The sequence below is a fragment of the Streptacidiphilus sp. ASG 303 genome (genome assembly GCF_020991365.1).
GTDB lineage: Bacteria > Actinomycetota > Actinomycetes > Streptomycetales > Streptomycetaceae > Peterkaempfera.
Genome location: NZ_JAJLRA010000001.1, coordinates 291,485 through 347,368, shown reverse-complemented (window position 1 = coordinate 347,368; position 55,884 = coordinate 291,485). Strand labels below are relative to the sequence as shown.

General features: G+C 77.8%; 53 protein-coding genes and 1 pseudogene (1 of these 54 running past the window's edge). 30 read left to right on the top strand and 24 right to left on the bottom strand.

The features are described 5' to 3' along the window. The 5 genes from LO771_RS01560 to LO771_RS01540 form a co-directional block, all read left to right on the top strand. Window positions 1-291 carry the 3' end of a beta-ketoacyl synthase gene (locus LO771_RS01560; RefSeq protein WP_230647526.1) on the top strand. It extends 1,008 nt beyond the left edge of the window, so the window shows 291 of its 1,299 coding nt (coding positions 1,009-1,299); its start codon lies beyond the left edge, outside the window; the stop codon is at window positions 289-291. Then, window positions 288-1,529, top strand: a complete 1,242-nt coding sequence (locus tag LO771_RS01555; protein ID WP_230647524.1) for a beta-ketoacyl synthase N-terminal-like domain-containing protein — start codon at window positions 288-290, stop codon at window positions 1,527-1,529. Before LO771_RS01560 ends, LO771_RS01555 begins: the two co-directional genes overlap by 4 nt. Window positions 1,530-1,584: 55 nt before the next feature. Further along, window positions 1,585-1,836: an acyl carrier protein gene (locus tag LO771_RS01550; protein WP_230647522.1), complete on the top strand. Its 252-nt coding sequence runs from the start codon at window positions 1,585-1,587 to the stop codon at window positions 1,834-1,836. 134 nt (window positions 1,837-1,970) lie between these two features. After that, entirely contained in the window at window positions 1,971-2,465 is a 495-nt protein-coding gene (locus tag LO771_RS01545) for an SRPBCC family protein (protein ID WP_230647521.1), read from the top strand. 127 nt (window positions 2,466-2,592) lie between these two features. Continuing rightward, window positions 2,593-2,919, top strand: coding sequence for a TcmI family type II polyketide cyclase (locus LO771_RS01540; protein ID WP_230647519.1), 327 nt, complete (start codon window positions 2,593-2,595; stop codon window positions 2,917-2,919). Window positions 2,920-2,968: 49 nt separating this feature from the next. Here the strand turns inward: LO771_RS01540 and LO771_RS01535 are convergent, their stop codons facing one another. Beyond that, on the bottom strand, window positions 2,969-4,009 hold the full coding sequence (locus LO771_RS01535; protein ID WP_230647517.1) for a methyltransferase: 1,041 nt from the start codon (window positions 4,007-4,009) through the stop codon (window positions 2,969-2,971). A 418-nt stretch (window positions 4,010-4,427) separates the two neighbouring features. Here LO771_RS01535 and LO771_RS01530 point away from each other — a divergent pair, with 418 nt between their 5' ends. The 5 genes from LO771_RS01530 to LO771_RS01510 all read left to right on the top strand — a co-directional run bounded on the left by LO771_RS01530 (window position 4,428) and on the right by LO771_RS01510 (window position 9,156). Continuing rightward, the gene (locus LO771_RS01530; RefSeq protein ID WP_230647515.1) at window positions 4,428-4,955 is read left to right on the top strand and encodes a 2'-5' RNA ligase family protein; all 528 of its coding nucleotides are present in this window, start codon (window positions 4,428-4,430) and stop codon (window positions 4,953-4,955) included. A 210-nt stretch (window positions 4,956-5,165) separates the two neighbouring features. Continuing rightward, window positions 5,166-6,686 (top strand): MFS transporter, encoded by a 1,521-nt coding sequence (locus tag LO771_RS01525; RefSeq protein ID WP_230647513.1) that lies wholly within the window; start codon window positions 5,166-5,168, stop codon window positions 6,684-6,686. A gap of 373 nt (window positions 6,687-7,059) precedes the next feature. Further along, on the top strand, window positions 7,060-7,485 hold the full coding sequence (locus tag LO771_RS01520) for an SSI family serine proteinase inhibitor (protein ID WP_230647511.1): 426 nt from the start codon (window positions 7,060-7,062) through the stop codon (window positions 7,483-7,485). Window positions 7,486-7,912: 427 nt separating this feature from the next. Then, window positions 7,913-8,596: a carbonic anhydrase gene (locus LO771_RS01515; RefSeq protein WP_230647509.1), complete on the top strand. Its 684-nt coding sequence runs from the start codon at window positions 7,913-7,915 to the stop codon at window positions 8,594-8,596. A gap of 122 nt (window positions 8,597-8,718) precedes the next feature. Beyond that, complete coding sequence (locus LO771_RS01510; protein ID WP_230647507.1) at window positions 8,719-9,156, top strand: hypothetical protein; 438 nt, start codon at window positions 8,719-8,721, stop codon at window positions 9,154-9,156. A 44-nt stretch (window positions 9,157-9,200) separates the two neighbouring features. On the opposite strand, the gene LO771_RS01505 is transcribed toward LO771_RS01510, so the two are convergent. Beyond that, on the bottom strand, window positions 9,201-10,379 hold the full coding sequence (locus LO771_RS01505) for a galactosyldiacylglycerol synthase (RefSeq protein ID WP_230647504.1): 1,179 nt from the start codon (window positions 10,377-10,379) through the stop codon (window positions 9,201-9,203). Window positions 10,380-10,606: 227 nt separating this feature from the next. Between LO771_RS01505 and LO771_RS01500 the strand changes: the two genes are divergently transcribed. Together LO771_RS01500 and LO771_RS01495 are read left to right on the top strand one after the other, a co-directional pair. After that, window positions 10,607-11,464: an SDR family NAD(P)-dependent oxidoreductase gene (locus LO771_RS01500; protein WP_374228027.1), complete on the top strand. Its 858-nt coding sequence runs from the start codon at window positions 10,607-10,609 to the stop codon at window positions 11,462-11,464. Beyond that, on the top strand, window positions 11,461-12,300 hold the full coding sequence (locus LO771_RS01495) for a polysaccharide deacetylase family protein (RefSeq protein WP_374228026.1): 840 nt from the start codon (window positions 11,461-11,463) through the stop codon (window positions 12,298-12,300). Before LO771_RS01500 ends, LO771_RS01495 begins: the two co-directional genes overlap by 4 nt. Window positions 12,301-12,334: 34 nt before the next feature. On the opposite strand, the gene LO771_RS30500 is transcribed toward LO771_RS01495, so the two are convergent. The 4 genes from LO771_RS30500 to LO771_RS01475 form a co-directional block, all read right to left on the bottom strand. Next, window positions 12,335-12,943, bottom strand: coding sequence for a MarR family winged helix-turn-helix transcriptional regulator (locus tag LO771_RS30500; protein ID WP_255743581.1), 609 nt, complete (start codon window positions 12,941-12,943; stop codon window positions 12,335-12,337). Between the two features lie 85 nt (window positions 12,944-13,028). Next, on the bottom strand, window positions 13,029-14,846 hold the full coding sequence (locus tag LO771_RS01485) for an MFS transporter (RefSeq protein ID WP_374228025.1): 1,818 nt from the start codon (window positions 14,844-14,846) through the stop codon (window positions 13,029-13,031). A 153-nt stretch (window positions 14,847-14,999) separates the two neighbouring features. Further along, window positions 15,000-16,715, bottom strand: a complete 1,716-nt coding sequence (locus LO771_RS01480; RefSeq protein WP_230647499.1) for a hydrogenase maturation protein — start codon at window positions 16,713-16,715, stop codon at window positions 15,000-15,002. A 430-nt stretch (window positions 16,716-17,145) separates the two neighbouring features. Beyond that, on the bottom strand, window positions 17,146-17,496 hold the full coding sequence (locus LO771_RS01475; protein ID WP_230647497.1) for a hypothetical protein: 351 nt from the start codon (window positions 17,494-17,496) through the stop codon (window positions 17,146-17,148). Between the two features lie 499 nt (window positions 17,497-17,995). Between LO771_RS01475 and LO771_RS01470 the strand changes: the two genes are divergently transcribed. The 3 genes from LO771_RS01470 (at window position 17,996) to LO771_RS01460 (ending at window position 20,787) form a co-directional block, all read left to right on the top strand. Then, entirely contained in the window at window positions 17,996-18,826 is an 831-nt protein-coding gene (locus tag LO771_RS01470; RefSeq protein ID WP_374228044.1) for a serine protease, read from the top strand. A gap of 205 nt (window positions 18,827-19,031) precedes the next feature. Then, on the top strand, window positions 19,032-20,222 hold the full coding sequence (locus tag LO771_RS01465) for a peptidoglycan DD-metalloendopeptidase family protein (RefSeq protein ID WP_230647493.1): 1,191 nt from the start codon (window positions 19,032-19,034) through the stop codon (window positions 20,220-20,222). 334 nt (window positions 20,223-20,556) lie between these two features. Next, a complete protein-coding gene (locus LO771_RS01460) occupies window positions 20,557-20,787 on the top strand; it encodes a hypothetical protein (RefSeq protein ID WP_230647491.1) in 231 nt (76 codons plus the stop codon). Between the two features lie 97 nt (window positions 20,788-20,884). Here the strand turns inward: LO771_RS01460 and LO771_RS01455 are convergent, their stop codons facing one another. Beyond that, window positions 20,885-22,081 (bottom strand): MFS transporter, encoded by a 1,197-nt coding sequence (locus tag LO771_RS01455; RefSeq protein WP_230647489.1) that lies wholly within the window; start codon window positions 22,079-22,081, stop codon window positions 20,885-20,887. Window positions 22,082-22,345: 264 nt separating this feature from the next. On the opposite strand from LO771_RS01455, the gene LO771_RS01450 reads away from it, so the two are divergent. Both LO771_RS01450 and LO771_RS01445 read left to right on the top strand, forming a co-directional pair. Then, the gene (locus LO771_RS01450; protein WP_230647487.1) at window positions 22,346-23,569 is read left to right on the top strand and encodes a glycoside hydrolase family 6 protein; all 1,224 of its coding nucleotides are present in this window, start codon (window positions 22,346-22,348) and stop codon (window positions 23,567-23,569) included. Between the two features lie 262 nt (window positions 23,570-23,831). Then, window positions 23,832-24,347 (top strand): DUF4232 domain-containing protein, encoded by a 516-nt coding sequence (locus LO771_RS01445; RefSeq protein WP_230647485.1) that lies wholly within the window; start codon window positions 23,832-23,834, stop codon window positions 24,345-24,347. 122 nt (window positions 24,348-24,469) lie between these two features. Here the strand turns inward: LO771_RS01445 and LO771_RS01440 are convergent, their stop codons facing one another. Then, window positions 24,470-24,754 carry a hypothetical protein gene (locus LO771_RS01440; RefSeq protein WP_230647483.1) on the bottom strand — a complete coding sequence of 95 codons (285 nt, stop codon included), beginning with the start codon at window positions 24,752-24,754 and terminating at the stop codon, window positions 24,470-24,472. A 171-nt stretch (window positions 24,755-24,925) separates the two neighbouring features. Then, the gene (locus LO771_RS01435; RefSeq protein WP_230647481.1) at window positions 24,926-25,753 is read right to left on the bottom strand and encodes a nucleotidyltransferase domain-containing protein; all 828 of its coding nucleotides are present in this window, start codon (window positions 25,751-25,753) and stop codon (window positions 24,926-24,928) included. 259 nt (window positions 25,754-26,012) lie between these two features. On the opposite strand from LO771_RS01435, the gene LO771_RS01430 reads away from it, so the two are divergent. The 4 genes from LO771_RS01430 to LO771_RS01415 all read left to right on the top strand — a co-directional run bounded on the left by LO771_RS01430 (window position 26,013) and on the right by LO771_RS01415 (window position 29,447). Beyond that, the gene (locus LO771_RS01430) at window positions 26,013-26,495 is read left to right on the top strand and encodes a helix-turn-helix transcriptional regulator (RefSeq protein WP_230647479.1); all 483 of its coding nucleotides are present in this window, start codon (window positions 26,013-26,015) and stop codon (window positions 26,493-26,495) included. A gap of 10 nt (window positions 26,496-26,505) precedes the next feature. After that, window positions 26,506-26,916 (top strand): VOC family protein, encoded by a 411-nt coding sequence (locus tag LO771_RS01425; RefSeq protein WP_230647477.1) that lies wholly within the window; start codon window positions 26,506-26,508, stop codon window positions 26,914-26,916. A gap of 187 nt (window positions 26,917-27,103) precedes the next feature. After that, window positions 27,104-28,432 carry a M48 family metalloprotease gene (locus LO771_RS01420; RefSeq protein WP_230647475.1) on the top strand — a complete coding sequence of 443 codons (1,329 nt, stop codon included), beginning with the start codon at window positions 27,104-27,106 and terminating at the stop codon, window positions 28,430-28,432. Between the two features lie 466 nt (window positions 28,433-28,898). Further along, the gene (locus tag LO771_RS01415) at window positions 28,899-29,447 is read left to right on the top strand and encodes a GNAT family N-acetyltransferase (protein WP_230647473.1); all 549 of its coding nucleotides are present in this window, start codon (window positions 28,899-28,901) and stop codon (window positions 29,445-29,447) included. A 94-nt stretch (window positions 29,448-29,541) separates the two neighbouring features. Here the strand turns inward: LO771_RS01415 and LO771_RS01410 are convergent, their stop codons facing one another. The 6 genes from LO771_RS01410 to LO771_RS01385 form a co-directional block, all read right to left on the bottom strand. Continuing rightward, window positions 29,542-29,808: a hypothetical protein gene (locus LO771_RS01410; protein ID WP_230647471.1), complete on the bottom strand. Its 267-nt coding sequence runs from the start codon at window positions 29,806-29,808 to the stop codon at window positions 29,542-29,544. Window positions 29,809-30,019: 211 nt separating this feature from the next. After that, a complete protein-coding gene (locus LO771_RS01405; RefSeq protein WP_230647961.1) occupies window positions 30,020-30,748 on the bottom strand; it encodes a hypothetical protein in 729 nt (242 codons plus the stop codon). Window positions 30,749-30,771: 23 nt separating this feature from the next. Beyond that, on the bottom strand, window positions 30,772-32,658 hold the full coding sequence (locus tag LO771_RS01400) for a hypothetical protein (protein ID WP_230647960.1): 1,887 nt from the start codon (window positions 32,656-32,658) through the stop codon (window positions 30,772-30,774). Between the two features lie 430 nt (window positions 32,659-33,088). After that, entirely contained in the window at window positions 33,089-33,304 is a 216-nt protein-coding gene (locus tag LO771_RS01395; RefSeq protein ID WP_230647469.1) for a hypothetical protein, read from the bottom strand. Between the two features lie 548 nt (window positions 33,305-33,852). After that, on the bottom strand, window positions 33,853-34,236 hold the full coding sequence (locus LO771_RS01390; RefSeq protein WP_230647467.1) for a winged helix-turn-helix domain-containing protein: 384 nt from the start codon (window positions 34,234-34,236) through the stop codon (window positions 33,853-33,855). A 945-nt stretch (window positions 34,237-35,181) separates the two neighbouring features. Next, a complete protein-coding gene (locus LO771_RS01385) occupies window positions 35,182-36,306 on the bottom strand; it encodes a thioester domain-containing protein (RefSeq protein WP_230647465.1) in 1,125 nt (374 codons plus the stop codon). A gap of 577 nt (window positions 36,307-36,883) precedes the next feature. Here LO771_RS01385 and LO771_RS01380 point away from each other — a divergent pair. After that, complete coding sequence (locus tag LO771_RS01380) at window positions 36,884-37,336, top strand: hypothetical protein (protein ID WP_230647463.1); 453 nt, start codon at window positions 36,884-36,886, stop codon at window positions 37,334-37,336. 253 nt (window positions 37,337-37,589) lie between these two features. Continuing rightward, window positions 37,590-37,781, top strand: a complete 192-nt coding sequence (locus tag LO771_RS01375; RefSeq protein WP_230647461.1) for a hypothetical protein — start codon at window positions 37,590-37,592, stop codon at window positions 37,779-37,781. Window positions 37,782-37,947: 166 nt separating this feature from the next. On the opposite strand, the gene LO771_RS01370 is transcribed toward LO771_RS01375, so the two are convergent. Continuing rightward, a complete protein-coding gene (locus LO771_RS01370; RefSeq protein ID WP_230647460.1) occupies window positions 37,948-39,519 on the bottom strand; it encodes a GAF domain-containing protein in 1,572 nt (523 codons plus the stop codon). 338 nt (window positions 39,520-39,857) lie between these two features. Between LO771_RS01370 and LO771_RS01365 the strand changes: the two genes are divergently transcribed. Beyond that, a complete protein-coding gene (locus LO771_RS01365; RefSeq protein WP_230647458.1) occupies window positions 39,858-40,661 on the top strand; it encodes a thioesterase family protein in 804 nt (267 codons plus the stop codon). A gap of 112 nt (window positions 40,662-40,773) precedes the next feature. Here the strand turns inward: LO771_RS01365 and LO771_RS01360 are convergent, their stop codons facing one another. The 5 genes and pseudogenes from LO771_RS01360 to LO771_RS01340 form a co-directional block, all read right to left on the bottom strand. After that, entirely contained in the window at window positions 40,774-41,589 is an 816-nt protein-coding gene (locus LO771_RS01360; RefSeq protein WP_230647456.1) for an oxidoreductase, read from the bottom strand. A gap of 119 nt (window positions 41,590-41,708) precedes the next feature. Beyond that, window positions 41,709-42,284: a TetR/AcrR family transcriptional regulator gene (locus tag LO771_RS01355; protein ID WP_230647454.1), complete on the bottom strand. Its 576-nt coding sequence runs from the start codon at window positions 42,282-42,284 to the stop codon at window positions 41,709-41,711. A 102-nt stretch (window positions 42,285-42,386) separates the two neighbouring features. Next, entirely contained in the window at window positions 42,387-42,890 is a 504-nt protein-coding gene (locus LO771_RS01350; RefSeq protein ID WP_230647452.1) for a DinB family protein, read from the bottom strand. Between the two features lie 119 nt (window positions 42,891-43,009). Then, window positions 43,010-43,372: pseudogene (locus LO771_RS01345) on the bottom strand (S4 domain-containing protein); the annotation flags it as partial. Window positions 43,373-43,498: 126 nt separating this feature from the next. Next, the gene (locus tag LO771_RS01340; RefSeq protein WP_230647450.1) at window positions 43,499-44,323 is read right to left on the bottom strand and encodes a TetR/AcrR family transcriptional regulator; all 825 of its coding nucleotides are present in this window, start codon (window positions 44,321-44,323) and stop codon (window positions 43,499-43,501) included. Between the two features lie 158 nt (window positions 44,324-44,481). On the opposite strand from LO771_RS01340, the gene LO771_RS01335 reads away from it, so the two are divergent. Continuing rightward, window positions 44,482-45,702 carry a saccharopine dehydrogenase family protein gene (locus LO771_RS01335; protein WP_230647448.1) on the top strand — a complete coding sequence of 407 codons (1,221 nt, stop codon included), beginning with the start codon at window positions 44,482-44,484 and terminating at the stop codon, window positions 45,700-45,702. A gap of 171 nt (window positions 45,703-45,873) precedes the next feature. Here the strand turns inward: LO771_RS01335 and LO771_RS30945 are convergent, their stop codons facing one another. Then, complete coding sequence (locus LO771_RS30945) at window positions 45,874-46,458, bottom strand: helix-turn-helix domain-containing protein (protein WP_304944746.1); 585 nt, start codon at window positions 46,456-46,458, stop codon at window positions 45,874-45,876. Between the two features lie 66 nt (window positions 46,459-46,524). Here LO771_RS30945 and LO771_RS01320 point away from each other — a divergent pair, with 66 nt between their 5' ends. Further along, window positions 46,525-48,057 carry an MFS transporter gene (locus LO771_RS01320; RefSeq protein WP_230647446.1) on the top strand — a complete coding sequence of 511 codons (1,533 nt, stop codon included), beginning with the start codon at window positions 46,525-46,527 and terminating at the stop codon, window positions 48,055-48,057. Window positions 48,058-48,402: 345 nt separating this feature from the next. On the opposite strand, the gene LO771_RS01315 is transcribed toward LO771_RS01320, so the two are convergent. Further along, the gene (locus LO771_RS01315) at window positions 48,403-49,230 is read right to left on the bottom strand and encodes a DUF3592 domain-containing protein (protein ID WP_230647444.1); all 828 of its coding nucleotides are present in this window, start codon (window positions 49,228-49,230) and stop codon (window positions 48,403-48,405) included. Window positions 49,231-49,584: 354 nt separating this feature from the next. Here LO771_RS01315 and LO771_RS01310 point away from each other — a divergent pair, with 354 nt between their 5' ends. The 4 genes from LO771_RS01310 to LO771_RS01295 all read left to right on the top strand — a co-directional run bounded on the left by LO771_RS01310 (window position 49,585) and on the right by LO771_RS01295 (window position 53,409). Beyond that, window positions 49,585-50,577, top strand: coding sequence for an NAD-dependent epimerase/dehydratase family protein (locus LO771_RS01310; protein ID WP_230647442.1), 993 nt, complete (start codon window positions 49,585-49,587; stop codon window positions 50,575-50,577). A 263-nt stretch (window positions 50,578-50,840) separates the two neighbouring features. Next, window positions 50,841-51,932: an alanine racemase gene (locus LO771_RS01305; protein WP_230647440.1), complete on the top strand. Its 1,092-nt coding sequence runs from the start codon at window positions 50,841-50,843 to the stop codon at window positions 51,930-51,932. 73 nt (window positions 51,933-52,005) lie between these two features. After that, window positions 52,006-52,599: a DUF4291 domain-containing protein gene (locus tag LO771_RS01300; RefSeq protein ID WP_230647438.1), complete on the top strand. Its 594-nt coding sequence runs from the start codon at window positions 52,006-52,008 to the stop codon at window positions 52,597-52,599. A gap of 174 nt (window positions 52,600-52,773) precedes the next feature. Beyond that, a complete protein-coding gene (locus LO771_RS01295) occupies window positions 52,774-53,409 on the top strand; it encodes a LysE family transporter (protein ID WP_230647436.1) in 636 nt (211 codons plus the stop codon). A 36-nt stretch (window positions 53,410-53,445) separates the two neighbouring features. On the opposite strand, the gene LO771_RS01290 is transcribed toward LO771_RS01295, so the two are convergent. Continuing rightward, entirely contained in the window at window positions 53,446-55,776 is a 2,331-nt protein-coding gene (locus tag LO771_RS01290) for a SpoIIE family protein phosphatase (RefSeq protein ID WP_308188803.1), read from the bottom strand. Window positions 55,777-55,884: the final 108 nt, after the last annotated feature.

Genomic DNA, 55,884 nt, shown 5'->3' with positions numbered 1-55,884 from the left:
ATGAGCTCCATCAAGTCCATGGTGGGCCACTCGCTGGGCGCGATCGGCGCGATCGAGCTCGCCGCCTGCACCCTGGCGCTCTCCCGGGGCGTGGTGCCCCCCACCGCCAACTACGAGACCCCCGACCCCGAGTGCGACCTGGACTACGTGCCCCGCACGGCCCGCGAGGCGCCGCTGCGCACGGTCCTCTCGGTCGGCAGCGGGTTCGGCGGGTTCCAGTCCGCGGTGGTCCTGCAGCGCGACGAGGGCCGGCGGCGCAGCGCCGTGCGGGCCGACGGGAGGACGGCATGAGCAGCGAGCGGCGGGCGGTGGTGACCGGCATCGGCGTGGTCGCCCCCAACGGCATCGGCGCCGACGCCTTCTGGAAGGCGACCCGGGAGGGCGTCTGCGTCCTGGACCGGGTCTCCCGCGAGGGCTGCGAGGAGCTGCCGCTGCGGGTCGCCGGCGAGGTCCGCGGCTTCGACCCGCAGGAGGCGGTGGAGTCCCGCTTCACCGTGCAGACCGACCGGTTCACCCACTTCGCGATGGCGGCGGCCGACCTCGCGCTGGCCGACGCCCGGCTGGAGACCGGCGGCGGCTCGCCGTTCGACGTCGGGGTGGTCACCGCGGCCGGCTCCGGCGGCGGCGAGTTCGGCCAGCGGGAGCTCCAGCAGCTGTGGGGCAAGGGGCCCCGGTTCGTCGGCCCCTACCAGTCGATCGCCTGGTTCTACGCGGCCAGCACCGGCCAGATCTCCATCCGCGGCGGCTTCAAGGGCCCCTGCGGGGTGCTCACGAACGACGAGGCCGGCGGCCTGGACGCCCTCGCCCACGCCCGCCGCGGCATCCGGCGCGGCGCCCGGGCGGTCGTCGTCGGCTCCGCCGAGGCGCCGCTGGCCCCGTACTCGGCGGTCTGCCAGCTCGGCTACGAGGAGCTGAGCCGCTCCGGGGACCCGGCCCGCGCCTACCTGCCGTTCACCGGCGACGCCTGCGGGTTCGCCCCCGCGGAGGGCGGCGCGATGCTCGTCCTGGAGGAGGAGGGGGCCGCCCGCGGGCGCGGCGCGGCCGTCCGCGCCGTCGTCGCCGGGCACGCCGCCACCTTCACCGGCACCGACGGCTGGCAGCGCTCCCGCGAGGGGCTCGCGCACGCCGCCCGCGCCGCCCTGGCGGAGGCGGGCTGCGCGCCGGAGGAGGTCGACGTGGTCTTCGCCGACGCCCTCGGCGTCCCGGAGGCCGACCGCGCCGAGGCCCTGGCCCTGGCCGACGTCCTCGGCCCGCGGGCCTCCCGGGTCCCGGTCACCGCGCCCAAGACCGGCACCGGCCGCGCCTACTGCGGCGGACCGGTGCTCGACACGGCCGCCGCCGTGCTGGCCATGGAGAGCGGGGTGGTGCCCCCCACGCCGAACGTCGTGGACGTCGCCCACGACCTCGACCTGGTGACCCGCACCGCCCGTCCCGCCGAGCTGCGCACCGCGCTCGTGCTCGCGCGGGGACTGATGGGCTGCAACGCCGCGCTCGTCCTGCGCCGCGGCAGCGGCACCGACCGGCCGTGACCGGGGCCGCAGCGCCCCGCCCCCACGGCCGCCACCTGCGAAGGAGAACCCCCTGATGAACGATTCCCTGACCTTCGGCGACCTGGCCACGCTGATGAAGTCCTGCGCGGGCGTCTCCGTCGACCCCGCGGAGATGGAGAGCCGTCCCGCCGCGACCTTCGAGGAGTTCGGCCTGGACTCGCTCGGCCTGCTCGGCGTCGTCGCGGCGCTGGAGAACCGCCGCGGCGCCCCGATCGGGCCCGGCGCCGAGTCCTGCAGGACGCCCCACGAGTTCCTGGCCCTGGCCAACGACCGCCTGGCGGCCTGACCGGCCCGGCCCGCCGGTCCCGTCAGTCCCGTCAGTCCCGTCAGTCCCGTCCGGTACCGGTGCACCCCGCCCGGTACCGGGGGGGCCGGTCCCCATGGGGCCGGCCCGCAGCACCCGACCCTGGAGCAGCGCACATGTCCGCAACCGTCGGCCACACCGACAACGAGATCGTCATCGCCGCCCCCCTCGACCTCGTCTGGGAGGTCACCAACGACCTGGAGCGCTGGCCGCAGCTCTTCAGTGAGTACGCCTCCGTCGAGGTGATGGAGCGCAGGGGCGCGAAGACCACCTTCCGCCTCACCATGCACCCCGACGAGAACGGCAAGGTGTGGAGCTGGGTCAGCGAGCGCGAGCCCGACCCCGCCACGCACACCGTCACCGCCCGCCGCGTCGAGACCGGGCCGTTCCGCCACATGGACATCCGCTGGGAGTACCACCAGGTGGCCGACGGCACCCGGATGCGGTGGATCCAGGACTTCGCCATGAAGCCCGAGGCCCCCGTCGACGACGCCTGGATGACCGACAACATCAACCGCAACTCGCGGATCCAGATGGAGCTCATCCGGGACAAGGTCGAGAAGGAGGCCCGCGAGCGGGGCGTCGACCCGGCCCCCGCCGCCAGCCGCTGAGCCCCGCTGAACCCTGCGGCGCCCCCGCCGCAGCCCCGCACCACGCGCCGGGCCCGGCCGACGGCGGACCACCGCGCCGTCGGCCGGGCCCGTCCCGGCACGCTCCGCCCCCGAGGAGGAACCCTCCGTGTACCGCTCCCTCATCGTCGCCCGCATGAAGCCCGACTCCGCCCCCGACATCGCCGAGGTCTTCGCCGCCTCCGACCGGGGCGAGCTGCCGCACCTGATCGGGGTGCGCGGCCGCAGCCTCTTCCAGTTCGGCGAGCTCTACATGCACCTCATCGAGGCCGACCGGCCCCCGGGCCCCGAGGTGGCGAAGCAGGTCCGCCACCCCGAGTTCCGGGAGGTCAGCGAGCGGCTGCTGCCGTTCGTCTCCGCGTACGACCCCGCGACCTGGCGGGAGCCCAAGGACGCCATGGCGTACGAGTTCTACCGCTGGGAGCGGGACGCCTGACCGGGCGGCGGGCGGGCGCCGGGTGCCCGGCGCCGCCCGCCGGGTGCCCCTACTCGGGCACCACGGCGTCGAAGGCGTGCAGGTAGGGGTTGACGGGCCGGACGTCGCCGACCTTCAGCCCCGCCTCCTCCATCAGCGCGACCAGGCCGTCCTGGGTGTGCTTGCGCCCGCCGACGTTGAGGAGCAGCAGCAGGTCCATGGCGGCCGTGAACGGCATGGAGGCCGTCTCGTCCACCAGGTTCTCGATCACCAGGACCCGCGCGCCCGGCCGGGCCGCGGCGACCGTGTTGCGCAGGGTCGCGCGGGTGCTCCGATCGTCCCACTCCAGGATGTTCTTGATGATGTAGAGGTCCGCCTGCACGGGGATCGCCTCCCGGCAGTCGCCCGCCACGAGCTCCACCCGGTCCGCCAGCGCGCCGCCGTCCCGCAGCCGCGGGTCCGCGTTCGCCACCACGCCCGGCAGGTCGAGCAGGGCGCCGCGCAGGTCGGGGTTGCGCTCCAGCAGGCCGGCCAGCACGTGGCCCTGGCCGCCGCCGATGTCGGCGACCAGGGAGACGCCCCGCAGGTCCAGCATCTCCGCGATGTCCTGTGCGGACTGGCGGCTGGAGTGCGTCATCGCCTTGTTGAAGACCTCCGCCGACTCGGGCGCGTCCTCGTGCAGGTACGTGAAGAACTCCTTGCCGTACAGCTCGTGGAAGACGTGGCCGCCGCGCCGGACCGCCTCGTCCAGGTGCTGCCAGGCGTCCCAGGTCCACGGCTCGGTGGTCCACAGCGAGACGTACCGCATGGAGCGGGGGGTGTCCTCGCGCAGCATCCGCGACATCGCGGTGTGGACGAAGCGGCCCTCGCCGTCCTCGGCGAAGACGCCCTGGCAGGTCAGCGCCCGCATCAGGCGGCGCAGCGCCTGGGGGTCCGCGTCCACCGCGGCGGCCAGCTCGCCGGCCGTGACGGGGTTGTCGCCGAGGGCGTCGGGCAGGCCGAGCCGGACGGCGGCGCGGACGGCGGCCGCGGAGGCGGCGCTGAAGGCGAGTTCGCGCAGGCGCATGGCCGCGCTCGGAGCTGCGGGCGCCACGGCGGCGGTGCTCTCCATGGGAACCCCTTTCTGCAGGTGGGACGGCGGAGGAAGGCGGGTGACCGCCGCCTCCCACGGTCGCCGACGGGGGCGGGGCGGCCCGGGCGGCGCGGCCGGGCCGCGGCGGGGACGACCCGAATGGCGGTCGCCCCGGCGGCCGAGCCCCGGGCGCCCGCGGGGGGTGCGGCGCAGGCCCGCGGGCGGCGCGCCGGGGAAGTTCCCGGACGGTCGTCGCGAACGTGGGGTACGTCCGGTTCTGTTCTGTGGGTGATGTCACGAAGGGGCGCCCGGGGGTGGGTCCGGGCGGTGGTGTCGGGCAGGGCTGGAAGGGCAAGCCGGACGGCACGGCCCGCCCGTCGCGGCCGGACGCGGGCACGGCGGGCCGGGCGGCCCGGCCCGCCGCCGGTCCCGCCGGTCCGCCCGATACCGTGGAACGGTGCGCACCGTGGAGCTGACCTGCGACCCCGACTTCGACGACGCCGTGCGCGCGGTCTGGGGCCGGCTCGACGCCGCCGGACTGCCGAGCCTCACCCGCAACACCCACCCCACGCACCGCCCCCACCTCACCCTCGCGGCGGCCGGCGCCTTCCCCCCGGGGGCCCTCGAGCGGATCGACGACCTCCTCGCCCCCGCCCTGCCGCTCCGCGTGCGGCTCGCCGGCCTGCTCTCCTTCAGCGCCCGCAGCCGCCGCCGCGTCCTGGCCTGGGGCATCGTGCCCACGCCGGAGCTGCTGGCGGTCCACGGCGCGGTGTGGGCGGCGCTGGACGGCGCGGACGAGCCGCACCCCCTGTACACCCCCGGCCGCTGGATGCCCCACATGAGCCTCACCCGCCGCCTGGAGCCCGAGCAGTTGGTCACCGCCCTGGAGGTGCTCGGCCGGCTCCCCGACCACCCGGGCGACCTGGACGCGGGCCGCAGCTACGACACCGACACCCGCACCACCGTCCCCCTCGGCGCCGCCTGACCCGGCCGCGCCCGCCGTCCAGCCCCTCCGCCCGACCCGGCCGCGCCCGCCGCCCGTCCGGCGCCGCCGCCCGGCCCCGCCGTCCGTTCGGCGCCGTCCCGCATCCCCGCCGCCGTGGCGGGTACGCCACCCGTACGCGGGCGGAGCCCCGCCGCCCGCCACGAGGCGCCCCCGCCGCGGAGGCGCCCGACGCGCGGGGCGGAGGCTGCCATGACGGTTCCCACGCGTTCCCCGGCCCGGCCCCCTGCCGGCAGCGTCCGCATGGGGCGGGCCGACGGGCGGTGGGTGCTCGCCGCCGCCGTCCTCGGCTCGGGTATGACGCTCCTCGACTCCACGGTCGTCAACGTCGCGCTGCCCGCCCTCGGCGACGACCTGCACGCCTCCCTCGCCGGACTCCAGTGGACCGTCAACGGCTACACCCTCACCCTCGCCGCGCTGATCCTCCTCGGCGGGTCGCTCGGCGACCGGTTCGGCCGCCGCCGGGTCTTCGTCGCGGGCACCGTCTGGTTCGCGCTCGCCTCCCTGCTGTGCGGACTGGCCCCGAGCACCGGACTGCTGGTCGCGGCCCGCGCCCTCCAGGGCGTCGGCGGGGCGCTGCTCACCCCGGGGTCGCTCGCCCTCATCCAGGCGTCCTTCGCCCGGGAGGACCGGGCCCGGGCGATCGGCGTCTGGTCCGGCATGGGCGGCGTGGCCGGCGCGCTGGGGCCGCTGCTCGGCGGCTGGCTGGTCGACGCGGCCAGCTGGCGCTGGGTCTTCCTCATCAACATCGTGCCCGCCGCCGCCGTCGTCGCGGTCGCCCTGCGCCACGTCCCGGAGAGCCGGGACGAGACCGCCTCCGGCCGCTTCGACTGGCCCGGTGCGCTCTGCGCCGCCGCCGGGCTCGCCGGGATCACCTACGCCCTCATCGGCGCCGCGGAGCCGGGCGCGGACCCCGCGGCGCTCACCGTCACCGGCGTGGCGGGCGCCGCCGCGCTGGCGGCCTTCGTCGTGGTCGAGCGGCGCAGCCGCACCCCCATGCTGCCGCCCTCGATCTTCGCCGAGCGGCAGTTCACCGCCGCCAACGCGGTCACCTTCGCCGTCTACGCGGCGCTCGGCGGCGTCTTCTTCCTCCTCGTGGTCGACCTCCAGGTCGAGGCGGGGTTCTCGGCGCTCGCGGCGGGCGCCGCCCTGCTGCCGGTGACCGTGATCATGCTGCTGCTCTCCGAGCGGTCGGGGCGGCTGGCGGAGCGCATCGGACCGCGCATCCCGATGACCGTCGGGCCCGCCGTCTGTGCGGCCGGCCTGCTGCTGATGACCCGGATCGACCCCGCCGCCGACTACCTCACCGACGTCGTCCCCGCCGTCTGCGTCTTCGGCCTCGGCCTCGCCGCCACGGTGGCGCCGCTGACCGCGACCGTGCTCGGGGCGGCCGAGGAGCGGTACGCGGGCATCGCCTCCGGGGTGAACAACGCGGTGGCCCGGGCGGCCGGCCTCATCGCGGTGGCGGCCCTGCCCCTGGTCGTGGGCCTCTCCGGGGACGACTACCACGACCCGGCCGCCTTCGGCACGGCCTTCGACGCCGCCCTGCTGGTCTGCGCCGGCCTGCTGGCGGCCGGTGCGGTGCTGGCCTGGTGCACCATCCGTTCGGACGTGCTGCGCGGCCCGCAGGCCCCGGCCGAACCCCCGCCGTGCCGGTGCCACTGCGCGGTCGGCGCCCCGCCGCTGCAGCCGCCGGCGCGGGAGTGCCACTGAGCGCCCCGCCGCCCGTCGCGCGCCCCCGGGACCGGCCGGCTCCGGAGCCGGCGGTCCGCGCCGCGGACGGGTGAGCCGGGGCGGGTGAGCCGCGGACGGGTGGGCCGGGGGCGGGGCCATCCGGACGAAGCGAGGTGGCGCGATCCGGCCCCCGGGAAGGCCAGGTCGCCCACCGGCCCGACCCGCACGCGGTCATCCTGCGCGCACATCCGGTCACCGAGAGTCGCCGGATGGACGTTTCCGGCGATTGTCGGCCACATCGGCGCCCTGCCGCCGCGGCCGGTTCCGGTACGCCCGACTGTCCCTCGCGACACGGAACGGAAACACTGGCGCCGTCCGAAATCCGGCACGACATTCCCGAGGAGTGACCGATATGCGCAACCGTACGCGTACCGCCGCTGCCGCCGCCGCCCTGCTGGCCGCCACCGCGGCCCTCACCGGCGCCGGCCGGGCGTCCGCCGCCCCGACCGGCCTCTACGCGCCGAGCGCCCTGGTGCTGACCATGGCCCCCGGCGACGGCACCGACCCCGACGCCTCCGTGGCCCGCGCCGTGACCCTCGGCTGCGCCCCCGCGCCGAGCGGCACCCACCCCGCCGCGGCGGACGCCTGCGCGGGCCTCGCGGCGAGCGACGGGTCCTTCGCCGGGCTGCGCGGCTACGGCCGGCCCTGCCCGGCCATCGCCACTCCGGTGACGGTGACCGCCGACGGCGTGTGGCGGGGCAAGCGCGTCTCCTACCGCGAGACGTTCGGCAACTACTGCGCGGTGCTCACCTCCCGGGGCACGGTCTTCGACTTCTGACCCGGGCCCCGCCGCGCCGACCGGCCGTCCACCCCCGGCCGCGTCCGCGCTTCGCCCCGCACTGCCGCACGACCGGTACCGCCGTATGACCGGTACCGCCGTATGACCGGTACCGCCGTATGACCGGTACCGCCGCACGACGGGCGCCCCGCGCCCCGCCGCACGACCGGCGGACCGCCGCCGCCCGCACCGTCCCGGCCCCCGCGGCCAGGGCCTCCGCCGCGCCGGAGGCCGCACCCCGCGCCGCCGACACCCCGGTCCCGCAGAGGTGCCGCGGATCCGGAGGGCCGCCGTCCGGAGGGCCGCCGGCCGGAGCCCCTCCCCGGAGCGCGCAGCGCGCGTCCCGCCCCCCCTTCCGCCCCCGGTGACCGGGGACACAGGGTGGACGCCGCGTGCGTCGCACAGCCCGCCCCCTTATCCTTCCGCCATGGCGAATTCTCGAACGCCCGTGCCCCGAGACGCACTGCGGACGCTGCTGGCGGGCAACCAGCGCTTTGTCTCCGGCGTGCCCGAGCACCCCAACCAGGATGCCGAGCGCCGCGCCGCCCTGGCCCCGGTCCAGCACCCCTTCGCTGTGCTCTTCGGGTGCTCCGACTCCAGACTCGCGGCGGAGATCATCTTCGACCGCGGCCTCGGCGACCTCTTCGTGGTCCGCACCGCAGGCCACGTGGCCGGCCCGGAGGTGCTCGGCAGCATCGAGTACGGCGTCAGCGTGCTCGACTGCCGCCTCGTCGTGGTCCTCGGCCACGACTCGTGCGGGGCCGTCGCGGCCGCCCGCGCCGCCCTGGAGGACGGACCCCCGGCGCCCGGGTACGTGCGCGACGTCGTCGAGCGCGTCACCCCGAGCGTGCTGGCCGCCCGCGCCGCCGGCATCGACGACCCCGACGGCATCGTGGACGAGCACATCCGCAACACCGTCGACCTCCTGCTCGACCGCTCCCGGGTGCTCGCCGACGAGGTGGCGGCGGGCCGCGCCGCCGTCGTCGGCCTCTCCTACCGCCTCGCCGACGGCAGCGCCCGGCTGGTCGCCGCCCGGGGGCTGGAGGAGGACGTCCTGGCGGGCGCCGTCCCCGCCGCGTCCCACCCGGGGACGGACGCCGGGGCCGCCTGACCCCGTCCCCCCGTCCCCCCTTCCCGTCGTCGGACCGCCGTCCTCGGCCGTCCGCCCTTGCCTGCCCCCCGGCACCCCGCCGGGCGCGCGTAGCATGGAGGCGGACGGCGAGGAGGCGGACCATGGTCCCACCCGACCCCCCGCGGCCCCCGGCGGGCGACGCCGCACCCGGCCGCCCCCGCAGCCGCGCCGGACTGCTCAGCGAGGTCTCCACCGGCGGCCCGCTCGCCCTGACCGCCGTGCTCCGCCGCGCCGACCTCGGCGACGACACCGCGGCCCGCATGCCGGTCGCGGCACTGCTCCGCGCCCTGCCGGGCGTGGGCCCCCTCACCGCCCACGACCTGCTCGGCGTCGCCCGCATCCGCGAGGACCAGCAGGTCCGCGACCTGCGGGACGACCAGCGGGGCGCCCTGCTGCAGATCGTCGGCCGGCTCGTCCGCACCGCGCCCCACGGCACCGCGCCCCACGGCATCGCGCCCCACGGCATCGCGCCCCACGGCACCGCGCCCCACGGCACCGCGCCCCACGGCACCGCGCCCCACGGCACCGCGCCGACCTGACCGGCCCCGGGACCCCGGCCGCCGCACGCCCGCCCGGGACGCCGTCACCCCCGCTCCGCCCCGTCCGGCGCCCTCCCGTCCGGCGCCCTCCCGGCCGGAGCGCGCCCCGGCCCGGTGCGCCGCTCCCGCACCGCGGCCGCCACCAGGGCTGCCGCGTCGCCGGCGAACAGCGCCCGCCCCGCCGCGACCTGCCGCTCGCGCACGCCCCCGCCGAGGGGCTCCGCACCGGAGGACAGGGCGTCGAGGGCACCGAGCAGCTCCCCGGGCGTCCGCGCGTACGCCGAGACCCCCAGCTCCGCCATCCGGCGCACCCCCGCCGCGCCGTGCCCCGGGATCGGGCGGTGGCCGACCACGGGCAGGCCCGCCGCCAGGGCCTGGACCGCCGTCTGCCCCGCCGCGTTGTCCACCAGCGCCCCGCAGGCGCCCATCAGCCCGGCCAGATCCGCCACCCAGCCGAGCGCCAGGACCCCCGGCAGCCGCCCCAGCCGCCGCCGCAGCCGCTCGTCGCGACCGCACAGCACCACCGCCAGGCGGCCCGACCCCGCCACCAGGCCGGCCGTGGCGTCCAGACCCGAGCCCGCCCCCCAGGCCCCGGCCGACACCAGGACGGGCTCCCGTCCGCCCCCGGCACGGGACAGGAGCCGCCGCCAGTCCGCCGCGCCCGGCCAAGGGGCCCCGAACCGCGGCGGCACCACCGGCCCCGGCGCCGACGCCGCGCCGGCCCCGGACCGCCGCACCTCCTCCGCGGCCCCGGGGGAGACGCACAGGTGGAGGTCGTTCCCCGGGTGCAGCCACTGCCGGTGGACCGCGAAGTCCGTCACCACCACCACGGCGGGCACGGCGAGCCGCCCCTGCGCGCGCAGGCCGCCGGTCAGCTGGGCGGCCAGGTGGAAGACCGGCACCACCGCGTCCGGCCGCTCCGCCCGCACCAGGGAGAGCAGCCGCCGCTCCGCGAGCCGGGCCAGGGGCGCGCTGCCGGGCCGCGGGCCGGCGCCCGGCCGGAAGAACGCCGCGTACACCGCCCCGTAGGCCCACGGCAGGTGCCGCACCGCGCCCCGGTACCCGGCGTGCACGGCGGGGCCGAGGCCGGCGGGCAGCAGGTCGAGCACGTCGGCCCGCGCCACGTGGTGGCCCGCCGCCGACAGCCGGCGGCCGAGCTCCGCCGCGACCGCGTCGTGACCGGCGCCCATCCGGGCGCTCAGGACCAGGAACCGCCGCACCACCGGATGCGCCCTCCTTCCGGAACGGCCCGCGCCGCCGCCCGCATGTGATCCCGCACGCGATCCCGCATACGACCCCGTGCGCGGCCCTGCGCGGGACCCCGCTGGTGACCCTGCGCAGCGAGACACCACCTGCCGGTGACGATATCGCCGCTTTTCGGGTTTAAGGCATTCTGTGCCGGATACCCGGACAGAGCACGGCACACCGCTCACCCGAGGAGTCCGCAGTGGTGCCCGGAGCACACCCCGCCCCCACCGGCCGGCCGGCCCCGCCGGACCCGTCCGCCCGCCGGCCCGACCGGCACGGCGCCCCGCCGCGGGACGGCCGCGGGTCCCCGCCGGACCTCCGGACCGCCCTCGTCACCGGCGCCTCCTCGGGCATCGGCGCCGCCGTCGCCGTCCGGCTGGCCGCGTCCGGCGGCTGGCGGCTGCTGCTGAGCGGCCGCGACCACGAGCGGCTCGCCCGTGTGTCCGCCGAGACCCGGGGCACCCCCCTGTCCGCCGACCTGGAGGACCCCGGGGCCTGCGCCCTCCTCGCCGACCGGGCGCTGGACGCCGCCGGCCGGATCGACCTGCTGGTCGCCGGGGCCGGCGTCGGCTGGGCGGGCCCCTTCACGGCCATGCCCGTCGCCGCGCTCCACCGGGTGCTCGCCGTGGACCTGGCGTCCGTCGTGCACCTCGTCCGGCTCGTGCTGCCGCAGATGGTCCGGCGCGGCAGCGGGCACGTCGTCCTCATCGGGTCGATCGCCGGGGCCGTGTCGGTCCGGGACGAGGCCGTGTACTCCGCCGCCAAGGCCGCGGTGGGGGCGTTCGCCGAGAGCCTGCGCTACGAGCTGGCGGGCAGCGGCGTCCGGGTGACCCTCGTGGTGCCCGGGGTGGTGGACACGCCCTTCTTCGTCCGACGCGGCGCCCCCTACCGCCGGTCGCACCCGCGCCCGATCCCGCCGGAGCGCGTCGCCGAGGCCGTCTGCGACGCGGTCGCGCACGGACGCGGCGAGGTGTTCGTCCCCGGCTGGCTGCGCCTCCCCGTCCGGCTCAGGGGCGCCGCACCCGTCCTGTACCGCCGGCTCGCGGCACGGTTCGGGTGACCCCCGGCCCTCCCGCCGCCGGCCGCCCCGCCGCACGGCCGGCCGGCCGCCTCCTGGCCCCCGCCGCCCTCCTGCTGCCGGCCGCCGCCCACGTCGGGCCCGCCGCCACCTGGCTGCCCCCCGTGCGCCGCCTGCTCCTCCCGGCCCTGGACGGCCGGGGCCGCCCCGACCACGTCGCGCTCACCTTCGACGACGGGCCGGACCCCGCCTCCACCCCGCACGTCCTCGCCGAACTGGACCGCCTGGGCCTGCGGGCCACCTTCTTCGTCCTCGGCGAGGCCGTGCGCCGCCACCCCGGCCTGTGCGCCGCCGTCGCCCGGCAGGGCCACGAACTGGCCGTCCACGGCTGGACCCACACCCGCCCCTGGCTGCCCGACCCGCTGCGGGACCGCCGCGAGACCGCGCGCGCCGTCCGCGCCGTCCGGGAGGCGGCCGGCGTCCGGTGCCGCTGGTACCGGCCGCCGTACGGGATCCTCACCGGCGGCCGCTGGGCGGCCGCCCGGCACGCGGGGCTGCAGCCGGTCCTCTGGTCGGCCTGGGGCCGCGACTGGACCGCCGACGCCACCCCCGCATCCGTCCTGGCCTCCCTCGTCCGCGACCTGCGCGGCGGCGGCACGGTCCTGCTCCACGACTCCGACCGGGCCGCCGCGCCGGGCTGCTGGCGGTCCGCCCTGGGCGCCCTGCCGCTGCTCGCCGCGCACTGCCGTGGCCGCGGCTGGCGTCTCGGGCCGCTCGCCGAGCACGGCCTCCGGACCCTTCGGGCCGGTCCGCCCGGTCCGCCTGGACGGCGCCGACCGGACCGACCGGACCGGGCCGTCCCGACCAGCGCCGGGTGACCGGCACCGCCGCCGGGCCGGGGGCCGGCCCGCGTCAGGCCCCCGGCCTCTGCGGACGGTCCTCGCCGCCGGACCCGCCGGACCCGCCGGACCCGCCCGACCCGCCCGACCCGCCGGACCCGCCCGACCCGCCCGACCCGCCGGACCCGCCCGACCCGCCGGCCAGCCGCTCCAGCACCGGGATCGCCGCGGCCAGGGCCGCGCCCTCCTCCGCACTCAGCAGCGCCACCCGCCGCGACAGCAGCGCCGACCGCTCCCGCCGCAGCCGCGTGATCATCTCCGTGCCCGCCGCGGTCAGGGTGATCAGCCACGACCGCCGGTCCTGCGGGTCCGGCTCCCGGTCCACCAGCCCGCCCGCCGTCAGCTGCGCCAGCGTGCGCACCATCGACGGCGCCGCCACCCCCTCCCGCCCCGCCAGTTCGACGAGCCGGAGCGGCCCGTGCTGCTCGATCCTGGCCAGGGCGGACAGCTGGGCCGACGTCAGGTCCTGGCCGCCGGCGGCCTGCGTCAGCTGCCGGTTGAGCCGGGCGACCGCCAGCCGCAGCCGGGTGAGCCCGGCCGGATCGAGGGCGGCCGGATCGGGGGCGGCCGGTGCCGCCGCGGGGGCGGGCTCCCGCGGCGGCACGGTGCTCGGCTCGGTCATGGTCGGCGGGGCCTCCTCGCAGCGGTCCGGCGCCCCGGACGCCCGGCCCCGCCGCCCGGGGCGGGGCGTCCCGCGCCGGACGGCGTCAGCGGACGGCCGCCCCGGCGGCGTCCGGGGCGTCCACCGTACCGGCCCTCCGCCCGCCCCGGCCCCCGTCGTGCACCAGCGAGGCCGCGGCCGCCACCAGCGACATGGCGATCGCCAGCCAGAAGACCACCACCAGGCCGTCGTGGAACGGCCCGGAGATCAGGTGCGGGAAGAACTCGCGGCCGGTGAGCGTGTGCGCGTTCCCGGCCGGCAGGTGTCCCAGCACGTCCGGTCCCAGCAGCCGCCCCACCGGGTTGTAGCCGAGGAACGCGGCGAACAGGGTGCCCACGGGCGGCAGCCCGGCGATGGCGTGCGCGGCCGGTGCGGGCACGCCCTGGGCGGTGAGCCCCGAGTCCAGTGCGCCCGGCAGCGACCCGGACAGGCCCGCCACCATCAGGGAGAAGAACAGGCCGATGGAGAGCACCATCCCGGCGTTCTGGAACGTGGCCCGCATCCCCGAGGCCGCGCCCCGCGCCTCCGGCGGCACCGCGGACATGATCAGCGAGGTGTTGGGCGCCGCGAAGAGCCCGCCGCCCAGGCCGTTGAGGAAGACCAGGAAGGCGAAGGCGGGGTAGCCGAAGTCCGTCGGCAGCAGCAGGAGCCCCGCGAAGGAGGCCGCCATCACCACCAGGCCGCCCGCCGCGAAGAGCCGCGCCCCGAACCGGTCCGACAGGTGTCCCGCGACCGGCCCGGCCGCCAGGAAGCCGACGGTCAGCGGCACCAGGTAGATGCCCGCCCACAGGGGGGTGTCCGCGTAGTCGTAGCCGTGCAGCGGCAGCCAGATGCCCTGCAGCCAGATGATCAGCATGAACTGCAGGCCGCCGCGGGCCACCGACCCGAGCAGCGTCGCCGCGTTGCCGCCCGCGAACACCGCGTCGCGGAAGAGCGCCAGCGGGAACATCGGCTCCGCCACCCGCGTCTCGACCAGGCAGAACAGGGCCAGGACGGCCGTCCCGCCCACCAGCCCGGCCAGCACCCACGGGTTGGTCCAGCCCATGGTGTGCCCGCCGTAGGGCTGGATGCCGTACGTGATGGCCGCCAGCAGCGCGGTCAGGCCGACGGCGAAGGTGACGTTGCCCCACCGGTCGATCCGGGCCGGCCGCCGCACGCCGGTGTCGCGCAGCGACCGGTACGCCCACACGGTGCCGACCACGCCGATCGGCACGTTGACCCAGAAGATCGACCGCCAGTACCACTCGGCCAGCAGGCCGCCCAGCACCAGCCCGACGAACGAGCCCGCGATGCCGGCGACGATGTTCACGCCCAGCGCCATCCCGCGGCGCGAGACGGGGAACGCGTCGGTGATGATCGCCGCCGAGTTGGCCATCAGCATCGACCCGCCCACCGCCTGGGCGACCCGCCAGCCGATCAGCCACAGCGCGCCCGCTCCGCCGCGGAACGGGTCCAGGGAGAGCGCCACCGACGTCACGGTGAAGACCAGGAACCCGGCGTTGTAGATCCGCACCCGGCCGTGGATGTCGCCCAGCCGTCCCAGGGTCACCACCAGCACGGCGGTCACCAGCAGGTAGCCCATGAGCATCCACAGCAGGTAGCCGACGTTGCCGGGCAGCAGCGGGTCGAGCCCGATCCCGTTGAAGATCGCCGGCAGTGAGATCAGCACGATCGAGCTGTTGATCGTGGCGATCAGCGTGCCGAGGGTCGTGTTGGACAGCGCCGTCCACCCGTACCGGCCGCCCGGCTCCCCCGGGGCACGGACCACGCCCGGGCCGCCCGGGCCGCCCGGGCCGCCCGTGTCCGCCGGCCCGTTCGCACCCGCCGGCCCGCCTGTCCCGTGCTGCTCGCCCTGGGCCGCCATCGGCCGTCCCCCTCGGGTCGTTAGCTGATGGCAACTAACGATAGTCCCGCAGGCCGGGCCGCGACAGGGGCGGCGGAGGCGCACCCGCCGCAGAGGGCGGCACCGCGCGGTGCCGGGCGGCACGGGGCGGTCCCGCGCGGCGCCCGGCGGCGCTCAGTTGCGCTCCGGACGCGGCGGGGCCGTGTCCGCGACGGCCGCCAGGTGCTCCGGGGTGCCCGTCGTGCGCTCCTTGCGGACGAACGCGGACCGCAGCCGGTGGTAGTCCCCGCCGGGCCCCCAGAAGTCGTGCCGCATCCGCTCCAGCTCCGCCCGTCGGCACTCCGCCAGCTCCGCCAGCCGCTCCGGCCCCAGCGCCGCCGCCTTCGCCGCGGTGCGCAGCGGCAGGTCGGGGGAGGCGGCCAGCTCCGCCGCCAGCCGGACCGCCTCCGCCCCGAACCCCTCCGGGGAGGCGCACACCACCCGGTCGACCAGGCCGATGCGGTGGGCGGCGGCGGAGCTCACCGGCAGCGCCTGGCGCATCAGCCGGTCCGCCCGGACCGGGCCGACCCGGCGCGGCAGCGAGTCCGTCCAGTACTCCGACCCGTACAGGCCCATCAGCCGGTAGTGCGGGTTGAGGACGGAGCCCGCCCTGCACCACACCTCGTCGGCGGCCAGCGCCAGCATCACCCCGCCCGCCGAGGCGTTGCCGCCCACGGCCGCCACGGTCAGCCGGTCGCCGGTGGTGAGGACCGCCTCCACCAGGTCGTCCATGGCGTTGATGTTCTCCCAGGACTCCGCGGCGGGGTCGGGGGCGGCCTCGATGACGTTCAGGTGGATGCCGTTGGAGAAGAAGTCCCGAGCGCCGCCCAGGACCAGCACGGAGGTCGGCCGGGTGAGCGCGTGCCGGTACGCGGCCAGCAGGCGGCGGCACTGCCCGGTGCTCATGGCGCCGCCGGGGAAGGAGAAGCGGAGCAGGCCCACCGGCCCGTGCTCGTGGTACTCGATCTCCGTCCAGGTGCGCCGGCCCGGGGGAGGCGTCAGCGGGGCGGGCACCTCCGGCACGTCCGGGAGGCTGCCGCCGAGCGCGGTCACCGCGGGCAGCTTGAAGCCGGCCGGACCGCCGGGGGTGCGCGGCCGCCGCAGCTGCGGGATCCACACCGCGCCGTCGACCGTGGCCCGGCAGACCGCGCCGTCGCGGGTGGCGACGATCCGGCCGGGCTCGCCCCGCAGGACGTCCTCCGGATGGCCGCCGTGCAGGAACCACTCGGCGCCGAGCAGCACGTCCCGCACGCCCGGCTGGGAGTCGGCCGCCCGCAGCTTGCGCAGCACCAGGCCGGTCGGGTCCGACGACCAGTCGATCCGGCGGAGGTCCTGGGTGAACCACGGCCGGGTGCGGACCTGGTCGTCCGCCGTCTGCCGCTGCGGGGTGTGGGTGCCGGAGGCGAACCGCTCCACCGCCCGCAGCACGGCGGCCGTCGCGGCGTCCGCCACCTCCCCCCGGTACAGGTCGCTCTTGCCCACCGGCGGCACCGCGCAGCCCGCCGCCGCCCACACGTCGCCGGCGTCCATCACCTCCTCGGCCTGCAGGACGGTGACGCCCCAGCGCTCCGCGCCCTCGGCGACCGCCCAGTCCAGGGAGGAGGGCCCGCGGTCGCCCACCGGGCCCGGGTGGACGACCAGGCAGGTGACGGCGGACCAGACGTCCTTGGGGATGGCGGTGGTGAGCATGGGCGCCACCACCAGGTCGGGGGAGTGGTGCGCCAGGGCGCGGCGGAAGCCGTCGTCCTCCCGGACGAGCTCCACGGCCACCCGGTGTCCGTGGTCGCGCAGTTCGGCGAAGACGCGCTGGGTGAGGCTGTTGAACGCGCTGGCGACGAGCAGGATCTGCATGGCGGCCCACCTCGACGGGAGCTGCCGGCCCGGGAGAGGCCGGGAGAAGGACCCAGGCTGGCACACGCGGTCGTACCGGCCGGCTCTGTTCGGGCCCGGGGTCACCCGTTCGCGTGACGCAGGTCCGGGGCGCGGAGGGCGAACGGCGCGCCCCCCGGAGGGAGGGCCTGGTGCGGCCGCTCCTGCGGTTCCGTGCGCGAGGCGGCGTGAACGGTGCGCCGACGTACCGCCATACCGACGTGCCGGTGAGTCGGTGCGCCGGGAGGGCGGGTCTCCGGCGGGCCGGCCGCCGGTCCGCGGGGCCCGGCCCGTCCCCGGTTGCCGCCCGCCCACCCTCGGCCGTGCCTCCCGGGCCCGTCAGGCCCCGCCCGGCCCCGGACAGCCGGAAGCCCGGAGGCGCAGGCCTCCGGGCTCCCGTACGGGCGGAACGTCAGAAGACGATCACGACGTTGTTGCCGAAGCCGCCGAAGCCCCAGCCGCCGAAGCCGTAGCCGAAGCCGTTGCCGTAGCCGAAGCCGCGGCCGAACTCGCCGTAGCCGCCGTACCCGCCGCGGCCGTAGCCGCCGCGGCCGTGCTCGCCGCCGTACCCACCGCGGCCGTGCTCGCCGCCGTACCCGCCACGGCCGTGCCCGCCGCGGCCGCAGTCGTCGCCGTGGCCGCCGCCGCCACGGTAGGAGTAGGCGGAGTCGGTGGCGGCCGACGCCGAGCTCGCGAGCGGGACGATGGACGAAGCGGCGGCCAGGGTCACGATTGCGGCAGCCCGCGCGATGCGCTTGGACACTTCAAGTCACCTCATGTGTTGTTCGGAATTTCCCCCGACACCCATGACGCTAGGCCGGGCCCTCGGCGGGCCGCATCCGCAGACGGCCGTCCGGGTAGCGGCCGCGAGTCCAACCGGACGACGGCGGACGGAGCCTCAGAATCCGCGCGGCCGCGACGGTGCGGGGACGGAGGCTGCCGGGCGCTCCTCGAACGAGTGAACCCCGCCTCCCGCCTCCGTCGGTGTGTCCGGCGCGTCCTCGCCGTGCACCCGGGGGTCCGGCGCCGGCGGCTGCGCCGCCCGCCCTCGGCGGTACACGGCGGCGCCGGCCGACGCCCCGCAGGCGGCCCGCCGGCCGACCGGGGAGCGTGCGGGCGCCGTGACCCGCCGTGACCCGCCGTGCCGCCGCGCGGTGCGGGGCCTGTCCGGTCCGCGCCGCCGTGCCCGGCCGGACGGCGCTCTTGACATCAAGTCATGCTCACGACAACTTTGAGCCATGCCCACCTTGCCTGGCACCCCCCTGAAGAGATCCTTCGCCGGTGCGCTGGCGGCCGCGGCGCTCACCGGGGCCACCGCCCTGTCCGGAGCGGCCCCGGCCTCCGCCGCCGCCCCCGCCGTGACCGTCACCTACGCCGGGACCGTCGCCCTCAGCAACTGCTCCGGCTCGCTGGTTCGCATGCCGGACTCCGCGCCCCAGGACCGCGCCCTCGTCCTCTCCAACGGCCACTGCCTCTCCGGCGGCATGCCCGACCCCGGCGAGGTCCTCGTCGACCGGCCCTCCAGCCGGTCCTTCACCCTCCTCGACGCCTCCGCCGGAAGACTCGGCACGCTCCGTGCCGCCAAGCTCGTCTACGCGACCATGACGGACACCGACGTCTCCCTGTACGAGCTCACCACCACCTACGCCGCCATCCGCAGCCGGTACGGCGTCGACCCGCTGACCGTCTCCGCCGACCACCCGGTCCAGGGCGAGCCGGTCAAGGTCGTCTCCGGGTACTGGAAGCGCACCTACACCTGCGCGGTCGACGGCTTCGTCCACGAGCTGCACGAGGGCGGCTGGGTCTGGAAGGACTCCGTCCGCTACACCCCCGCCTGCAACACCATCGGCGGCACCTCCGGCTCCCCGGTGGTCGACACCTCGACCGGCCTGCTGGTCGCAGTCAACAACACCGGCAACGAGGACGGCGGGAGCTGCACGGTGGACAACCCGTGCGAGGTCGACGAGAACGGCGGCGTGACGGTCCGCAAGGGCATCAACTACGCCGAGGAGACCTACCTCCTCACCCGGTGCTTCGCCCCCGGCACCGCCCTCGACCTCACCCTCCCCGACTGCCGCCTGCCCAGGCCCTGACGGCCCGGGCCCCGACAGGCGGCCCCCACCCCCGCCGGCCGCCCCGTCCCGCGGCCGGCGGGGCCCCTCCCCCCGCCCCTCCGGAGAGCGGCCGGGCGGGTCACCGCAGGGGATTCACCCATACCGGTGACGGCCGGTCAGCGGATGCGTACTGTGTCATGTGCTCACCCACCGTCCGCCCGCCGCGACCCGATGGAGGGGCACGATGGCATCAGAGGGACGCCACCGCCGTCCGCGCAGCAGCACGTCCGCCCATCGCCTCGCGCTCGCCGCCGGCGCCACCGGGGCGGGGCTGGGCCTCCCCCTCGCCGCGGCCGGCGCGCACGGCGTGGCGCCCGCCCACGCCGACCCGGACGCCACGGCCGTCAACGGCGACCTGCTCCAGAACACCGCCTTCACCGGCACCGTGCGGCTGCCCGCCCCGGCCTCGGCGCCCAAGGCCGGCGGCGCCGCCGCCGGGCCGGACGTCCACGTCGTCGCGCCCGGCGAGACCCTCTCCGGCATCGCCCGCAGCCACCGCGTACCCGGCGGGTGGCGCAGCGTCTACCTGGAGAACCGCGAACGCGTGGGCCCCGACCCCGACCGCATCCTCCCCGGCCAGCGGCTCCGCCTCGACCGGCCGTCCACCGCGCCCCCGGCGCCCCGGCACGCGGGACACGCCGCGCACGTCGTGCGCCGCGGCGAGACACTCGCCTCGATCGCGGACGAGGAGGACGTCGACGGCGGCTGGCAGAGCGTCTACCGCGAGAACCGCCGTGTCGTCGGCGGCGACCCGGACCTCATCCTGCCCGGCCAGCGCCTCACCCTCCCCGCCGCGGCCCCCGGCCGTTCCGCGCCCGCCCACCACGAACCCGCCCGTCCGGCCCCCTCCCGCCCGGCCCCCTCTCGCCCGGCGCCCGCCCACCACGAACCCGCCCACCACGCGCCCGCACGGCACGCGCCGTCGCACTCCACGCCGTCGCACCACGCGCCGTCGCACCACGCGCCCGCCGTCCGCGCCGCCCTCCCGGTCCGGGGCTACACCCTCACCGCCGGGTACCGGGCGTCCGGCAGCCACTGGGCCCACCGGCACACCGGGCAGGACTTCGCCGTGCCGACCGGCACCCGGGTGGGCGCGGCCCTCGCGGGCACCGTCGTGACCGCCGGATGGGGCGGCGCCTACGGCAACGAGGTCGTCCTGCGCCACCGCGACGGCACCTACACCCTGTACGGGCACCTCTCCTCCGTCGCCGTCCACCGCGGCCAGGCCGTCGCCGCGGGCCAGCTCCTCGGCCGTTCGGGCGCGACCGGCAACGTCACCGGCCCCCATCTGCACTTCGAGGTCCGCAACGCCCCCGGCTACGGCTCCGACATCGACCCCGTCGCCTGGCTGCACCGCCACGGCCTGCACCTCTGAGGCCCCGTCGGACGCACACCCCCTCCCGCGGCACACCCTCCCGCGGCGTCCCCTCCCGCGGCGGCCGCTTCCCGGGAGGGGCGCGTGACCCGGGGCCCCTGAGGCGCGGCACGGCCGCCGCCGGGCCCGGTCCCGCGCACGGCCGCGCCCGCGGACGGTACGACCCCCGCCCGGCCCGGCCCGGCCCGGCCCCGCCCGGCCCCGCCCGGCCCCGCCCGGCCCCGCCCAGCCCCGCCCCGCCCGGCCCCGTCCGCCGCGCCGCCGGGCGTCCCGGCCCGCCGTCATGACCCGTTCGGCGCACACCCCGCGGGCCGTCCTGCTCGTTGGTCCGCACATGAGCCAGCCGCGCCCCGACACCGGAACGGTCCTCCTGCGCCCCGCCGACACCCTGGCGATCCCGACGGCCGCCGACCGCTGGGGGCAGCTCCTGCTGGCCCTCTCCGACGCGAGCGTCCCCACCGCGCCCGGCGACGCCGCCGCGATGCGCGCCGTCGCCAAACTCGACGAGGAGACCTGCGCCGCCGTGCTGCGCTGGGTCCGCACGGCCAACCGCCCCGGCCGCTGACGTCCCGTCGAGGGGCCGCCGGGCGCGGGCGCCCGCCGCTCCGGGGCGGACCGGCCGGCGGCCGCCCCGCGGCCCGGCGGCCCGGCGGACCCGGGCGTCACCGGCTCCGCCGCAGGGACAGGGCCGCCGCCAGGAAGGGGCCCGCGGCCAGCGCCAGCAGCACCCCGGGCGGCGCCCAGGCCGAGCCCAGCGCCCAGGCGCCGTACAGCAGTACCGACGCCGCCTCCGAGCCCACCCCCGCCAGGGAGGAGACCGTGGCCCGGGCGCCGTCCCCGACGGCGTCCTGCAGCCGCGCCTCGGCGGCGGCCTGCGCCCACTGCAGGGCGCCGAACGCCACCGCGACCAGGGCCGTGCCGGCCGGCCGGCCGCTCGCCGCGCCCTCGGCCAGGCAGACCGCCGCCACCGCCAGGACGCCCGCGGCCCGGCCGCCGCCCCGGTCCGCGAGCCACCCGCCCGCCGCCGTGCCGGCGGTGACCAGCAGCACCAGCAGCGGCACGGTGGACGGTCCGGCGCCGGTGGCGCCGGCGACCAGCGGGACGTACTCGTCCAGCGCGCCCAGCCCGAGCAGTCCCGCCAGCAGGAGCAGCCGCCGTCTCACGACGGGGGCGCGCCGCACCTCCGCGAGCCCGGCCCGCAGCACCCCGGACGCCCGCCCCGCCTCCGCGGCCCGGCCGTCCGGTTCCGCGCCGTCCCCCGGCCCGGCCCGGCCGTCCGGTTCCGCGCCGCCGCCCGGTCCGGGCCGGTCGCGCGACTCGGGCAGCGACCGGGCCACCGGTACCGCCAGCAGGGTCGCGGCGATGCTCACCGCCCCCACCGCCGGGTAGCCGCCGACCGACAGGAGGGGCCCCGCCAGTGCCGTCGCGGCGACCACGGCGGTGGTGCCCACGGCCTGGGAGCGGCCGGTCAGGCGGGCGTACGCGCCCGCCTCGCCGAGCCGCACCAGTTCCTCGTACACGAGCGCCTGCAGCGCACCGGAGCGCAGCGCGCCGCCGACGCCCCACAGCACGAACCCCGCGGCGAAGGAGGCGTAGCAGGGGGCGAAGGTCCACAGCGCCCAGGCCGCCGCGACCGGCAGCGGGGCGACCGTCAGCAGCCGCCTGCGGGAGGAGGAGTCCGCCCACAGGCCGGTCGGCACCTCCAGGAGGACCGAGGTGGCCGACCAGAGGGCGAAGAGGGAGGAGACCTGCGCGTCCGAGAGGCCGTGCCCGGTGAAGAGGAGCGCGTACAGGGGGTACAGCGGGACGAAGTCCTCGGCGAACGCGTGGGCGTAGAGACGGCGGGCGAGCCGCCGCACCGGTGAGGGTCAATGTCGTCGCTTCATGACCCGAGGGTAGGGCCTCCCCCCGCTGCGGGAGCGCTCCCATGGAGAACCCCCTCTCTCCGCCCTTTCCCGAAGGGAATCCTGCGCCCGCTCTTGACGCGTCCACATCCCGCTGGCTTCATGGTGAACCGGCATCGCGCGGTCCTCCGACCCGCATCCCCCGAACCCCGGAACGCCGGTGCCCGCCCCCCTTTGTGGAAGCGCTCCCACGCCCACCCGACCGAGGAGTCGCCCGCCGTGCGCAGCACCCGTGTCACCCGAGGCCTGGCCGCAGCCGCTGCCGCGGCCGCCCTCTGCCTCGCCCCGTCCGTCCCCGCGGCGGCCGCCCCGGCGGCTCCCGCGGCCCCGGTCCCCGCCCCCGACCGCGCCCTGCCCTCCGGCAGCCACTTCTACGTCGACCTCGGCAGCAAGGCCGCGGCGCAGGCCGTCGCCGACGCCAGGGCCGGCGACCCGAGGAACGCCGCCGCCATGGCCCGGCTCGCCTCCTGGCCCGTCGCCCAGTGGTTCAACGGCACCGACGACCCCGCCGACACCACCGCCGCGATGGCCCGCCTGCAGCGGAGGGCGGCCCTGCAGCACCAGACCCCCGTCGCCGTCGCCTACAACGTGCCGGGCCGCGACTGCTCCCAGTACTCGGCGGGCGGCGCCGCCGACTCCGGCCAGTACGCCGCCTGGGTCGACGCCCTCGCGCGCGGCATCGGCACCCGCCGCACCGTCGTCGTCCTGGAGCCCGACGGCCTCGCCCTCAGCCCCGTCTACTGCGGCGGCACCGCCGCCCAGCAGGCCGACCGGCTCGCCGAGATCCGCGGCGCCGCGCAGCGCCTGGAGCAGCGGCCCGGCGCCGTCGTCTACCTGGACGCGGGCCACAGCGGCTGGCAGGCCGTCGGCACCATGGCGCAGCTGCTCGTCGACGGCGGCATCGCCCATGCCCGCGGCTTCTTCCTCGACGTCTCCAACTACCGCACCGACGCGGAGCTCGTCCGCTACGGCACCCAGGTCGCCGGGTGCGTCTGGTACCTGCGCACCACCCCCGGCGCCACCGCGGACGACTGCGCGAACCAGTACTGGCCCGCGGCCGACGCCGACGCCTGGTACGCCGCCCACGTCCCCGCCGGCGCCGACCTGCCGCACTTCGTGGTCGACACCAGCCGCAACGGGCAGGGCCCCTGGGAGGCGCCGGCCGGGACCTACCCCGACCCGCAGACCTGGTGCAACCCTCCCGGGCGCGGCCTGGGGACCCGGCCCACCGCCGACACCGGCGTCCCGCTGCTCGACGCCTACCTGTGGATCAAGGTGCCGGGGGAGTCCGACGGCAGCTGCACCCGCGGCACCGCCGGACCGGCCGACCCCGAGTACGGCGCCGTCGACCCCGCCGCCGGCGTGTGGTGGCCGGACCAGGCCCACGGCCTCGCCGCACGGGCCGTCCCCGCGCTGACCGCCAACCCCCACGTGGTCGGCTGAGCCGCTCCCGCACCCCGCGGCTCCCGCACCCCCGCGGCCCGCACGGGCCGACGCCTCCCGCAGACCCCGGCGGGCCGCATGCCTCCGCGGCCCGCCGGACCGGCCCCGTGCCGCTCGACCCGGCCCGCCCTCGCCCCCGCCCGGGGGCGGGGCCGGGCGCCCCGCCCCCGCGGACCGCACACGACCGTGCGCAACCGCACCGGAGCGGGTACGCGTCCTCCCGAGTGCCCGCCGTACATCCCCGACCACGGAGGCGCGTGCCATGCGCAACACCCTCTCCGCCCCCCGCCGCCTCGCCGCCGCGGCGTCGGCGGCCGCCCTCGGTCTCACCGGCCTCCTCACGGCGGCCGGACCGGCCCAGGCCGCACCCGCCGCCGTGCCGACGTGCACGACGGGGAGCCTCCACCTGTCGATGGGCCGCCAGGACCCGGGAGCGGGCCAGCTGTACCAGCCGGTCCGCTTCACCAACACCGGTACCCGCAGCTGCGCGCTGCGCGGCTACCCCGGGGTGAGCGTGCTGGACGCCGCCCGCCGGCCGATCGGCGCCCCCGCCACCCGCAGCGGCGCCGGCTACGGCACCGTGACGGTCCGGCCCGGCCGCACCGTGACCGCCGTCCTCCACACCACCAACGGGCCGATCGGCGGTCCCTGCCGGCCCACCGGCTCCTACCTGCGGGTCTACCCGCCGGGCTCCTACCGGTCCGTCCTCGTCCCCACGCGGTACAGGGTCTGCTCCGGGGTCTTCCAGGTCTCCCCGGTGACGTCCCGCAGCTCCTGACCCCCGCAGCTCCTGACCCCCGCAACTCCTGACCCCCGACGCGCCCCGGCCCCGGCCCCAGCCCCGGGCCCGGGGCCGTCCACCGGGCGCGGGCCGGGGCGACCGCCCCGGCCCGCGCGCCCTCAGGCCGGAACCGGCCCCACGGTCGCCCCGCCCCCGGCCTGCACGGCCCGCACCGCCCGCTGGTGGACGGCCCGCCCGGTGGCCTCGTCGGCGGCGGGCACCGGGCTGCCCTGCAGGGTGTACCACTCGCTGGCGCCCGTGTACTGCACGGTGACCCGGGCCTCGTCGTCCGCCCACATGGTGTGCACGGTCAGGTCGCCGGTGATGACGCCGACCTCGGCCGTCATCGCGCCGCCGGCTCCGGCGATGATGCCCTGAGTGGTCCAGGTCGCCCAGGTGTCCACGGTGCCTCCGGGGGATGGGGATCGGAATGCCCCCAGTCTCCCCGCCGCCGGACCGCCCCCGCATCCGGGCGCGCCGCCGTACGGCCCTGCGGAGTACCCGGCCCGCCGCAGCGGCGGCCCCGCAGCGGCCGCCCCCCTCCCACCGGGTGCGCGGGGCCCGCCGCCCGCCCGTCAGGCCCCCGGCACCTCCGCGGCCAGCCGCTCCGCCCGGTCCACCGCGGCGGACAGGGATCCCGGGTCCGCGCCGAGCCCGCCGAAGAGGCCCTGCGCCCGCCCCTCGAAGTCCTCCGGGGCGCCCGGGAGCGCCGCGGCCTCGCGCACCGCGCCCTTCTCGTTGAGCAGCCACCGTCCCGCCTCGGCGTGCATCGCCTGCACCAGCATCCCGACGGCCCGGAACAGGCACCCGGCGACGTGGGCGGCGTCCCCGCGGGCCGCGCCCTTGCGGGCGACCGAGAGCGTGAAGGGCACCTCCCAGCGGGCCCCGCCGACCAGCGCGCGGCGCAGCGCCGGCGGGTAGCCGTCGATGCCGTCCCGGACGGCGCCCAGCTCGCCGCCCGGATCGGCCAGCACCCTGCCCAGCGCCAGCTCGCCCACGTAGCTGTGCGAGTACACCCCCAGCGGATGGCCCGCCTGGACGCCCACCTCGTAGCGGCCCTCCCGGCACTCGCCGAGGATCCGCCGCACCCGGTCCAGGTCCCGGTAGATCCAGTCGACGGCCGTCCCGTCCACGGTCAGCCAGCCGCCGCCGTCGACCCGGGGACCCCAGCCGCCCGGCTCGGTCACCTCCGCCGGCCCGTCCGCCACCTCCGCGGCCAGCCGCCGCAGCGCGGCGGTGTCCAGCGGCGGCCGGTAGTAGACGCCCAGGTCCCAGTCGGACGCCGGTCCGTGCGCGCCCCGGGCCCGGCTGCCGCCCAGGCAGACCCCGACCACCCCGTCGACGCGGGCGATCCGCTCCGCGATCCCCGCCAGCCGTTCCGCCGTCCCCGCCTCACGCTCCATCCGGCCGAGTCTGCCCGGGCACCCGGCCCCGCGCCAAGGACGGGCGCGCCCCCCGTACGGGTCCCGCGCGGTACGGCCCCGGCCCCGGCCCCGGCGGGCCCGTACCGCCGGTCCCCGCCGCAGGGGCCCCGCCCTCACCGGGCCCCGCCCCCGCCCGGACTCCCGCCGGGCCGTCCGCTCCCTGCCCGGCGGGGCGCCCCGCCGCCCGACCGGCCCGCCGTCCCCGGACGCTGTCGGTGCCCCGTGGGACGCTCGGCACGTGACCCTCGACGACCTCGCCCACCTGCGCCGGGCCCGAGACCTCATCGACCGCGAGTACGCGCGGCCGCTCGACGTCCCCGCCCTCGCCCGCGCCGCGCTCATGTCGCCCTCCCACTTCTCCCGGCAGTTCCGCGCCGCCTACGGCGAGACCCCCTACACCTACCTGATGACCCGTCGGATCGAGCGGGCCATGGCCCTGCTGCGCCGCGGCGACATGACGGTGACCGAGGTCTGCATGGCCGTCGGCTGCACCTCGCTGGGCTCCTTCAGCTCGCGGTTCACCGAGATCGTCGGCGAGTCGCCGAGTGCGTACCGCGCCCGCGACCACGGTGCCGCCGCGGCCGTGCCCGCCTGCTGGGCCCGGGCCGCCACGCGGCCGAGCAGGACGGGCGGGGCGGGCGGGACGAGCAGGACGGGCGGACCTAGCAGGACGGGCGGGCCGAGCAGGATTCGAGAAGCATCCGCCCTGTCCCCCGCGTAGCGTTCCCCCCATGGATCTCAAGCTCTCCCACACGTTCCTCCAGGTGCACGACCAGGACGAGGCGCTCGCCTTCTACCGCGACGTCCTCGGCCTCGAGGTCCGTGCCGACGTCGACTTCCAGGGGTTCCGCTGGCTCACCGTCGGCCCCGCCTCCCAGCCCGGTGTCGAGATCGTCCTCGAGGTGCCCGGCATGGGCCGTCCCGGCGACGAGCAGACCCTCCGGGAGCTGCTGGCCAAGGGCTCGCTCGGCGGGGTCATCTTCACCACCGACGACCTCGACGCCACCTTCGGGAAGATCCGGGCCGCGGGCGCCGAGGTGATCCAGGAGCCGGTGGACCAGCCCTACGGCGTCCGGGACTGCGCCTTCCGCGACCCCTCGGGCAACCACCTGCGCTTCTCCCAGGTGCTCTCCTCCCGCTGACCCGCCCGGCACCGCCCCGCGCGCCCGCCCACGCCCGCCGCCCCGTGCGGTCCGGCGGGAGCGGGCGCGCCGCCGTGCACGCCCGCCCGACCGTCCGCCACCTCCCGCGGACGGTCCGGCCGGGGCGGTCCGCGCCGCGGCGGAAACGCCCTCGACTCCCGCCGCCCGCCAGGGCATGATCTCCGCCATGATCACGCCGCCCCCCGCACGGGCCGACCTGTCCTGCCCGTCCTGCGGCGCCCCGCTCCCGACGGACACCCGCTTCGTCGCCTGGTGCCCCTCGTGCGACTGGAACGTCGACCCCGGGGGATCCGCCGCCGTGCAGGACGTCCCGGCCGGCCGCTCCGCCCGCCGGGAGGAGGCGCGGCGCCGGGCCGGGCACCTGGCGGTCGAGCGCCTGTACGCGGACGTGTCCGCCGAGCCGGACCGGCGTCCCGGCCGCGACCGGGCGCTGCTCTCCGCCTCGGCCCTCGCCGGAGCGGTGCACCTGGTGACCGCCGTCCTGGCCGGGGGCTCCCTGTGGCTGCTGGTCACCGGGAACACCGTCGCCCGCGCGTTCGGTGCGGCCGGGTTCTTCCTCGCCTTCATGCTCCGCCCCCGCCTGGGCCGGCTCCGCCGGGACGAGTGGTCCTTGAACCGTGCGGACGCGCCACGGCTCCACGCCCTCGCGGACCGGGTCGCCGCCGCACTGCAGGCGCCCCCGGTCCATCTGGTGCGCGTCACCCCGGAGTTCAACGCCTCCTACGGCAGGGTCGGGCTGCGCCGCCGCGGCGTCCTCACGATCGGCCTGGCCCTGTGGGAGGTGCTCACCCCGCAGGAGCGCATCGCGCTGCTCGGCCACGAGTTCGGCCACGCCGTCAACGGCGACGCACGCCGCGGCCTCTGGCTGCACTCGGCCGTGGTGACCCTCGACCACTGGTACGAGACCACCCGTCCCGTGCGCACGCCGGCGGGCCGGTCCGACGCGCTCTTCCAGGTCGCGGAGGGGATCGCGGGCCTCCTGATGCTGGTCCCGCACACCCTCGCCGGGCTGCTGCTCCGCCTGCTCGACCGGCTGACCCTGCGCACCGGCCAGCACGCCGAGTACCTGGCGGACGACCTGGCCGCACGGGTCGGCTCGTCGGCGGCGACCCGGTCGATGCTGGAGGCGCTGGTGCTCCACGACAGCGTCGAGGCCCTCTTCCGGCGTCAGGCGGCGGTGCGCCGCACGGGCGCCGCCTCCCGGACGCCGCCGGGCGCAGCGGACGACTCCGGGCTCTGGGACGAGCTGCGGCAGTACATCGCCTCCGTCCCCGGCACCGAGCGCGCCCGCCGAATCCGCGTCTCCGCCCTGCGGATGGGGTCCGTGGACAGCACCCACCCGCCCACCCACCTGAGGATCCGGCTCTGCGAGGCCCGCGGGCCCCGGGAGGCCGCCCTCACCGCCGACGCGGCGGAGACGGCCGCCGTCGAGGCCGAGCTGGCACCCCTGCGCGCCCGGGCGGCCCGAGCGGTGTTCTCCTCCGGCCGGTGGTGACCGCACCGCCCCCCGGCCCCCCGCCACCGGCCTGAGCCGGGACCGGCCGGGCCCGTACGCCCGGAGGGGTGCGCCCGGCGGGGGCCGGCGGGGACGCGTCCGCGTCCGCCGGCAGCCGCAGCCGTCCGACCCCCTGGGAGCCGCCCCGGGACTGCCGAGCCCGGTGCCGGGGGCCGGGTGCGGCCCGGACCCGTCCTGGTCCGCACCGGCCGGCCACCCGTCCCGGGCTGCCGGCCTGGAGGAGCGCGGCAGGCCGGCGGGGGTGCTCAGCCCCGTCATGCGGGCCCGGCCGTTCGCGGCGTGCACCGGCTGTCCGGATCCAAGGACAGGAAACATGCCGATAACAGGCCCGGGCGCAGCGGCCCTCCGGGGGACCGGCAGAATCGCTCCCGCCGGGACGGCCGCGCGGCCCCTGCCGTCCCGTGCGCCCCCTGCCGTCCCGCCGCGCCGCCGGAGGAGCCCGACCGTGCACGCCATCGACCGCCTGTCCGCCGACGGGTTCCGCAGCAGCGTTCCCGACCTCGCCGTCCTCCTGGCCGATGCCGTGGCGTCCGGCTCCTCCCTCGGGTTCCTCGCCCCCTTCGGCCCCGACGCCGCGGCGGCCTGGTGGCGCACCCGCCTGGACGCCGTCGCCGACGGCAGCCTCGCCGTCTGGGCCGCCCGGGGGACCGGGGGCGTCCTGGGCACCGTCGGCCTCGCGCTGGAGGAGAAGCCCAACGGCCGCCACCGGGCCGAGGTCGTCAAGCTCATGGTCCGCAGCGACGCCCGCGGCCTGGGCCTCGGCCGCGCCCTCCTCGCCACCGCCGAGCGGGCCGCCGCCCGGGCCGGGGCCGGCCTGCTGCTGCTCGACACCGAGACCGGCAGTCCCGCGGAGCACCTCTACCTCGCCGCGGGCTGGACGCGGTACGGGGTGGTCCCCGCCTACGCGGCGGACCCGGCCGGGGTCCTGCGAGACTGCAGTTTCTTCTACAAGCGGCTCGCCGACGGCCCGGCCGGACCCCCGGCGGGCCGCTGACCGGGCCGAGCGGCCCGGCGGCCTGACGGCCTAGCAGCCCGACGGCCCGGCAGCCCGGCGGCCCGGATGTCGGGCCGCCGGACCGCCGGGCCGCTCAATCGGACTCGGCGTCGATCCGGCGCAGCGCCTCGCGCAGCCGCAGCAGCATCGCGGTGTCGGCGTGCAGGGTGATCCACTGCAGCAGCCGGGGGAGGTCCGCCGCGCCGCCCGGCAGCAGGGCGGCGGCCGGTGCGCCGGGACGGTCCGCTGCGGCGTCCCCGCTCCCTCCGGCGTCCGCGGCGCCGGGAGCGCCCGCCGCGCGGGGGGCACGGTCCGGCGGCGCCGGCCGGCCGTCCCGCGGTGCGTCTCCAGGAGCCGGCATGGGGCTCTCCTTGTCGTCCTCCCCGGGCCGCGCGCCCGCCGGCCGGGCCTCCCCGCGGCGACGCGGTTCCGGAGGCCGCCGCGGCGGGCGGCGGAGCAGGGGAAGGCCCGGCCCGGCGCAGGGGGCGAGGGTGGGATGGGTGCTGCGCCGGGCCGGGGGTCGTGGGGCGGACGGTCTCCTGACGGGCCGTCCGCCGGGGTGGGGCCGCGGGTCAGCGGCCGGCGGGCTGCCAGCCGTCGGTGAGGCGGTGCAGGGTCACCGACGGCTTGTGCGGGGCCGGCGCGTAGCCGGGGCGGGTGCGGGCCCGGTGCTGCGGGACGTGCGCCACGGCGTCCTGGAGGATCGCCACCACGCGGGCGGCCAGCTGGTCGGCCCGGCGGTGGAGGGTGGCCGGGCTCGCGCCGCTGTCCTCCAGGAGGCGCAGCGCGTCCTGGATGCGGGCCAGTTCACGCCGGGTGCCGGCCCCCATGCGGAAGACGTCGGGGGTGTCGACGATGAACTGGTAGGCGCCCGCCGCGGACTGGCAGCCGTCGCAGTGGCTGTTGGTGGCGCGGCTGACGTTGCGGGCCAGGAGGTGCAGGTGGCTGCCGCCCATGGTGATGATCTGGAAGGAGACGGCGAGGGAGGCGCAGTGCTCGTCCTCGACGCAGGCCCGGGAGGAGGCCAGGGCCTTGTTGACGGCCCCGGCGCCCACGGTGTCGCCGTACTCGCGGATCGTCAGGTTGGTGGCGATGTCGCGGGTGCGCAGCGGGCTCGCGGTGCTGATGGCCAGGTCCGTGTCGACGTGGACCTCGGTCCCGATGTGGCCGGCCGGGGACGGCGCGTCCGTGGAGGCCATCGCGGGCACGCCGACGGCGATGGCGGCCAGTCCCGCGGTGGCGTAGACGCCCAGGTTGAGCAGTGTGCGGGGGCGCTTCTGTCCGTGTCGTGTGTGCTGCATGGGAATCCTTAGGGGTGGGGCGGTCAGCCGCCGGCCGCCGTCGGTGCCGTCGCCGTCGCCGTCGGGAGTCCGGTCGGCGAGGGTCCGGGGGTGGGCGGGGACGGGGTGCCGCTCGGGGGTGTGGGGCGTGGAGAGGTCGTCGGTACGGGCTCGCTCGGGGAGGCGCTGGGACTCGGGGTCGCCGACCCGCCGGGGAAGGAGGGGGTCGACGACGGCGAGGTGCGGGCGGAGGGGACCGCGGAGGAGGCGTCGGCGGAGGGCCGGGGGGAGCCGGTCGACGCGCGGGGGGAGGGGGAGGAGGGGACGGGCAGCGGCACGCGCGCGGAGGGGGAGCCCGAGGGGGGGCCGGGGACGGCCGTCGGGGAGGCGGCCGGGCCGTGGTGGCGGTGCCGGTGGCGGGCGGGGGCCGTGGCGTGGACCTGGGGGCGGGGCACGTTCGGCTGCAGTGCGGGTGCGAGGGGCGGCTTGGGCGGCAGCGTCTTCGGGGTCATGCCGTACGTCCACGCGCCGGCCAGGGCGGCGGCGACGGCGGCGACGCAGCCCACGACGGCGAGGCGCGCGGCGGGCCGCCCGGCCGTGGCCTGGACTCCGGCCCGGTACAGCCGGCCGCCGATGCGGAACGTGAGGTAGACGACGCCGCCCATCGGCAGGACGAGGAGCAGGCTGCCCACCGTGCCCAGTGCGGCCTGGGCGAGGGCGCCTTCCCGCAGGGCCTCGGCGGTGCCCCGGACCTGCTCGGTGAGCGAGCGGACGGCGGTGGAGACCAGGCGCGGCAGGTTCCACAGGGCGTAGGAGAGCTCGGCGACGATGAGGGGGACCATCGTCACGACCCAGGCCGTCACGATCACCCGCGCTGACTTCTTGAGCTCGCGGACCTCGCGCGGCAGCGGGCGGCCGGGGACCATGCTGGAGAGGATGGGCCGCACCTTGCCGAACAGGTCGGGGATGCCGGCGAGGTCGCCCAGGATGTAGTAGCCGTCGAGCCGGACGGCGGGCATGAGCTGCTCCAGCGCCTCGAAGTGGACGAGGTAGACCGCGGCCAGCAGGAACTCCTGGCCGGTGGCGAAGTAGCCGGCGAACAGGCCCAGCACGAAGACGGCGTTGAAGTAGATGCCGCCGGTGTCGGTGCGCAGCCGCGCGCCTCGGCCGCGCCGGTAGATGTCGGTGACGTCCGTGTACAGGGCCGGCCAGATCAGGTAGACGCCGCAGCCGATGCAGCCCGGTCTCGCGCCCCCGTAGCGGCAGGCGGAGGCGTGGCCGAACTCGTGGAAGAGCAGCGAGCCGACGGTCAGCGCGAAGACCGCGAGCAGGAGGACCGGCTGCTCCATGGTGTGGAGCACCGGGGTCATCGCGCCGTGGACGAGGAAGAGCCAGGCGTCGAGCACGGCGACGCTCAGCAGGGCGGCGGTGACGGCGGCCGGCCGGTGGAGCCAGGACAGGGCGTCGGCGACCGCGAGCACCGCCCGCGGGGGGAGGAGCACCTTGTGGCCCTTGAGGGCCAGGAGCAGGTCGGTCTTGGGGACCGGCGGCGGCGCCTCCCCGTGCTCGGGCAGGTAGGCGACACCGAGCGGGACGAGCTTGCGCTCGACGAGGAAGGCGATGTTCGAGGTGCTCACCTCACGGCCGTAGCGGCCGCTGACGTGGTGGGAGACGCGCTCGTAGTCGCGGACGCCGTCCAGGGCGGAGGCGACCAGGTACAGCAGCCTGCTGAGCATGACCGGCTGCCCGTCGCCCCGGTTCGCCAGGTAGCGGGCCTCGGTGAAGCCGGAGCCCTCGTACTGGCCGTGGAGCTCGGTGCCGGGCGCGAGGAGCGGGACCCGGGTGCGGACGGCGGTGTCGTCCGCCGGCGGTCCGGGGTGTGCCGCCGGCGCGGGGTCCGGGGGTGGCGGTGGGGCCGCATCCGGGAGCACCGCGATCGGAGCCGGGGGGCCGGGCTGATGCCAGGCCGGTGCCGGCGGGGGCCCGTCGGCGGTGCCGCGTCCCGCGTCCGCCGCGTGTCTGGAGTGGTGGCCGGCCACGCTACCTCGTCATCCCTCGTTCGTTGGACCGGGCGGCGTTCTCGGCGGCGAGTGCCGCGCCGCCGAGAACGCCGCGAGGTTGTGCTGTCCGACAGGCGCTCCGTGGTCACCGTCCGACTGGTTGCCGGACAGCCCTGCGGATCCGTCCCGCTGGACCGGGGGGCACGCTCACCTCCGGGATCCGCCCGGTGTACCGGGCCCGGCGCGTCCGCCGCTGTCGGGCGGCGGACCCCGAGAGATCCGGGCCTGGTGGGGCGGTTCGGGGAGGTGCCTCTCCTGGTGCGCCCGGACCTGGGACGGCCCTGCGCGCCGGATCAGTGCGTCACTGGTGGACGCTGATCCACTGGCCGGAGTTGGCCTGGGCGACGGCGTCGTCCGAGTAGTTGTTCACCGCGTACGAGCTGTTGTCGGCGTGGACGTTGGCCACGTGCTTGGTGATACTCGTCAGCTTGGTGAGGTTGAGGCTGAACCGGCCCAGGGCCTCGCGCCCGGGGAGCAGCTCGCCGGCCTCGTTCTCCAGCTCGTTGGCGTCGATCATGATGGTCTCCTTGCGTGTTGCGGAAGGAGAGGGGACCGCCGGCCGGGGCCGGTTGTCCTTCCTCGTCGGACGCTCCGTCCGATGACATTGGACGTTATTGCCTCGCAAACATCCGGTGCAAGCGAAAACCGGGGAATCTGTGTCACCGCTTTGTAACAGGGGCGTCGGGATGTCCGGTACCCAACAAAGTAGGATTTTCATTCCCAGCCCTGTTGCGTGGCATGTCGAATGGATCCCCCGGAAATCCGCAAGGTTCTCCGCTGCGCTATTCGGGTGCTTCCCGCCCTGTCATTGCGGGTTCTGTCGCCCGTGGCGGACGGGGTGGACCGGAAAACGGGCGCGGCGTCGCGGGGGCCGCGCGGCCGGCCGGTCCTGCCCGTTCCGCCCGTCCGGTCCGGGATGGTCCGGTTCTCTTCGCCAGGTAATGAAATGCACCGGACAAGAAATGTCGGTGCTGTGCCGCGGAGCCCCGGGCGCGCACGTGCGGAGGGGCCCCCGGCCGACCGCCGGGGGCCCCTCCGCACGTGCGCATCACGCCTCGGCCCCGCTCAGACCGCCACCAGGTCCGTGCCGCCCGGCCGCGCCTGCCTGCGCCGGTGGGGCGGCGCCGAGATGTCGGGCAGGCGTCCCGCCCGGACCTCGCCGGCCGCGGCCCGCAGGGCGCTCTCCATCTCCTCCTGCGAGGCGTACTTGGCGACGAACGGGTGCAGCCGGTAGCTGTTGCCGCGGCCGTCCCCGCCCCGGATCACCAGATGGCGGTCCACCAGCACTTTCATGCCCCGGCTGACCGCCGACTCCGGGACGCCGAGCTCCCGGGCCATCTCGTACTGCGTGCGGTGGACGCGGCCCCCCGGCGCCTGGAGGTCCGACATGATCCCCAGCACGGCGACGGCCGAGGGGGTGAGTCCCAGCCGGGGGATCAGACCGAGCACGCCGGCCGGTGTGACCTCCACGGCGCGCCCGGGCCCCGGGTCGGGCCGCCCCCCGCCGGTACCGGCCGGGCGGGGGGTGATCCGGTCGAGCATGCCGGGAGGGGCCGGACCGTCGTCCGGTCCGGCCCGGCGGTGGCGCCCCGCCTGGCGGCGGTGCGGAGGAGGGGCTGTGTGTGTCTGCATGAGACCTCCCGTCGGAGTCCGGGCAAGCAGAGACCTTAACCGCACCCAAGGCGTCCGGAAGTCCTCTTCGGGCCAACGGGCAATGGGAACTGCGGTGTCCATGGCATCCGGAACGGGATCATTCCGCCGGCCGGGTGAGGGAGAACTTGCTGCTTCCCGGAAGATCGGGTGGAAGAGGATCACCGAACCGGAACCCCCCGGAAAGCGTAGGACTTGCAGACGCGCGCAGGAAAACTTGCGGACGGAAGCAAGAAAATTCCGCCGAGTGGTGGATGCGAGGGCCGCAGGGTCCGAATATCAGGGACCTTCGGCCCCTTGCCTGCGGCGCCGGCGGGGAATTCCCGGGGGAAATGGTTTCCCCGGCTGCCGCCGCCCTCCTGCGGAACGCCCGGAGGCGGTGGCGGGACACGGCTCCGGACCGTGCCGCCGGGACGTCCGGCCCCGCCGCTCCCCGTCGCCGTCCGGTACGGGAGCCCCGCGGGCCTGCTGCGGACGTTCCGCCCCGGCAGGCCCGTCGGGGAGGGGCGGCTCGGACATGCGGAAGGGCCGGACATGCGGAAGGGCCGGGCCACCGTCGAGGTGGCCCTGCCCTCCACGGGACCGGCCCTGCGGCGCGTTTCCGGCCGGTGCGGACGAGGCTGCCCCGCCCGCACCGGCCCCGCCGCCCGCGCCGCCACCGCCCGCACCGCCGCTGCGGCCCGCCGCCCGGCGGGGCCTCAGGGTTGCGCGCGGCGGTGCGGGCGCCCTGTCACCGGCAGCGCGTCACCGACGGCGCGTCACCGAGCGCCGCCGCAGCGCGAGGCCGACGAGCAGCAGGACGGCGCCGGCCGCCGCGTACCCGGCCGAGACCGGCAGCGACGGGCCGCCCGTCGCGGCGAGGCCGGGGCCCCGCCCCGGAGCCGCGCGGTGCCTCGCCGACCGGGCGGCGCGGGCGGCGGGGGCGCCGGTCCAGCGGGCGCGGGCCGAGGCGCGGACCACGGTCGGCTCGGACGCCGCCAGGACCATGGTCTGGCTGTGCTCCCGTGCGCCCCAGGGCTCGCTGGTGAGGATGCGGCCCACCGGCAGGGACTGCCGGGCGGAGACCGTGAACTCGGCGCTGCCCGCCCCCGCGCCCTCGGGGATCCGCAGGTAGAGGCCGGTTCCGGGCTGCACCCGGGCGGGGAGGGGGGCGCCGCGGCGGTCGACGGGCACCACGCCGGCCCGGCGTGCGGCCGGGTCCAGCCCGGTCTCCAGTCCGCCCGACGCGCCCTGGACGCGGAAGGGGCCCAGCGTCCCGCCGGCCCGGCCCGCCCCGCCCGGCGGCAGGAGCGAGAGGCCCGCGGCGGGCTCCGCCCCGCGCCCGGCGTTGCGGACGAGCCAGGCGGCCAGGCCGCGGGCGTCCGCGTCGACGGGCGACGCGTCGAGCCCGTCGGAGAAGTGCCACAGGGCGGCCTGCGTGCCGGCGGCCGCGTCGTCCGCGGTCAGCGACGCCTCGGGGACTCCCGCCTCACGAGCGGCCTGACGAAGCGTCAGGAAGGGGTAGGAGTGGCGCAGGACCCACCCGACGCGGTCGAGGTTGCGGACGGCCGAGGCCCTCGGGTCGCCCCAGGCCGTCTCCCGGTAGCGGGTGCCCGGCTGCGCGTCGTGGTCCACGTCCACGCAGTACGCGCGCAGCTCCTCCCCGCCGGGGGTCCTGAGCAGCAGCAGTCCGGCGGGGACCTCGTGGCCCTCGACGGTCACGAGGCCCGCGTCGGCCATGGGCTCCTCGAGGCGGGCGTCGGCGGCGGGACGGGAGGCCGGCTCCGGCGGCGCCGCGGCGGCGGGCGCCGACGGGAGCAGCGCCGACAGGACGGCGGCCGGCACGGCGGCGGCCGCGAGCACGGCGTGGGGACGGCGAAGGCGTGGCATGACTCTCCTGGGAATGAACGGCGGCAGGACGGCCCCGGGGGCCGCGGCCGCGCCGAGGACGGGACGCCTCCTGGGAGAGGTCAGGAGAGCGCCGCGGTGGCGCGCCGCCCGACGGGGCACGGGGCGGTCGCGGCGGAGGTGCGCCGCGCGGTCCCGGTCCTTGCGGCCGCCGCTGGGGGCGGCCCGTCGGTGCGCTGCAGCGAACGTACCAGAGCCGCCCGCCTCCGGCGGAGGGGACGGAGGAGGCTCCGGACGTCCGCCGCGGGGCGTCCGGTGCCCCTCCCGGAGCCCTCCCGAGGGGGCGCCGCACGCCCGCCCCGGGCGCCGCCCGGACCGCCGGGGCGGGGCCGGCGCGGTGCGACACCCCCGGTGCCTTCACCTGGACGAGTGCTTCGGCCGGCCCGGCACCGGAAGCGCTCCACCTGCGCCGACGTGCCTGCGGTGGCTGTTGCTTGATGGTCCGTTCGGCTCACGGGGCGACAGCTGCGGCGCTGCGGCTCGGCCGCCCGGCGGCCCCGCGGACCGTACGATCGAGCCGGGCGAGGGGAGGTACACACCGACCCGAGGTGAAACAGAGATGTACGCACGTATTGCCAAGGCTGCTGCAGTCGCGTCACTGGCGGCTGCCGCCTCCATCGGCGGGCTCGCGGGAACCGCGTCGGCCGCTGCGCCGGCCTCCGTCGTCACCGGTGGATACGGCCACGGCGGCGACTACGGCCGGGGCGGCGACTACGGCCGCGGCGGCGACCACGGCTACGGCCGGGGCGACTACGGCCACGGCTACGGCGACCGCTGGGGCCGCGACTGCGACGACCGCTGCGACCGCGGCTGGGACCGGGACCGCGACTGCGACCGCTGGGGCCGCCGCTGGGACCGGGACCGCGACTGCGACCGCTGGGGCCGCCGCCACCACCGCCACCACCGCGACTGCGACCGCTGGGGCCACCGCCGTCACCACCGTGACTGCGACGACTACGGGTACGGCGGCGGGTACGGCGGCGGGTACGGCCGCGGGGTCGTCATCCTCTGACCGGATGACCGGCCCGGACCCTGAGTGACCGGTGTGCGGGGCCCGGAGGTCGTCCTCCGGGCCCCGCCCCGCCGCGGTCGTGCGGCGGGAGCCGGTCCGAACCGTCCGGCCGGTGCCGACAACACCGCGCCGCGGCGCCGGCTGGGGCTTTCCGGCGGAGCACGTCCGCCGGAAAGCCAGGGCCGATGGTCCCTGGTTTCGGGGCGCCACGGCACAGGCCGCGCGCGGGGGCGGACGTTATTCTGCCGAAATCATGTTGAACACTGAATCACTTTGCCCGAGGGCGCCCGAAGAGGCCGACCCCGGCGTCGCCGCCCTCGTCGCGGCCGTGAGCGCGGGCGACGACCCGCACATCAGGGACCTCCTGCGCTGCCTCTCCCTGTACGCCGACACGCGGCTCCTCCGCCAGCTCGGCCGGGCGCTGCGGGACGTGCCCGACCACTGAGCCGGTTCCGGCCCCGCCGCGCACCCGCCGTGCATGCGCCCTGCACCCGCCGCGCACCCGCCGGACACCCGGACATCCGGGCCCGATGCCGATGCCGATGCCGATGCCGGTGCCGGGCGTGGAGGCCGGTCGGTGCACCCGGGAGTGCGGGCCGCCGACGCCCCGCTCACGGGGCGGGGGAGCGGCCCGGGCCGGGGTCCGGCGGGAAGAGGCCGAGCAGGTCCACCGCGCGCGCCCGTGCCGTGTCGTAGGCCCGGCAGCGGTCCAGGGCGATCCCCAGCAGCTCGGCCGTGGCGACCAGCAGCGGCTCGTCCTGCGGGCCGAAGGCGTGCGGCCGCTCGAACGAGAGCAGGCAGGCGGCCGCCCGGCTGGCCGCCGGCACCGGCAGCGGAAGCGCGGCCCACGACCGGCGCCGGAGCCCCGGGAGGACCGCCGTGAGGTGCGGGTACCGCTCCGCCAGGTCCTGCCGGGACGGGACGAAGACGGGGAGCCGCAGGCGCAGCGCGTCGCACAGCGGGAGGCGCGACTCCAGCGGCAGGCCCGCGGTGGCCGCCATGTCCTCGGCGGTGTGGCCGACCGAGGTGATCACCTGAAGGCTGCCGCCGTCGTCCTCGGCCAGGACGATCGCGTCCGCACCCAGCAGTTGGAGCGACCGGCACGCCGCCGCGGCCAGCTCCTCCGTGCCCGCGGCCGAGGCCGCCTCGGCGGCCAGGGCGAGGATGTGCTCCTGGCACCGCAGCTGCTGCCGCAGCCGGGCCGCCTGCCGCCCGGCCGCCTCGAACTCGGCGGTCACGTCCGTGACGCGGCCGCGCACCACCCCGGGGGAGCCGTCGGCCCCGGCGACGCAGGAGGCCTCCGCCCGCAGGTGGCCGGGACCGCCCTCCCGCCGGACGCGGTAGACCAGCTCCCAGCTGCCCGGCCTCCTCCGTACCCGGTCGAGCGCCAGGGACATCCGCCGCTCCTCCCCGGGCGGCAGCAGCCGCAGCAGCAGTCCCAGGGGGACGCGGGCCCGCCGGTCCAGCCCGTCCAGCCCGTGCAGGCGGGCGAAGCCGTCGTCGCAGCGGACGGTCCCGGTGGCGAGGTCGAGGGTGAACTCCCCGCACTCCACGGCGCGCAGCCGCAGCGGGTCCGACCCCTCGGGCGCCCGCCACGACCGGGGCACCGGCCAGGACCGGGAGACCGGTGCGGACCGCGGGACCGGTGCGGAGCCGGGGGCCGCGACCGGACCCCGGCTCCGGCTGGGCCCGAGGTGCCGCGTGCGGGCGGCCCGCCGTCCGCACGTGCCCACCAGGGCGGCCGCCCGGGCCAGGAAGCGCTGCTCGCGGCCGTTCCAGCGGTGGGGGCCGGGGCGCAGGCAGACCAGCACCCCGCCACCCGCCGGGAGCGCCGCCCAGGCCGCGGGGCCGGAGGCGGCAGGCAGCGGGAAGGGCCGCCGCAGCCCGGACCCGAACAGCACGGCTCCCTCCGCCGCGGCACGGAAGGCCGGCCACCGGGACTCCGGCAGCGGTCCGGGCTCCGGGGACCACTCCGGGGGCAGGCCCGCGGACGCGTCCGGCAGGAGCCGCCGTCCGCCCGGTTCGTCGAGGAGCATCAGGGACCAGCCGACCCGCCCGAGGGGGCCGGACACCGCCAGCAGCGCCTCGGGTACGTCGTGCGGCCCGTCGGCCCGGAGCAGCAGCCGATGCAGTCCGCCGAGGGCTGCTGCGCCCGCGGAGCGGACCGGGATTCCTGCGGTCATCTGTGCGACTGCCTTCTCATCGCGTATCCACTCGCCCCGTGCACACACGTCCTGCGCGCAGATTCTAGGGGGGGACGGAGGTTCTTATCCGTTGTCCGTGAAAGACGGCGGCCCTGCCTGGAAAAGATTACGAAAAGCCTTTCCAGCGCGCATTTTCTGGCTCTTGCCGATGGGTATCGACCTTGCGGTGTCGCTCTTCGACCGGATCGGTTCGCGGCCTGCCGCGGCCCCGCCCCGGCGGGGCGGTGACAGAACGGCTACCGGCGGGTAGCGTCTCCCGTGCCGTCCGGCGGCCGACGGTCGGCGGTGCCCCGCCGGACTCGTGGAGGAGCCGAACCGTGAGCGAACCGGACAGCGACGCCGAGGCGTTCTTCGAGCGGGTGGCCGAGGACCGCTTCCGGCCCACCCTCCTCACCCGGGGCCCCTGGAGTCCGCACACCCAGCACGCGGGACCGCCCGCGGCGCTCCTCGGCCGCGCCGTCCAGGACCGCCCCGGTGCCCGGGAGGACATGCGGCTGGCGCGCGTCACCTTCGACATCCTGCGCCCGGTCCCGATCCGCCCCCTCACGGTGGAGACCCGGCTGCTGCGCCAGGGCCGCGGCACCGAACTGGTGGAGGCGTCGCTGCGTCCCGACGGGGAGGCGGAGGTGATGCGGGCGACGGCCCTGCGCATCCGCACCGAGCCGGGGGCCCACCCGGCGGTGGCGCCCGGCCCCGCCCTCCCCGGGCCCGGGGAGGCCGAGCCGGAGCCCTTCTACCCGGTGCCGTGGGAGACCGGCTACCACACGGCCGTGGAGTGCCGGTTCGCCGCGGGCTCCTTCCTCGGCCGCGGGCCCGCGACCTGCTGGATGCGGATGAGGGTGCCCCTGGTCGCGGGGGAGAAGACCTCCCCGCTGGAGCGGGTGCTGGTGGCGGCGGACTCCGGCAACGGCGTCAGCAACGTGCTGGACTTCGCCTCCCACGTCTTCGTCAACCCCGATCTGACGGTCCACCTGCACCGCCACCCGGTCGGCGAGTGGGTCTGCCTCGACGCGCGCACGGGCGTCGACGACGCCGGGCTCGGCATGGCCGAGGCCGCGCTCCACGACGAGCGGGGCCCGATCGGGCGCAGCGTGCAGAGCCTGTTCGTCACGCGTCGCTGAACCGCGGCCCGCCCTGGGCGCCGGGCAGGCCGCGGTTCAGGGACGCCGGACTGCCGGGCGCGGCCGGGCCGCCCGGCGGCCGACGGGGTCGGAGCGCCTCGCGGAGAGGCTCTCAGAGGGTCTTGACGAGGCCGCCGTCGATCGTGACGTCGGTTCCGGTGATGTTGGCGGTGCGGTCGCCGGAGAGCATGAGGACGAGGTCGGCGGCCTCGTCGGGGCGGGTGAAGCGGCCGGTGGCGAAGCCGCCCGCGCCCTCGATGATCTGCTCCCGCGCGGTGTCGGGGTCCACGCCCGTGGCGGCCGCGACCTGCTGGGCGAGGCCGCCCTCGCCCACCCGCATGTCGGTGGAGACCGGGCCGGGGGCGACGGTGTTGACGCGGACGCCCTGCGGCCCGACCTCCTTGGACAGGGCCTTGGAGAAGTTGGTCAGGGCGGCCTTGGACGCCGCGGTGTGGTCGATGATCCCCGGGTCGGGCAGGAAGGCGTTGACCGAGCTGACGGTGACGATCGAGCCGCGCGAGGCCGGCAGGGAGGGCAGCGCGGCACGGCAGGCGCGCACCGCGCTCATCAGGTTGGCGTTGAGGGTGGTCAGCCAGTCCTCGTCGGTGACCGAGAGGAAGCCGCCCAGGCGGGGGTGGAGGACGCCCATGTTGTTGACGAGGACGTCGACGCCGCCGAAGCGCCCGACGGCGGTGGCGACGAGCCGCTCCACGCCCTCGGCGGTGGCCAGGTCGCCCGCCACCGGGACCAGCCCGTGGGAGGCGGCGAGCTCCTCCAGGCCGGGGCCGGGGCCGGGTCCGGGGCCGGGGTTGCGGGCGCCGGCGACCACGTGGGCGCCCTCGGCGGCGAAGGCGCGGGCGACGGCGAGGCCGATGCCGCGGCTTGCGCCCGTGACGACGACGGTCTTGCCCGTGGGGGGCAGGTCCATGGCCGCTTCTTTATGGATTGATTGATACAAAATAAGGACAGGCGCAGTCGGTCCGAACGGCCACCGGGGCACCCGGGTTCCCGGGCCGGTCCGGCGGGGTCCCGGACCCGCGGGCCGGCTCAGTCCAGGGTGGTCAGGGCGGCCTCGACGGCTCCCTCGAGGAAGGTGCGGTCGGCGCGGGCCTTGCCCATGACGCGCATGCCCTGGATGAAGGTGGTGAGGAAGCGGGCGAGGGCGACGGGGTCCTTGTCCGGGGCGAGTTCGCCGCGGGCGCGGGCGCGCTCCAGGGCGCCGGCGAGGGTGGACTCCACCAGGCGCATGGTGGCGGCGACGCGGTCGGCGGTGGCCGGGTCGGAGGCCCGTTCGGTGGCGGCGTTGACCATCAGGCAGCCGCGTTCGGGGTCGCACAGGTCGGCCTCGGCCATGGCGGTGAGCGCCGCCCGCAGGGCGGGGCGGACCTCCTCGGCCGACTCCAGGTGGGCGATGAGCGCGCCGGCGTTGCGGGAGCAGTAGCGCTCCAGCGCCAGCGCGTACAGCTTCTCCTTGGAGCCGAACGCCGCGTACAGGCTGCCGCTGCCGATGCCCAGCTCCGCGATCAGGTCCTGCATCGAGGTCGCCGCGTAGCCGCGGCGCCAGAACAGGTCCATCGCGCGCTCGACCGCCTGGTCGGTGTCGAACTCCCGGGTGCGTGCCATGGCTTCACCGTAGCCGTTCTGGAATGAACAAGCAAATATAGCCCGGGGTGAGAAGCCCCCTGCCCGCGGGCCCGCCGCCGCGGCCGGACCCCGGCGCCGGCCTCAGCCCCGGCGGTGGTCGCCGGTCGCGCCGTCCGCCAGCTCGCGCAGGACGTCCATGTGGCCCGCGTGCCGCGCGGTCTCCGTCGCCATGTGGACGAGGACGAAGCGCAGCGACACCGCGTCGCCGAACCAGGCCGTGCCGACGGCGTCGAGGTCCAGCTCCGCGATCGTCCGGTCCGCGGCGGCCCGGGCGCGTGCGTAGAACGCCACGACGTCCGCCGTCGACTCGTGCGGCTCCACGCGCAGGTCGGACTCCTCGTCGGCGTCCAGGTCGAAGGGCAGCGGGCCGGTCTCCCGGCCGAAGGCCTCGCAGAACCAGCCGAGCTCGGCGCCCGCCAGGTGCTTGACCAGGCCCAGCAGGTTCGTCCCCGACGGGGTCATCGGCCGCCGCAGCCGCTCGTCGTCCAGGCCCTCGATCTTCCACAGCACCGCGTCGCGGTGCCGGTCGAGCGCCCGGTGCAGGATCTCCTTCTCGCCGCCGGTCAGCGGCCTCCCCTTCGTCATGCGCGGACCCTAGCAGCCGGATCCGACCCGGCCCGCAGCCCTCTCCCCGGCCCCCCGTGCGGCCCGCCCTGCGGCTCCGCCGGCCGCCCCCCGCGTCCGGCGCGCCCTGCGCCGCGGCCTCAGCGGCCGCCCCGCAGGCGCTCCAGGTCGCGCCGCTCGCGCTTGGTGGGCCGCCCCGCGCCGCGGTCGCGGACGCCGGCCGCCGCGGCCTCCTCGCGGGCGGGCGGCGGCGGGCTGTTGTCGACGTAGCACTCGGCGGCGACCGGCGCCCCCACCCGCTTGCGCACCAGCCGCGAGACCACCACGACCCGCTCCCGGCCCTCCTGGCGCAGCCGCACGACGTCCCCCGGCCGCACCGCGTGGGCCGGCTTGACCCGGTCGCCGTTGACCTGGACGTGCCCGGCCCGGCACGCCGCGGCGGCCAGCGCGCGCGTCTTGACCAGCCGCACGGACCAGATCCAGCTGTCGACCCGCACGGGCCCCTCGTCCGTAGCCATGCCCTCGACCCTAGCCAATCGCCGCGGCGGGCGGCGGCCCCCGGGCGGCCCCCTCCGCCTCCCCTCACCTCCCGGGGGACCCGCACCGCGGCCGCGCCGCCGAACCCCTGCTCACCCGTCCCCGCCGAGCCGGCCCGGCCGGCCGCCGCGCGGGCCGGCCTGCGGCGCGGTCCCGCCGCCGCGCCGGGGCGCGGACCGCCCCGGCGTGCGGCCCCCCGCCCCCGGGGCGCGCCCGGGGACCGCCGCGAGCTGCGCCTCGGCGCTGTCCAGCAGCATCTCCAGCGCCGTCGGGTAGGCGCTGCGGTTCATCCGCTCGACCAGCAGGTGGGCGGTGGCGGCGATGTGCGGGTGGGACTCGGCGGGCAGCCGCGCGTACGTCGCCCGCCACACCTCCTCGTCGGCCCGCCGCGCGGCGTCGGGCAGTGCCAGCGACGCCGCGTCCAGGGCCGCGAAGGCGAGGCTCTGGTCGATGAACGCCTGGTAGATCCGCACGGCGGAGGCGTCCGGGAAGCCCGCCGTGCGCAGCAGCCCGAGGACCGCCTCGTCCGCGGCGACCTCGTGGCTCCGGCCGGTGACGCGGCTCGCGGTCAGCACCGCCGCCTGCGGGTGGGCCAGGTAGGCGGAGTGGATGCGCAGGCCCAGCTCCCGCAGGTCGGCGCGCCAGGCGCCCGAGGGCTCCCAGCCCCGCAGCGCCCGCCCCACCAGCTCGTCGCCGATCGCCAGGGTCAGCTCGTCGATGCCGCGGAAGTACCGGTACAGCGTGCTCGGGTCTGCGCCCAGGGCCGTGCCCAGCCGCCGCACGGTCAGGCCGCCGCTGCCGTGCTCGCGCAGCATCCGCAGGGCCGTCTCCACGATGAGCGCGTGCGAGAGCACCCCGCCCTGCTTCGTCGGGCGGCGCCGCCGCCGGTCCGACTCCGGCACCACCTGCTTGGCCACGGCCGCCCCTCCGCTCCCGGTCCCCGGACCGGCCCGCACCGGCGGCGGGCCCGCGTCCACCTTATGCCAACCCCATTGACGTTCGCCGACGGTGTGGCGTTCCCTCTCCGTCGGAGGCCGCCGCGCCTCGTCGGAAGACCCCGGAACGGAGATGCCCCATGCGTGTACTGCTCGTCGGAGCCGGGGGCGTCGGGACCGCGATCACCCGGATCGCGGCCCGCCGCCCCTTCCTCGGCCACATGGTCGTCGCCGACCGCGACCCCGCCCGCGCCGAGACCGCCGTCGCCGCCCTCGGCGACGAGGGGAGGCGGTTCACCGCCGCGGCCGTCGACGCCTCGGACCGGGCGGCGGTCGCCGCCCTCCTCGTGGAGCACCGCTGCGACGTGCTGCTGAACGCCGCCGACCCCCGGTTCGTCATGCCGCTCTTCGACGCCGCCCTGGAGACCGGGGCGCACTACCTCGACATGGCGATGTCGCTCTCGCACCCGCACCCCGAGCGCCCGTACGAGGAGTGCGGTGTCAAGCTCGGCGACGACCAGTTCGCGCGGGCCGCCGAGTGGGAGGCGGCCGGCCGGCTCGCCCTGGTCGGCATGGGCGTGGAGCCCGGCCTGTCCGACGTCTTCGCCCGCCACGCCGCGGACGAGCTCTTCGACGAGATCGAGGAGGTCGGCGTCCGCGACGGGGCGGACCTCACCGTCGAGGGCCACGACTTCGCCCCGTCCTTCAGCATCTGGACCACCATCGAGGAGTGCCTCAACCCGCCCGTGGTCTACGAGGCCGGCCGGGGCTTCTTCACCACCGAGCCCTTCAGCGAGCCGGAGGTCTTCGACTTCCCCGAGGGCATCGGCCCGGTCGAGTGCGTCAACGTCGAGCACGAGGAGGTGCTGCTCGTGCCCCGCGCGGTCGACGCGCGGCGGGTCACCTTCAAGTACGGGCTCGGCGAGGACTTCATCGCCACCCTCAAGGTCCTCCACCGCCTCGGCCTGGACCGCACCGAGCCCGTCACCGTCCCCGGCCCGGACGGCCCGGTCCGCGTCTCCCCGCGCGACGTGGTCGCCGCCTGCCTGCCCGACCCGGCGGCGCTCGGCGAGCGCATGCACGGGAAGACCTGCGCCGGGACCTGGGTGAAGGGCACCCGCGACGGCCGGCCGCGCGAGGTGTACCTCTACCACGTGGTCGACAACCAGTGGTCGATGAAGGAGTACGGCTGCCAGGCCGTGGTGTGGCAGACCGCCGTCAACCCCGTCGTCGCCCTGGAGCTGCTGGCGACCGGCGCGTGGAGCGGCGCCGGCGTGCTCGGCCCCGAGTCCTTCCCGGCCCGGCCCTTCCTGGACCTGCTCACCGCCTACGGCTCCCCGTGGGGCATGCGCGAGCAGTAGGCCGCCCCCGGCCGCCCGCCGCACCCCGGCGGGCGGACCACCCGCGCGGGGCGGCGGTCCGGCGGTCTCCGGCGTCCGGCCCGCCGGCCCGCGTCCGGCGGACCGGCCCCCGCCCGGTGGGCCTGGCGGCTCCTCCGCCGATGTGCGCCCCCGGTCCGGGCCCGCCCCGCGTCACCGGGCCGGCCGCTCCCCGCCGCCGTCCCCGCCCGCGCCGCCATTCCCGCCCGTGTCGGCGCCCCGGCCGTCCCCGTCGTCCCCGTCCTCGGGGCGGTCGCGCCCGCCCGGGGCGGCGGCCACCTCGTCCACGGCCAGCTCGTGCCCCGCGTCGCAGCACACGTGGACCTGCACGGGCGCCCCGCAGCCGTGATGGGTGAGGCGGACCGGGGGCCCCTCGGGCCCCGAGAGGTGGCGGTCGCCCCAGCGCATGAAGGCCAGCGCCACCGGGAGGAGGTCCCGGCCCCGCTCGGTCAGGACGTACTCCTGGCGGGTGCGCCGCCCCGGCTCCCGGTACGGGTGCCGTTCGAGGAGGCCCGCGGCGACCAGCTCCCGCAGGCGGGACGCGGTCACGGCCTCGGTGATGCCGACGCGCCGGGCGAAGTCGTCGAACCGGCGCGTGCCGTAGAAGGCCTCACGCATCAGCAGGAGGGCGGAGCGGCTCCCGACCGCCTGGACGGCCCGGTCGAGGGAGCAGCGGTCCGCGGTCCACGCGTCCCGGTCGGCGAGGGCGCCCTCCAGGCGCATGGCATCGGTCTCCATGGCTCCACGGTATCTCCGGCCGTTTCTGGCTTGTGGCATGCATAGCCAGCATCTAGCCTTCTGGCTATGAGAATCCATAGCCAGGCAGGGCGTACCCGCTGGATCCTCCCGGTGCTCTCCACGGCCGCCTTCATGGCCGGCCTCGACCTGTTCATCGTCAACGTCGCCTTCGACGACATCGGCCGCGAGTTCGGCAGCGGGTCCCTCTCGGACCTCAGCTGGGTCCTCAACGCCTACGCGATCCTCTACGCGGCCCTGCTGGTGCCCCTCGGCCGCCTCGCCGACCGCTTCGGCCAGAAGGCCGGGTTCCTCGCCGGGCTCGCGCTGTTCACCCTCGGCAGCGCGGCCTGCGCCGCCGCGGGCGGCCTGTGGACCCTGGTCGCCTTCCGCGGGGTGCAGGCCGTGGGCGCCGCGGCGCTCACCCCGACCAGCCTGGGCCTGCTGCTCGTCGCGGTCCCGGTCGAGCGCCGCAGCCGCGCGGTCCGCATCTGGGCGGCCGCCGGCGGCCTCGCCGCCGCCGCGGGACCGGTCGCCGGCGGCCTGCTGGTCGAGGCGTCCTGGCGCTGGGTCTTCCTCGTCAACGTGCCGATCGGCCTCGCCGCCCTCGCCGCCGCGGCCCTGACCGTCCCCGGCACCCGGCACGACCGGGTCGCCCCGCTGCCCGACCTCGCCGGCGCCGGCCTCCTCCTGGCCGCCGTGGGCGCGCTCTCCCTCGGGCTGGTCAAGGCCCCCGACTGGGGCTGGGGCAGCCCCGCCGTCCTGGCCTGCTGGGCGGCGTCCGCCGCCGGTCTGGCGGTCTTCCGCCGCCGCTGCCTGCGCCATCCGGTACCCGTGATCGAGACCGACCTGCTGCGGGTGCCGGCCTTCGCCTGGTCCAACGCCACCGCGCTCGCCTTCACCGCCGCGTTCGCGGCCGGCCTGCTCGCCACCATCCTCTGGATGCAGCAGGTGTGGCACTACTCCGCGCTGCGCACCGGACTGGCCGTCGCCCCCGGTCCGCTCATGGTGCCCCTGCTCGCCGCACTCGCCCAGCGCGTGGCCCACCGGATTCCGGCCGGCCGGATCGCCGCGGCCGGATCGGCCCTCTTCGCCGCCGGCGCCGTCGTCCTCCTCCTCAGCCTCGGGGCGCGTCCCCACTACGCCGCCGACGCGCTCCCCGGCTGGCTCCTGACCGGTGCGGGGGTCGGCCTCGCCCTGCCGACCATCCTGTCCTCCGCGACGGCCGCGCTGCCCGCGGACCGGGCGGCCACCGGCAGCGCCGTCGTGAACATGAGCCGCCAGGTGGGGGCCGTCCTCGGCGTGAGCGTCCTGGTGGCCCTCGTCGGCGGCCCGCGCGGGTACGCGGCGGTGCACGCCGCCTTCGTCCACGCCTGGTGGACCGTGGCGGCCGTCTCCCTCGCCGCCGCGCTCCTCGCCCTGCGGATGAGCCCGCGCACCCCCGTACCGGCCGGGCCGGCCGCGTCCGCCCCCTCCGCCCCGCCCGCCGGGTCCACCGCCTCCGCCGCCTCCTCCTGGTCCGCCTCATCCGCTGCATCCGCCGCGTCCGCCGACAGCGCTTCCGGAGCCGCCCGACCCGGACCCGTCCCGCCCCGCCCGTGACGCCCCCGCCCCACCCGCCGCCTGCCGGGCGCCCGCGCCGACCGCCTGCCGCAGGCCCCGGGAGCCGGTGCGGACGAGCCGGGGCCGGCCGCCCCCACCGGCCGCGGGCGCGAGGTCCTGCCCGCGGTCGGACGGGGCCGGGGCAACGCCGAGACCGCCGAACGGCCCCTCCTGCCGGAGCCGACGGTGAAGCGCACGCGGGCCGCGTCCCGGCCGGGCCCGGCGCCCGTGACCGCGTCCACGCCGTGACGATCGCCTGCGGCACCGGCACCGGCACCGGCCCCGTCCGCCCGGACCGTCCCGGGCGCCGTCCCCGGTGCCCGTCGTGCCCCGCGGACCGCGACGTCAGGAGGGCCGGCGCCCCTCCGGGCCCGGGGGAGGGGCGGCCTCCGCCTCCGGGCCGGGCCTGCCGCCGCGGGCCGCCCCGACCAGGCCGCCCACCAGGAACCCGGCGGCGACCAGCCCGAACACCACCGCGCCCTGCACGTTGCCGTCCCACGTGTCGTGCCCGAGGTCCCGGGCCGTGCGGGCGCGCGCCGGGTGCCCCGGGTCGTACACCACCGCCACGATCCTGCCGGGGAAGTCCCTGGCGAGCGGGGGGTCGTCCGCCGCCAGGTCCAGGTCCGCCAGCACCGGGCCCGAGGGTGTGTCGAACCGCACGGTCGCGCTCAGCGCGTACCCGTCCTCGGAGCGGTCGGTGACCTCCACCACCGTCGCGACGGCCGTCCGGCCCCGCTGGCGGAGCCCCTCCACCGTCCGGTGCTCCCCGACGGCGGCCCGCACCTCGAACCCGGAGGCGGCACCGAACACCAGGACCCCCGCGAGAGCCGCCCAGACCGCACGCCGGCGGCGCTCCCCCGGCAGGCCCCGCAGCGCAGCGGCCGCGGCACCCGGACCGCGGACCGGCGGGGGTGCCGTCGCTTCCCCGTCCTCTTCCGCCGCCGCCTCCCCGGCGGCCCGGCGGGCCGTGCCCCTCCGCGACACCACCAGGTTCACCAGGCCGAACACGACCACCGCCCCCAGCGGGACGGCGAACGCCCTGCGCGCGTCCGCCGGGACGAACAGCAGCATGAACCCGGCCCCCGCGAACAGCGACAGCACGTCCATCCAGGCCGGGCGCGGGCGGCCGCCCCCCGGGAGCCGCCGGAGCCCCTTCCGGTCCCGTGCGTCCATCTCCACCTCCGCACGTCTGTGCGGTGTTGGACGCCCAGGGTGTCCGTACGGTTGCCCTCCGTCGCCGTGCCCCCCGTCCGCGTCCCGGCGGGCCGCGGACGCGGCGGTCCCGGCCCGCGGCGGTCCCGGCCCGCGGCGGTCAGGGAGCCGTCGGGCGCCGCCTCGCCGTGCCGGGTCAGGCAGAGGTGCCGGGCGGCTGTCCCCGTCGTCCGTGAGGGCTCCTGCCGGTGTCCGCGGGCGTGGTCCGCGACCGTGCCCGCCGCTCCGAGGGGACGCCGCCGCCCCGGCCCGGATTCCCGGGCGCCGCACGCCCCTCCGGCGGCGGACCGCCGCCCGTCCGGCAGGATGGCGGCCATGCGCATACTGATCATCGGCGGCACCCGCTTCGTCGGACGGGCCGTCACCGAGGCCGCCCTGGCCGCAGGCCACGACGTGACCCTGCTGCACCGCGGCCGTACCGGACCCGGCCTGTTCCCCGAGGCCGAGCACCTGCTCGCGGACCGCGACGGCGACCTGTCGGTCCTGGCCGGCCGCTCCTGGGACGCCACCGTCGACGTCACCGCCTACCGCCCGGCCCAGGTGCGCGCCCTGGCGGCGGCGCTGCCCGCCTCCCGCGCGGGCCGGTACGTGCTCGTCTCCAGCACCGCCGTCTACGACGCCCCCGCCGCGCCGGGCTTCACCGAGGACTCCCCGCTGCGGGTGCTCGCCCCCGGCGCCTCCCGGGAGACGGTCGACAGCGGCACCTACGGCCCGCTCAAGGCCCTGTGCGAGGAGGCGGCGCGGGAGCTGTACGGACCGGAGACCCTGGTGGTCCGGCCGACGTACGTCATCGGGCCGCACGACCACACCGACCGCTTCACGCACTGGGTGCGGCGGATCGCGCGCGGCGGCGAGGTGCTGGCGCCGGGCAGGCCCGAGGACCCGGTCCAGCTCGTCGACGCCCGCGACCTGGCCGCCTGGACCGTCGCCATGGCGGAGCGGTCCGGCGGCACCTTCCACGCCGTCCACCCCGCGCCCCCGTTCACCTTCGGGGACATGCTCGGCGTGATCGCGGCCGAGGTGGCCCCGGCGGGCACCGTGCTGACCTGGGTGGGGGAGGAGTTCCTGGAGGCGGAGGGGGTGGACGACACCGCGCTGCCGCTCTGGGGCGGGGGCAGCCCGTTCGGGACCGCGGCCAACACCGCCGACCCTGCCGCCGCCCTCCGGGCCGGCTTCGCGCCGCGGCCCCTCGCGCAGTCCGTGCGGGAGATCCACGGGCTCGTCCACCTCGCGCCGGAGCTGCCGGGCCGGCTCTCCGCCGGACAGGAGTCGGAGCTCCTGGGGAAGTGGGCCCGCACCCGCGGCTGAGCGCCTCCCGCCGCCGGGGCCTGCGGCCGCCCGCGAGGCGCGCCGCCCGGACGGCCCGGCGCCGGTGACCGGACGGCTCCGTCCCGCACGGGCCCATGCCGGTCCCGCGCGGACGCAGCCGTCCCCCACGGACGCAGCCGCTCCCCAGGGGTGCGCCGGACCGGCGCACCCTCCGCGGGGCACGCCGGGGGCGGCGGCCGGGCGGGCCGTGCCATGATCCTCCCGAGGCGGTCCGACGGGGCCCGGACGGGAGGCGGAAGACGGTGCTGCACCTGCCGGAGGGCCTGGCCACGCCCGCCCTCGTGGTCGACGCCGACGTGCTGGAGGCGAACGTCGCGCGCATGGCCGCGGCCGCGCGGTCCGGCGGCTTCGCCCTGCGTCCGCACGCCAAGACCCACAAGTGCGCGGAGATCGCCCGCCTCCAACTGGCGTCCGGAGCACGCGGGCTGTCGGTGGCGACGGTCGGCGAGGCCGAGGTGTTCGCCGGGGCGGGCGTGGACGACCTGTTCGTCGCGTACCCGGTGTGGGTCGACCGGGACCGGGCCCGCCGGGTCCGCGCGCTCGCCGACACGGTCGCGCTGCGGGTCGGCGTCGAGTCCGCCGAGGGCGCCCGGCGGCTCGGCGCGGCCGTCCGCGGCGCGGACCGCCCCGTCCGGGTCCTGGTCGAGGTCGACAGCGGCAACCACCGCACCGGCGTGCGGCCCGCCGACGCGGGCGCCGTCGCCGGGGCGGCGGCGGACGCGGGCCTGGACGTCGCCGGGGTGTTCACCTTCCCCGGCCACGGGTACGGCCCCGGCGCCGACGCGCGCGAGCGGGCCGCCCGCGACGAGGAGCACGCCCTGGGCGAGGCCGCGGAGGCGCTGCGCGGCCTCGGGTTCGACGTCCGCACGGTCAGCGGCGGCTCGACGCCCACCGCGGGGCGCTGGCGGCCCGGCCCGGTGGGCGAGCTGCGGCCCGGCGTGTACGTCTTCAACGACGCCACCCAGCTCGCCATCGGCACCTGCGCCGAGGACGAGGTCGCCCTGGCCGCGGCGGCCACCGTGGTCGCCGTCCCGGCCCCGGACCGCTTCGTCCTGGACGCCGGGAGCAAGGTCCTCGGCTCGGACCGCTCCCCGTGGGCCCCCGGCCACGGGCACCTGCCGCGCTTCCCCGGCGCGGTGGTCGACGGGCTCTGGGAGCACCACGCGGTCGTCCGCCTGCCGCAGGGCACGCCCGGCCCGCGGCTCGGCGAGGTGGTCGCCGTCGTCCCCAACCACGTCTGCACGCCGGTGAACCTCGCCGACGAGCTGCTCGTCGCCCGCGGCGGCGCGGTGGTGGACCGCTGGCGGGTCGCCGCGCGCGGGGCCAACACCTGACGGTCCGTCACCAGGTCCTCCACCGCCGGAAACCCGGTGGCACGGCCGCGCCGCCCCGGGCGACGATGGCCCCATGGAGGAGCCGAGGCGCCGCATCCGCGCGCAGTACACCCCGTCCACGGTGACCGTCTACCAGGCGTACGCGCCGGACATCGGCCTGCCCGCGGCCCGCGACGGGCGCTTCCCGCCCGCCTGGAAGCGCGACCGCATGACCTGGGTCAAGCCGTCGTTCCTCTGGATGATGCACCGCTCCGGCTGGGGCGCCAAGGACGGCCAGCAGACCGTCCTCGCCGTCGAGATCACCCGGGAGGGGTTCGCCTGGGCCCTGGAGCGCGCCTGCCTCTCCCACCACGACCCGGACGTGCACCCCGACCGCGACGCGTGGCGGCGCGCGCTGGCGCAGGCCCCGGCCCGCGTCCAGTGGGACCCCGAACGCGATCTGCACCTGCGGCCGCTGCCCCACCGCTCGCTGCAGCTGGGGCTGAGGGGCGAGGCCGCCCGCAGGTACGCCGACGCCTGGACGGTCGGCATCACCGACGTCACGCCGCTCGCCCACGAGGTCCGTGCGCTGGTGCGCGCGGGCCGGACGGACGAGGCGGCCCGCCTGCTGCCCGCCGAGCGCCCCTACCCGGTCGGGCCCGGCGCCCTGGCGCACCTCGTCCCCTGACCCTGCCGCGCCGGCCGGCCCCGCCGAAAACCTGTTGCCCCGGCACCCGCGCCGCCCGCAGGATGCGCCCATGACCGCGACCACCGCCCCCCTGCCGCCGACCGCCGCCGCCCGACCGGTGGCCGGCCGACAGCAGCAGGCCGCCGTCCCGGGGAGGCCCGACCCCGCGCTGCGGTGACCGCGGCCCTGGTCGCGGGGGCCCTCGCCGGGTACGGCATCGCCGTCCCGGTGGGCGCCGTCGCGACGTACCTGCTCTCGCTGTCCGCCCGCACCTCCCTGCGCACCGGGGCCGCCGCGGCCCTGGGCGTGGCGACGGCCGACGGCCTCTACGCGCTGCTCGCGGCGGCCGGCGGCTCCGCGCTCGCCGGGCTCCTCGCCCCGATAACAGGCCCGCTGCGCCTGGCCTCGGCGGCGGTGCTCCTCGCACTCGCGCTCCGCAGCACCGTCGCGGCCGTCCGCGCCCACCGCGCGGGCTCCGGCCAGGACCCGGCCGGCGAGGCGCCCGTCGGCCCCGGCCGCGCCTATGCGGGGTTCCTCGGCCTCACGCTGCTCAACCCCACCACCGTCGTCTACTTCACGGCGCTGGTGCTGGGCAGCCGGACCGCCTCCGCCGCCCCGGGCCGCGCGGAGCAGGCGGCCTTCGTCCTCGGCGCCTTCGCCGCGTCCGCGAGCTGGCAGCTCCTCCTCGCCGGCGGCGGGGCGCTCCTCGGCCGGGTCCTGGCCGGCCCCCGCGGCCGGCTCGCCACCGCCCTGGCCTCCGGCGCCCTCGTCACCGTACTCGCGGTCCGCCTGCTGCTCCCGTCCTCCTGAGGGGGGCCGGGGACGGGGGCCTGTCCCCAGGCCCCGTCAGTCCTTGGGCAGCGCCTGGGCGGACCAGATGGTCTTGCTGCTTGCGGAGTAGCGGGCCCCCCACTGGTCGGCGAGCTGGGAGACGATGAACAGCCCCCGCCCGCCCTCGTCGACGGTGCGGGCGTGCTTCAGGTGCGGGGCGCTGGACCCGGCGTCGCTGACCTCGCAGGTCAGGGCCTGGTCCAGGATGAGGCGCAGGCGCAGCGGCGGGGTGCCGTACCGCACGGCGTTGCCGACGAGCTCGCTCACGATCACCTGCGTGGAGTAGGAGGTGTCCTCGTCGACCCCCCAGGCGGCGAGGCGGCGGCGGGTCTCGGCCCGTGCCGCGCCCGCCGCCTCGGGCCCCTCGGGGAGGGGGAAGTCGGCGATGCGGTCCGCGGGGAAGGCCCGGGTGCGGGCGAGCAGCACGAGGTCGTCGCCGGTGTGCGCCGTGCCGTCCGCGTGCACGGTGCCGGACTGGGTGGCGCCGGTGTGGGCGTAGGCGATCTCGTCGCACAGGACCGGCAGGGGCCGCCGGCCCGACCGCTCCAGCACCTGCCGCAGGGCACCGGAGCCGGAGAGGGCGCCGGCGAGGGACGGGGTGCACAGCACCAGGGTGCTGTCCTCGGCCAGCTCGACGACGGCGGCCGGGAACGGCTCGTTGTCGCCGCCCGCCAGCGGCGGCCCCTCCGGGACGTCCAGGAGCCCGACGGTCCCGTCGGGGCGGACGACGGCGGGCGGCGGGTGCCCGGCCCGGGCGATCGTGCAGCGCAGGGTGAGGGGGTCGTACACCGCGATGACGCAGCCGGCGGTCAGCGCCTCCTGGTGCAGGGGGTCGCCGGGCGGCAGGGCGACGCGTTCCTCCGCCAGGCGGGCTGCGGCGTCGCTCAGCCGGGCCATGAGCTCGTCCGGCTCCAGGTCGAGCGCCGCGAGGGAGTGGATGACGGTGCGCAGCTGGCCCATGGTGGTGGCGGCCTGGATGCCCCCGCCCGCGACGTCGCCGACCACCAGGGCGGTACGGGCGCCGGGCAGTGCGATGGCGTCGAACCAGGCGCCGCCGCCCTCCGGGCCGGACAGGTGCAGCGGGGCGATGTCCACGGCGGTCCGCACGGAGGGCCGCTGCGGCAGCAGGCGCCGCTGGACCGTGGCGGCGATGGTCCGCTCGCGGGTGTACCGGCGGGCGTTGTCGACGCAGAGGGCGGTGTGCGCGCACAGCTCCACGGCCAGCGCCACGTCGTCCTCGTCGAAGGGCGGGGACTCCGCGCAGCGGTAGAGGCTCACCACGCCCAGCCCCGCCCCGCGCAGGGCCAGCGGCGCCGCGATCATCGAGTGGGCGCGGGACCGCAGGATGGCGTCCGCCCGGGCGGGGTCCGCGCCCAGCCAGGGGCTGTCCGGGGACAGGGGGACCAGGCGCGGCCGCAGGTCGGCGAGGACCCGGGCGAAGGGCGTGCCGTACGGGAGGCGGCGCACGTCGCCCACCGGATAGGCCGAGACGAAGCCGTGGAAGGCGGCCCGGCGCAGCGGCACGTCCCGGTCCAGCGGGACGAGCGGTGGCTCCTCGCCGCGCACCACCTCGTCCACCACCTCCACCACCGCGATGTCGGCGAAGGAGGACGCCACGACGTCCACGAACTCCCGGCAGGTGGCGACCACGTCCAGCGTGCGCCCCACGCCCTCCCGGACCGAGGACAGGACCCGCATCCGCGCCCGCCCGGCCTCCCGGTCGGTGACGTCGACGACCGCCGCCACCAGCCCCCGCGCGCCCCCCGGGTGCTCCTGGACCCGGAAGGTCGAGACGGAGTAGACGCGCTCGCCCCGGTCCGGGCCGGGGCGGGCCCGGACCAGGCGGTCCACCGAGGGGACGCCCGTCTCCAGCACGCGACGGGCCGCGGCCTCCTCCCCGGCCGGGTCCACCAGCCCGTACGCCTCGGTGAGGTGCCGGCCCACGAACTCCTCGACCGTCCTGCCCTGCATGGCCCGGGTCGCGTTGTTCACCCGCACCACGCGGAGCCGGTCGTCGAGGACGTGCAGCCCCACCGGCGACCGGGTGAACAGGGCCTTCAGGACCGCCGCCCCCAGGGCGTCCGGGCCTGCGGGGCCGGCCTGCCGGACCGCCCAGAGCACCGAGCCGCCCCGGATCAGCGGCCGCACGCGCAGCTCGCCCACCGGATGCCCCTGCGGGAGCCGCGGTCCGTCCCCCTCGGGGTCCCCGGCCCCCGGGACGAGGCAGGTCACGGGACGCCCGACCACCTCGGCCGCAGCCAGGCCGAACAGCTCCTCGGCCCGGTGGCCCCACTCCGCCACCAGGCCCCTGCCGTCCACCACCATCAGCACGTCGTCGTCCGCCACCGGGCCCCTACCTCCGCCGTCCGCCTGCCCTGCCCGGCGCGGGCCAGCCCCGACCGCCGGGCAACTCCTCCCAACGGCCCAGTGTGCGTCCGGGGGCACCTCCCCGGC

Excerpts from the sequence above, each read along its gene's own strand:
- LO771_RS01355 (WP_230647454.1), bottom strand. The coding sequence starts at position 42,284 with ATGGCACGCACCCGGGAGTTCGACACCGACCAGGCGGTCGAGCGCGCG.
- LO771_RS01435 (WP_230647481.1), bottom strand. The coding sequence starts at position 25,753 with ATGGAGCGTGAGGCGGGGACGGCGGAACGGCTGGCGGGGATCGCGGAG.
- LO771_RS01405 (WP_230647961.1), bottom strand. The coding sequence starts at position 30,748 with ATGCAGCACACACGACACGGACAGAAGCGCCCCCGCACACTGCTCAAC.
- LO771_RS01360 (WP_230647456.1), bottom strand. The coding sequence starts at position 41,589 with ATGGACCTGCCCCCCACGGGCAAGACCGTCGTCGTCACGGGCGCAAGC.
- LO771_RS01375 (WP_230647461.1), top strand. The coding sequence starts at position 37,590 with ATGTTGAACACTGAATCACTTTGCCCGAGGGCGCCCGAAGAGGCCGAC.
- LO771_RS01465 (WP_230647493.1), top strand. The coding sequence starts at position 19,032 with ATGGCATCAGAGGGACGCCACCGCCGTCCGCGCAGCAGCACGTCCGCC.
- LO771_RS01385 (WP_230647465.1), bottom strand. The coding sequence starts at position 36,306 with ATGCCACGCCTTCGCCGTCCCCACGCCGTGCTCGCGGCCGCCGCCGTG.
- LO771_RS01535 (WP_230647517.1), bottom strand. The coding sequence starts at position 4,009 with ATGGAGAGCACCGCCGCCGTGGCGCCCGCAGCTCCGAGCGCGGCCATG.
- LO771_RS01410 (WP_230647471.1), bottom strand. The coding sequence starts at position 29,808 with ATGCCGGCTCCTGGAGACGCACCGCGGGACGGCCGGCCGGCGCCGCCG.
- LO771_RS01525 (WP_230647513.1), top strand. The coding sequence starts at position 5,166 with ATGACGGTTCCCACGCGTTCCCCGGCCCGGCCCCCTGCCGGCAGCGTC.
- LO771_RS01335 (WP_230647448.1), top strand. The coding sequence starts at position 44,482 with ATGCGTGTACTGCTCGTCGGAGCCGGGGGCGTCGGGACCGCGATCACC.
- LO771_RS01550 (WP_230647522.1), top strand. The coding sequence starts at position 1,585 with ATGAACGATTCCCTGACCTTCGGCGACCTGGCCACGCTGATGAAGTCC.
- LO771_RS30500 (WP_255743581.1), bottom strand. The coding sequence starts at position 12,943 with ATGACCGAGCCGAGCACCGTGCCGCCGCGGGAGCCCGCCCCCGCGGCG.
- LO771_RS01460 (WP_230647491.1), top strand. The coding sequence starts at position 20,557 with ATGAGCCAGCCGCGCCCCGACACCGGAACGGTCCTCCTGCGCCCCGCC.
- LO771_RS01425 (WP_230647477.1), top strand. The coding sequence starts at position 26,506 with ATGGATCTCAAGCTCTCCCACACGTTCCTCCAGGTGCACGACCAGGAC.
- LO771_RS01310 (WP_230647442.1), top strand. The coding sequence starts at position 49,585 with ATGCGCATACTGATCATCGGCGGCACCCGCTTCGTCGGACGGGCCGTC.
- LO771_RS01315 (WP_230647444.1), bottom strand. The coding sequence starts at position 49,230 with ATGGACGCACGGGACCGGAAGGGGCTCCGGCGGCTCCCGGGGGGCGGC.
- LO771_RS01485 (WP_374228025.1), bottom strand. The coding sequence starts at position 14,846 with ATGGCGGCCCAGGGCGAGCAGCACGGGACAGGCGGGCCGGCGGGTGCG.
- LO771_RS01515 (WP_230647509.1), top strand. The coding sequence starts at position 7,913 with ATGGCGAATTCTCGAACGCCCGTGCCCCGAGACGCACTGCGGACGCTG.
- LO771_RS01370 (WP_230647460.1), bottom strand. The coding sequence starts at position 39,519 with ATGACCGCAGGAATCCCGGTCCGCTCCGCGGGCGCAGCAGCCCTCGGC.
- LO771_RS01395 (WP_230647469.1), bottom strand. The coding sequence starts at position 33,304 with ATGATCGACGCCAACGAGCTGGAGAACGAGGCCGGCGAGCTGCTCCCC.
- LO771_RS01555 (WP_230647524.1), top strand. The coding sequence starts at position 288 with ATGAGCAGCGAGCGGCGGGCGGTGGTGACCGGCATCGGCGTGGTCGCC.
- LO771_RS01445 (WP_230647485.1), top strand. The coding sequence starts at position 23,832 with ATGCGCAACACCCTCTCCGCCCCCCGCCGCCTCGCCGCCGCGGCGTCG.
- LO771_RS01480 (WP_230647499.1), bottom strand. The coding sequence starts at position 16,715 with ATGCAGATCCTGCTCGTCGCCAGCGCGTTCAACAGCCTCACCCAGCGC.
- LO771_RS01420 (WP_230647475.1), top strand. The coding sequence starts at position 27,104 with ATGATCACGCCGCCCCCCGCACGGGCCGACCTGTCCTGCCCGTCCTGC.
- LO771_RS01545 (WP_230647521.1), top strand. The coding sequence starts at position 1,971 with ATGTCCGCAACCGTCGGCCACACCGACAACGAGATCGTCATCGCCGCC.
- LO771_RS01350 (WP_230647452.1), bottom strand. The coding sequence starts at position 42,890 with ATGACGAAGGGGAGGCCGCTGACCGGCGGCGAGAAGGAGATCCTGCAC.
- LO771_RS01510 (WP_230647507.1), top strand. The coding sequence starts at position 8,719 with ATGGTCCCACCCGACCCCCCGCGGCCCCCGGCGGGCGACGCCGCACCC.
- LO771_RS01380 (WP_230647463.1), top strand. The coding sequence starts at position 36,884 with ATGTACGCACGTATTGCCAAGGCTGCTGCAGTCGCGTCACTGGCGGCT.
- LO771_RS01520 (WP_230647511.1), top strand. The coding sequence starts at position 7,060 with ATGCGCAACCGTACGCGTACCGCCGCTGCCGCCGCCGCCCTGCTGGCC.
- LO771_RS30945 (WP_304944746.1), bottom strand. The coding sequence starts at position 46,458 with ATGGAGACCGATGCCATGCGCCTGGAGGGCGCCCTCGCCGACCGGGAC.
- LO771_RS01300 (WP_230647438.1), top strand. The coding sequence starts at position 52,006 with ATGGAGGAGCCGAGGCGCCGCATCCGCGCGCAGTACACCCCGTCCACG.
- LO771_RS01320 (WP_230647446.1), top strand. The coding sequence starts at position 46,525 with ATGAGAATCCATAGCCAGGCAGGGCGTACCCGCTGGATCCTCCCGGTG.